Below are 57,465 nucleotides of genomic sequence, written 5' to 3'. Positions count from 1 at the left end.
AATATAGGTATTTGATATTGGAATCGTATCATTTTATGATTGTATTGAAAAGATTAGCGTTTTAGAGGGGAGTATAACAATGAATATGAAAGATTTTATAAATTTTTGTAAGGCCGGCAAGCCTATTTCAGGCGAGGATAAAGAATTACATGATCTACTAGTTCAATGTAGCTATGAAGCCCAGAAGATAACAATGAAATTAAATACATCTTATCATTCTAAAGAAGAGATTGTAGCGATATTTAGTGAATTAACAGATAACAACATTGATCCATCTTTTATGTGTTTTCCACCGTTTCATACAGACTTCGGTAAAAATATTACAATTGGAAAAAACGTATTTTTTTAACACTGGATGTTCCTTTCAAGATAGAGGCGGAATTCATATAGGAGACAATTGTATGATCGGTATGAATGTTACAATTGCCACACTTAATCACGGGCTAACTTTAGAAACAAGAAATACGACATACGCTTCCCCTGTTATAATTGGTGAAAATGTATGGATTGGTTCTAGCGCAACAATACTTCCTGGTGTTACAATTGGGAACAATTCAATTGTTGCTGCAGGTTCAGTTGTTACAAAAGATGTACCTGCAAACACCGTCGTTGCAGGGGTGCCTGCAAAAAGTGTGAAAGTCATTCATAGCAATTAAAAATATTCTAGATTTTTGAAATGCAAACAAGCTACTTTGATTGAAATTTGCTTTACTGCTTATATATTTATTTTATCGCTCTTGTTAAGAATTTTATTTCTCTTTGTGAGAAGAGAATGTACCTATATATTTTTCTATACCGCAATAAAAAGACTTATAGAATGATTCTATAAGTCTTTTACTATAAGGAATTAACCTATACCCATCGATTAACAAATTCAAAAACCAAAAGATTCGCCATAAATAAATTTCTAATAAATCACTATTCTCTCTAGTCATCAAAAAGTTCACAATAGTTGAGCAGTTCCTTTTACTGCCTCGTAGCCAAAATATATTCCAAACAGAATTAAAACAATGCCTGCTACTATAGAAATCCATTTCATTACTGTATGATTAATAAATCTTCTACCAAAATGAATAGATGTAGCCATAAATATATCCCAAAGCATAATCCCAGCAAAAATGGCTGCACTATACCATAAAGCTTGTTCTTTTCCAATAGTATTCATAGCACTAGTTAGAACTGATCCATATATCCCTATCCAAAAAATAATATTTAATGGATTAGAAATTGCGATAGCAAACCCCGATAGAAAAGATTTTAAAGGATGTTCTTTTTCACCTGATGAAATATATTGAACTTGTTTAGTAGCTTCTTTCATACTTTCATAACCCAAATAAATCATCGTTACAAAACCAAAAATCCAAATGCAAAGTTGAGCAACTGGAGTTGTTAAATAAGTCGAAATACCAAAGTAAATTAAAAACATCATTACAACATCTGCTGACATTGCCCCGACTCCTACTAACCATGCACTCAAAAAACCATTTTTTATTCCTTTATTTATTTGAGCAACATTAATCGGACCGACTGGTGCAGACAATGAAATCCCTAATAATATATAACTGAATATCATGCTAATCATTTTTCTTCAACCCCGTAATAGGACATCTCATTACACTTTCTTCATTTGTTTCTGGTAACATATATTGTTTCCATTCAAAGGTTTCTTTTATTCCGTAATCCCCTATATCTGGATGCATTGGAATATCATCATATGCTAACAAACGTTTTCTAATCACTTTCCGCACTTGTTTCCCTTGTTTTGTATCACCTGTAATATCATCCAGAGTACCTCGAGGTTGTAACGTAATTTCAAGGCCGGTTCCTGTATATCTACTTTTTCTTTCAGAATATATTGGAGCCCTACAAACGACAAATATAGGTTCACCACCAAAACAAAATTCCCATTTAGCATTATAAGGATCTATTGGAATTTCTGCATTCCATGGCTCCGGATCATTTCTCATTAAAAATTGTAATACATTCCAAAATTGTTTTTTGTATTCTTCAGCCAGTAATTGTTTATTAGCGGGTTTAAAAAATATTACTAAAGTAGTTCTCTTTGCAATTTGTTGATATGTTTTAATATATTCATAAATCCCATCTCTTAGTTTGAACAATTCATTTTCATCATAAGCCGATTCGGAAAATATATATCTAGACCAACCATGTTTCTCAGAATCCACTGCAAAATAACACGGAAATGGTTTAGATTGATCTAAAATGCTATCGTGAAAATTATTGAAAGATACAGTTTTCCACTCATCTAAAATCCCTTTATTTTGTTCTTCAATTATTCTCTTTTGATTGTATAAATACATTTTTGTAGTTGGCATTATTAAAATCCCCCTAATATATTTATGATTTTTTCTCATATAGTAAAATATCATTCTCAACAATATTTAAAATTTCATTTATACTTTTTGTAGGTATTTCAATTGTTATCTCAGGTATACCGGGAGATAACAAAAATTTATTATAGTTATAAATTTTTCGATCTATAATAAGTGTGATTTCATTTGAATAGCCAAATGGAGATACACATCCTGGAACACAAGAAGTTTTTTCTATTAACTCCTCGGCTGAACAAATAGAAATCCTTTTTCCAACCAACTCTTTCATAAGTTTTGAATCTAATTTTTCTCCTTCAACAGTTACAAATATGTAATAGTTATTTGATTTATCTTTTAAAAATAAACTTTTACTGGGTACACCTTCTAATTTAAACCTTTCTCTAATTTTTCTATCTGTTTCATAATCTAATATTGGTTCATGTGTATATTGTTTATACGATATAGCCGCTTCTTCTAACAGTTCTACTACTTGTTTATACATATTTATCCTCCCTTTGATTTCATTACACAATTTGAAAAGATAGCCTTTTCTATTGCTGTTCCCCCTCCCTATTCTTTTTCACAATATATTCAATTATAGTTTACGCAACAATTAACATTGAAATAAAATACATATTTGTAATATAAATGGAATTAAAATATAAAACCTATATTAATCATTAATTTCATAATAGTCAATCATTTAGACGCAAATCATAATTATCTATTTTTGTATACTTAATTCTATTTGTTATTAATTCATACATATTGTTTCTTTTGAAAAAGGACTTGTATATGTGTTCTATTTTTCATCTTCCAAAAATGTTTTGTTTTATCCTTCGGAAATGCGTCAACATTAATACGCTTTAAGATATTAATTCATACGATAAAAGTACATTATTATGTAAATTAAGGAAATACATTCGAATATTTTTCAACAAAAATCAGAATTTACTTATTATTAACTCTGAAATCTAGAACTACTTACCTTTGTATGTTCCAATATTTTAAAAATGTAAAAGTCACTATAAATAAGAAATATCAAATAAATATAATAGATTTATAGTAAAATAAAAAAATTTAAATACATCATTACTTTTCTTGTAACAGCACGTAAAAACCTCGAATCATGGGCAGTAAATCGCTCATGATTCGGGGTTTTTTTAAGACTATATTTTAATAACAATTAAATCGCATACAAGTCCTTATATACCTCTATAGTAGAACTCTTTTCATCTATTATTTCTTAAATTCAATTTGCATCATTTTATTAAACTGTGTAAGAATATCAACCGGACCTAAAGAGTTAACATTGACAGCAAATGTATGCTTGCCTCCAATTACTCCACCAACAAAAGTCATAAACCCAGGAATTGATCCTCCGTGCCCCCAAACTGAGACACCATTTGGAAGTTTCGTCTCATAGATCCCAAGGCCATATCCATCACCAAGACCTTTTCCTTCTATAGGAACTGTAGTAAGCATTTCTTTTAGCTCGCGTTCTTTCAATAAATTACCACCGAGCAAAGATGAAAAGAACTTATTTAAATCGTCCGCATCTGAAATCATATCTCCCGCTGAATTAGCTAAACTCGGATTATAATACGTCATGTCTTTCAATTCACTTGTTTCATCAATTTTCATATACCCTCGAGCATGATTCTTTCCTGGTATGACTGGTGAATTACCTGGTAAAAACGTATTTGACAAGTCCAAAGGTTCAATAATTCGCTTTTCAATTTCTTCCGCATAACTATTACCAGTTATTTTTTCAATAAGCATTCCTAGTATTACGTATCCTGTGTTTGAATACGACCAACCTTTACCTGGCGAAAAATCTGGAGGTAGAGCAAGTCCTATTTTCACTATTTCTTCTGCTGTATACGTTTTTTTCGAATTCATAATGTCAGCTTCTTTTGACTTTAAATATTCAGCTATACCACTTGTATGGTTCAATAAGTTGACGTATCGTAATCTTGATTACCATCATATCCATTTCCTTGAATGACGCCAGGCAGCCAGTTTTCAATAGTAATCGTCTAGCTTGCACGCGATTTTCTCCTACTAATTGAAGAACAGTCGTAGCAGTAAAAGTCTTCGTCACACTTCCAATCCGAAAACGATAATCTGATTTCATCGATTTCTTTGTACTTAAATCCGCGACGCCAGCATTATAACTACTAATTTTCCCGTTATTATACGTCTTAGCTAATACCCCCGGCGCTCCAATTTGGATTGTTTCCTGCATGACTCTTTTCCAGCCATTCCGATTCTTTTGATCATGTGCTTCTGACGGATTAGAAATATTTTGAGTAGACTCTGCTTTTACAGTAAAACCTGGAGTGAATAAAGTAGTACCCGCTAATAAAACTGCCAAACTTGCTAACTTAATGGAATAACTTTTTTTCATAAGGCTTTCTCTCCTCTATTCATATCGTATTGATTCAAGCTATACTTTCATCCTATATGATAAACCTCTCTTTTTTCTTATCCATTCCTTACGAAATACTTACGTTCAAAATTTGACGACCAGATGGGAAAAAGTAATGTATGAAAATAAAAAAGAACGTGTTTTCAATTTATGAAAACACGTTCTCTTACATACTTAAAACCCTATACCAACTTTTTATTTCATTCACTTTTACCATCCTGCACTAGCGTTCATGCCATTTCCGATAATAGTAAGTAGTAATGGCCACAGCACTGGTGCTAACGTAAGAAATAAATTTAGCAGTATAAGTATTCTATATCCCTCAGGAATATGGTGATTTTTACGATTAACAAATACTACAAAAACTAACAATATTATGGTCGTTACAAACAAAAGTAACACTAACAACCAATACCAAACCATTAAACTGAGACTCCATGGCTGTAATAGCTCGTGTACAATACCAAAGGTGATTCCCAATACTGCAAAACTAAAGGTAGTAACTGTTGCTTTGATAAACAATATACTTAATTTTTTATCGCATGCATACTTACAATATAAATCTATTAACGCGTATAAAGATAAAAATGCCATTAATACACCTACCCAAGACAATAACCAGTCTCCGCCTTCTCTAACTATCATAAACAGAAACCAACACATCCCTGCTGCAGAAAAAATAAAGGAAAGGAGTATGTTTTTCAATACCGGTTTCATTCTATTTTCACACCCTTACAAAAAATTTAAACATAAAGTGAAACTTTAATCAGTGTGGGGGTTTTTCATCCCCCACTGATTATTAGCCCTCACCAATCGGACTTTAATGGGCAGCCCGACCCCCACCTAAATTCTTTGCTTTCGCTGAATTTTGAGGTGGGGTCTTACTGCCCATTAAAGCGGGATAAATAATAATTTTTTATTTACATGCTACTCGTAATTGTTTTATCTCTTTTTCATTCTATATTGATGTAGTGAAGATAACCCCACAAAAAATTCAACGAGCAATATTCTACTAAGGCAACCTTTTTCCATTGGTATCAATATAAAAAAGCAAGTATACATTACCATATAATTAAATATAAGTAAACAAAATTAATTTACAGTTAATTTTGTTTACTTATATTAATGTCATCCTTTCCCGTCCCGCTCTATCCATCGTACAGCCTTCTCTACGTCTAACTCCGTATACGTCTTCTCTCCATAACGGACAGATTCATATATCGGAATAATATCTCGCGTTCTACAAATTCTGCTTAACCATTGTTGCATCGTTTCATAGGACCTTCGCTGTTCGTGAAATGGTAAAGTTCTTTCCCATTCAACTAACGTTTTCCTTATCGTGTCTTTAGGTAACGGCTGTTCAAACTGCTGCTTCACTTTCTTGTTCTTTTCGGTTCTATCCGTATTTTCTTTTGTTATCGATTGTATATCCTGTTCTATTTCTGATTTCTTTGCCTTTTTCCTCGTTAATTTATAAAAAGCATATAAAATGACCACTGCAATAACTACATAAAAAACGACACTAATCCATGAATTTGAAAGAACAGAGAATATGTCTCCCCATGAACTTTTCTTTTCGAAACCTTTAAATTTTTTACCCGTCTTTGTTCTTTCACCATTATATCCCACTTTTTCTTCTTCCAAAGGTGTTCCATAATCTTCAACCTTTTCGGTGTCTATCGTTTCCTTATAAATTTTTTCAGGTTTCTTTTCACTAAAAAAACGCTCTTTTACAATCACTTGTACATACACCACACCTTGTGATAAAGTTATTGCACTAATCGTAAAAAAAAGTATGATTAAAGCTCTTACACTCCATAATTTCACTTTCATATGTCGCCCTTTATTAGCCATGACATAAACCCCTTCTTATTCTTTTATTACAACCCATTTATTCGTTCTGCTGTATTTCCTTGGGGAAATACCAAGAATTAAAGGAACTGCATCCAATTCCTTTCGACGAAAACCTGCTGTGTAAAAATAAGTAGAAGATACAGGGGTATCTTGATCCGATATTGAGGCAAGTACTTTTAATACATTTTGCAAATGTTTCCGGTTATGACCGTTCTTAATATGCAATAATCCATTGTCTTTTACGCTATTGATCCATACTTCAAATGAACAGTTTTGTATGAGCAATTGTTTACATATGCCTGCCGTTAATTCAATGAGTTCCTCTGTATCTTTTCGCAAAGAAATACCGCTTTTATTTTGCAAGTTGAGATAAATCGCATATTTATCTGATTGTGTTCGCTCGTACTTTTTCGCGGTTATCGTCCCTGTTTTCGCTGTCGCACTCCAGTGGATAGAACGAAAATCTTCATTTTCATACGACTTCACTCCCATTATTTTCGTTTCATCATATAAGGGGGATGACATCGCTTTTCGAAATCCTCGTGACCATTCTTGTAATTCAGGAACTTGCATTTTCGGAACAGCTGGTAAAACTAAATAAGACGGCGTATTAACTTGTTTATATGTTATATGGTTCGTTATGAATCCAAAGGGATCAATAATGACAATTTCTACTTCTTCCCATTTCGCAATTCCTCTTTTTACAGCTACAGCTTGCAAATCAAATGAAACTGACTCTCTTCCTTTTAAATGTAAATCCATATAATAATTTGAACCTGTATTCGTATTTTTGTTTATTTCATCATGATTCCAAGTTAACTTATTTTCACATTTAAATCGAAATACGATATTGAAAATAGGGAATAACGACTTGTTTGAAATTTTCATTTTGCACATATTCGCTTCACCTATAAAAATGTTTGAATTCCCTTGACTGTATTCCCATTCAACACGAGACACTTTACGTATGTACACATGCATCGCACCTATTAAAATTACATATAAAAATACGAGAGATAATATAAGTAGATTACTTGAAAATACACATAAAATAACGGCTACAACTGACATAACTCCTATTACGAAAGGCTCCGCTAAAGGTGTATACACAAGTTGTTGATTCATCGTACATTCTCCACTGGCACATTAATCGTATGAAGAATTTCTTTCATGATTTGTTCTTTCGTCGTTTTCATCTCCCCTTCAATCGTTAACGTTAAACGATGAGCACAAACGGATGCAGCCAGTAGTTTTATATCATCTGGCGTACAATAATCTCTTTCATTTAATATTGCCCGTGCTTGAATCGCTCTCATAAATGCCAACGTCCCCCGCGGGCTTACACCAATTTCAATTAGCTCATGCTTTCGCGTTGCCTCAATGATTTCAAGAAGATAATCTTGCACATCATTTCCTACTAACACTTCTCTTGCACGTTTTTGCACTGTAATAATTTCTTCAGTTGAAATAATTGAATGTAACGTTTCTAACGGATCATTCGTTTGAAAACGATTCATCATCTCCTTTTCTGCTTCTCTCGTAGGATAGCCTTGACGTATAGTAAGTAAAAATCGATCTAACTGAGCATCAGGTAAAGGAAATGTTCCGGCCGATTCAAGAGGATTTTGCGTTGCAATAACTAAAAAAGGTTCTGGTAATGAATGTGTCTGTTTCGCAATCGTAACAGTACGTTCTTCCATCACTTCCAATAACGAAGATTGTGTTCTCGGTACAGCACGATTAATTTCATCCACTACTACTATATTTGCAAAAATAGGACCTAACCTCGTATTAAATTCTGATTTCTTCACATCAAAATATTCGAGACCAATAACATCTCCAGGTAAAGTATCCGCTGTGAATTGAATCCTTTGAAATTTAGCGTCTACACTTTTAGCCAAACTTTTCGCTAATGTTGTTTTTCCCGTCCCAGGTACATCCTCTAATAAAATATGCCCTCTTGCTATGAGAGCTATAGCTGCAAGTTCAATTGATTCATCTTTTCCTATAATAACCTTCGAAATATTGTTAATAATTTTCTTTAATGTACTCATATATTAACCTACCACCTTTAATTTTCTAAAAATTAAGAATATATACTTTCCAAATTATAACATATGATACAAAGTTGAAACAGAGCAACAAGCAAACTTATATTTTTTCTTTACTCCACGTAAAAAAAGCACCTATCGTCGTCTGTTGACAATGAAGTGCTTAACTCTCTTGATTTTCATATTGGGCATTTGACACCTTATATACATTCATTATTTTTCTATTTCACTCCAACTATCAACATCACATTCATTTAAAACCGCTTTCATTTCGTCCTTCTCAAATACTACTAAATAATTATACGGTAAAGCTAGCACTAGAATACTTGCAGGTTTCATTTTTAATAATTCGTAGGCGTATATAATTTCCAATCCTCCTGATACTTCTTCATTGATAGGACCTATATACCAACCCGAATCACCTTCATCACAATCTTATCGTTAAATTTTATTAATTGTCCCTCTATTTATATTCTCCTTCCATTTAACTAGTAACGCTTTATATAATCGTTCAGAACGTTTCTCGATCTTATCATTGGCATTTCCCATAAATTCAAAAATTCGGCTTTGAACAATTTGATTTTTTTCAATTTCCGATAGTTTGTGAGCCTCCTCTTTATTAAACGAATTTGGCAATGGGTATTCAAAACAATGCCCCTCCCATAACTCTAATTTATCATCAATAAAGTCTTGCATATAATAATCTGTTACGAAAGTATCGAAAGAACGGCCTAAAAAACTTTGTAGTGACATTAATGTTAAATCCCAATAATCTCTAGTTGCAATAGCACGCCCAACGTTAAATCCTTTAGGCAATAATGTCATATTTCCTATTGTATGTGTCACTGTAGCAAAACGCATAACATCGGGATGATTATTGATATTTTCATAATGGTTAAACACTTTTTCAGACAATAACCATTCATACCTTAACAGCTTTAAGGCATTATATTTAATTGCTTTAGGCTTCACACCACGATTATTACAGAATGCATTAAAATCATTTTCCCAAAATGACTTATCACTTGATAGCAATAAAAGCCGGTACGTTTGATAAAAGAATTCATAGTATCTAAATCTAAATTGTTCAAGTTTTTATTTTCGTATATTTTAGAATATATCTCTAAAACCAGATCACATCTATCACAGTCAAATTTTTCTTTTACAATGTTTAAAATTCTTTCTTGATAATCTTTTTTGTACAAAATAATTTTTTTACGGGATGTAATTCTTTTTGCACTTCAAATGATGGTGAAATATTTTTAAAATCAAAGTGATTTACTTCATTTTTATCTAATTTAATAAAATCTGCCAATCTCAATTCAACAGCCTTCTTTCCCTCTACTTTTTAGTAACTATACACCCTTTTTTCTCCAACGCCTGCATTGTTTTCAATTAACTAGTAAAATGTAATCTAACATTACATATGATGACACCCATTGCAATTTGTTCGTTATAAAACTTCCTCTACATCGACACTCTCTATCTTCACTTCATACATATTTGGGATGGTTGCTTCTTTTGGTACCCATGCATAATAATTTTGATCATTCTCTAACATAAATTGAACTAACTTTGTTTCTGATCCATTCCAGAAATTTTTAAGATTATCGATGTAGTCCTCTAAATCCTCTTTATAGTCCAATTGTAAAATATAATCTCTTACCGTCAAGGCAAACACGATTAAACTTCCTAATAGATTTTTTTGCTCATTTTCTTCTTCATACTCTTGTGGTAAGAGCCACACTTGACCTATTCCTATCGTTTTTTTGTATTTTTCATAAAAACTACTATCATCCATATTCTTATAATCATGTATTAATTCATTGACCAACGAATGCCATTTTGGAGGAATAATATTTTCCAATGCAGGATTATTTTCAATTCCTTCTACTATTTTCTCATTTTCTTCTGTCTCATCCTCAAAATGATATTCACTTAGATTTATATGCTTAAATTTCATTGTATTCTTATAATGCACCAAATCATATGGATAATGATTATTATCTTTTAAACTTATATCATCAAGTTCCAAAATTTTCGCAAGCGCTGCCGTTTCAAAGCTCCAATATCCTACATATCCAGGTTCTTTATGCGCATTTTTCCACTCATAATCATAATGACCTTTAAACCATTCTTTCTCCATATACGTTTGTAATCTTTTAGATGCTTCTTTTTTATCTATTTGTGCAAGTTCTATAATTTCTCTCGTTTTTGCATATGGATTTTCTTTATAATATCTGTTCGTCATGTTTGTGTATCCGATATCACTAGCGCATAAGAGGAAATCGATTACTGCGTCGTTCATATTTTTTTATCAACTATCTTTTTTAATCTTTCTAAATTCTTTTTATCCGTTTCTAATAATATTCCTAAGGAAATTATCCAAAGCATATATATATAACCAACTTTGCTAGTCTCTGTATGCTCTAAATCATCTATCGCATTATAAAAATATACTTCCATTTTACTAATGTCTTCTCCTAAAGAATACATTGCCCTAATGTCGTTCATCTCATGTATAAAATTCGATAAATAATTTTCTAATATAATACTTTTATTGTCATTAGGATATCTTTGAATACCATTTTTTTCATCTTCTTCTAAATTTCTAATCTCCTCTCTATTTTCTTTAATAAACTCTTTATGATATTCTATTCCTCTTTTACATTTTTCTTCTATACATAATTGATCTCTCATTCTATTTAATTCCTCCTAGTTTCTAAATTATGGCCATTCTCCAACGATGTTACCCTTTGCATCTATCTTAAATGTTTTAACCTTTCCACTACTATCGACTTTTGATAATACTCTTTCAACTTTACCTTTTTGCAAAGCTCTCGTAATCTGTTCTGCTAATACTTCATCTCCTTCAACAGCTTTCAATATTCTACTTTTTCCAGTTTCAGAACCATTCAACCAACCATCTGACATTTGTGGTCCATCTTTAGTTTTCCCCAATTGTGAACTACCAAACTTAGCTTCATCAATAACATATTTAATATTTGAATTTTGATTTGTATTTTCGTATAATCCATCAATTCCTTTTACTATTTTATCATTTATGCCTGATGGTGTACTTTTGCCGACTGGTTTCAAATCAAATCCAGCTTCTTTTAAACTTTGATTATTCAATAAATTGTCACTAGATTTTATTTCACCATAATTACCTTTTTGCTTATTTGTAGCTGTTTTTGCATCAAAATTATCTACAGTTGTGTTTTTGTTACTGCTATGTTTACCGTTAGCCGCACCTCCACCAGAAGACTGGATTTTTTGAATAGTATCCTTAGTATTTTGAATCGATTTATTCCAAACAAATCCACCATGTACAAAAAGACTTGCCCCAGTAGCTGTTGCTGCTATATCTAATGGAATAACAATTGGTGATGCCAATCCACCAGTTCCTACTTCTGCCACGATAGTTAAGAAATTAGATCCGCCTATGAGCGAAATAGCTTCAAACATTTCTACAAAAGACCCGGCTATTTAATAATATTGTCCTGCTTTTTCTAATGTTTCTTAACGTTAAAAAACATACTATGTAGCAGCAAATAAAGCCTATGTGTATGTGAAATACGAGGTACAAAAAAGAATTCGCTTAAATAATAATTTTCAATTTAAATCAACAAAAGAGACCTCAAATGTGAAGTCTCTCTTGTTGATTATTTTCCATAAGTAACTCGCCATTTATTTGTTTATTTTGAGACAGATAACATGGTTCATTCAAATATATATCCTAAAGAAAAAATTTTTCCTGCCGTCATAATCTAGTAGAATAGATTCAATTAATTCTTATTAATTACGATAAACTCACTAGGAATCTCATCTGCTAACCAAACTTTTTCATTTCCTAAATAAAATTTAACGCCTTCTTCTCTAGCTTTTTCAGTATTAACTTCTAAAATAATAGGATGCTTATCTTTTCTTTTCCCCACTAATTCAGCAGTTACAATATCTTCAGAAAGATGGACATATTGTCTAGACATAGGTGATAGCCCATTTAATTCAATAGAATTTAAAAAGCGAGGAGATGTACCATGATAAAGAAATTTAGGTGGAACGCCTTCTTCCTTTACTATTTTCATGGGAATAGAATGTCCATACAACGCATGAATTTTATTTTCTTTTAGCTCATGCCTTTTTTTCTCCGATTTCTCAATCATTATTTTTAAATCTTCTATCTTTACATCGCTCCATTCAATGGATTGATGAAGTGCGTGTAAAAGTTGCTCAACAGACACCCAGCCATTCTCATCTAACTCCAATTCGTATTCCCACGGAGCATGACGTAAAGCATAAGATACTTCTTTACTTAAATTTGTATAGAATTTTTGTTTATTCAATTTCTTCACTCCGATTGTAATCAATCATTTCTTTCATAGCAACTTCGACCCACTCCCAAAAATCATCAAACTCTTTTCTTTGTTCAAAACCTTCAGAAGCAAAATCATGAATAAGTTGAACTTTACTTCCTTTGCCAATTTCAAAACACGCAATATCATCGTTGTCATCTCTTCTAGCAAAAGGAATTAAATCTCTTTTTGGATATCTTTCCTTTAAATCATGATACCTTCTAGTAGCCTGTTCAGATTCAATTAAATACCATACATCAAAATCAACTAAATTCAATTCCACGATTTTTTGGTAAGATTCAGGATATACATATATATCTTTATCAACGTAATACTTTTCCATAGCTATAGCACTTCTTTCTATTTCATTTTTTCTAACTCAAATGAACCCATTGGATTATTATTTCTAAAACTAGTCTTTTGCTTTAGAATTCTTAAGTCTAGAGCTTCCCCCCAAGTTTTAGGTACTCCCTTTTTAGTTGTAAATCTATCAATCAGATTTGCTGGAAGTGGATCATTATAGTTTCTAATAGTTGCTTGAACTTCTATCCCAACCTCTCTAGCTGCAGCAATATTGTCTTCCTGCTCTTGTAAGTTCAATTGTTGTTCTTGCAAAGTAAATTGTTTCATCTTGGTTTGCCAGCTTGTACTTCTATAATCTCTTGAGTTCGTCTCATTGTTTCTTTAAAGAATCGACATTGATTTCTATTAGATATCCTAAGTACACTCATACTCTCATCTGCCTCTTATTCTTGCAACCAATTTCGTGCCACTGATGAACACCCTTTACAGGTGTTAAAAACATAGAAAAACCTTGAAAAGCATATATGCCAATCAAGGTCTCAGTTTATATACCACCTATTATTTACATATTCCACTTTCCCATACTCTTTTTCCGTCAGTTAAAAACACTGCACTTGGCGGATCATCATAGAGAGAAATTTCAACCAATGAACTTTTTTCTTGTATCAACCAATTATATACAATACCTTCGTTAGTAGAAGGTTGAGATAAAATATGATTTACTTGAAATGCTGTTGCATAATATTCTGCGTATGCGGGGTCATCATCATCTAATCCATTGTCTGTCTCATAAAATGTGTCTGTTTTGCCTATAATTCTCAACCCACTGTTCCACTCTAATATGATTTCTACACCTTCATGCTCTGTTAATGTTTTAAATAAAGAATCTGCTTCCATAGACATCCTCTTTCTTAATTTTATTCTGATGGTTTTGCTGGTACTATATGGGCACCATCTTTTCCATAATGTATCATTCCTCTATTAGTCTCTATATATTGTCCGGTCACAGTGTCATAGTATTTACCTATTGGTTTACCAAAGTCCACTCTTTCTTTATTTTTGGTAACAGTGGTTCCTTTTCCGGCAAACTTATCAAGCAATTCTTGCGCTATTTTATTATCACCATAGAAAATGCTCTTATTTTTTCCATTTGCTAATTCTTGTTTATAGTTCGGTGTATCAGGAATATGCTTCTCTTGAGCACCTGACTGTACTTTAACTGGAAATCCATGTACTTCTCTGTAAATCCCTATAGGTATGGACTTCTTTTCTCATAAGAAGGTAAGGGTAAGCCATTACCCGTACCTCGTAATCTTAAAATAAAAAGCACTTGTTTCCCATAGGCGACAAGTGCTTTAAGTTCATCTGTTTATTAAGTAGGATTATTTCGGGGAATTTTCAATTAACTTTACAATATCTTTAAAACTTACGAATTCATTAGTTTCATGTTTATTCCATTTATTTATATTCTTAGCCCACTAATAGCTATCTCGCCTAGTTATTGTTCTTATATTCAAAAGAATTACCTCTCTTCTTTGCACAAATATAAGTATTGGCCAAACTCAGGGAATGTATCCCAATTTCTAGATACATCATCTTTTGTCTCTCGCTCTTCTACTTCTCCAGTTTTAGAATCTTTTTGCTCCATAGCAATATGACCATTTTCTTGATACCCCAAAATCATACTTTTCAACTGTGTATCCCCGTCATATTCCCAATACATTATTGTCCTTAGGAATAGTCTATTATCTTCTTTAACAATAAAATCGTAGTGTAAATATTTACGAAGAAAATCATTCAAAAAACTTACCGATACCCATTTCTCAGTGACATTTACTAAATACTTTGGCTGCTCTCCATCACTAAGAACAGCAGTATAAGAATGACGATTTTCATGAAGTGTCTTGGCTGCATTCTCATCAATAATATTCCAAGGCTTCTTTTTTATATTAGACCACTTATCACAATAATAAATTTCCATTAATTATACACCTTCCCATTAATATCACGAATAATAATCCCTTTCTCATTCGCCTCTTCAATAATTTTTTGTGGAACTGGCTTTGTTTGTACAGGGATTTCCAAAATTAACTCTCCATCTAGTCGACCACCTTTTAAAGCATTAGGATTAAATTTACCTGAAGAAATTTCTGAACCGGAAGAATACTTTTTAGTAAACTCACTTAAATAACTTAATGCCGTCTTTTCTTTTACTTCAGCCAATTGGGTAAATTTCCTCGAGACAATTTCTTCACCCGGAATATAAGAATCCACAACATATTTCTTCCCATTGATTTCCTTTGCCTCTAACTCTACTTCATTATAAGGATATCGAGGACGATTTTCCTTATTAAATCTATTCCCTGCTTCCCATTGCTTTTTCACAAAGTCGGGTATTGATTTCTGTTTAGATAGTGTTTCACCCGTACCCTTACCACCATCTTTAGACTTCGCAAACTTATAATAAGCTTCTATCAATTCGCCTTGAGGTATTTTGGTTACGATAGTTCCACCAACACTAGAGAGTGCATAGGAAGCCTCTCTCTTAAATGATTGTAACATTTCAAGCGTAGGCTTCAATTCTTTTGCTAGTTTTACTGCATTAACAAATGTACTTACTCCACTTGATACTTTTGCTCCTTTTGCGATATGGCCTACTTTATTTAGTGCCTTATCGCCTAATATTGTGGTAGCTATTTGTGTTAATCCATAGGTAGTCAATTCTGTACGACTCTCTGCATCTCCCTCTATCATATCTCGTTTTATTTTATTTGAAAATGCATGCCACATATTTTTTGCAGTTTCATCCAAATGGAAAAGTGCATAGGCTACATTAATAAAAGTTCCTATGTCCATATTACTTAAAGCTATTGCGGACTCGATTTCATCACCAACAGCTTTCCCCGATCCTCTTTGAATAGCTTCCCACATCTTTTTCGCTGTTTCAAACGTGCTAACTATACCGTCTGCCGCATCGTCCCAAGCATTTCTAACCGGAGATTTCTCCTCAATTATGTTATTTGTTTCTATATCTTTAATTGACTGATCGTTTTTTCGAGCTGTTTCTTCTATAATCCCCTGAATCGAACTCACCCAATCCATATTCAATCCTTGTGTACTAAACGTCCCACTCACAGGACTAAATCCTTTCCCGCTTTGCACTTCAGCGAGTCCGGCTGTGATGCTAGCGGCTAATTGGAGAGCGGTGCTGTAGTTGTTGCTGGATGAATGATTGAATTCATATAAATGCTCTAGTTTTTCTTCCAGTTTTTTTCTCATTGCACCTAATACCGTTACAATCGCACTTACTCCGGGCATTGGTGTAAGTATTTCTATTGCTTCTATACTTGTAATCGATTGATTAATTCCCCTTATTTGTTCTCTTATTTCTTGTTCAATCACATCTGTCGAAGCAACTTTCGCTTGGAACTCGCTTGGAAATGCTTCGTTTTGGCGAATTAATTCTTCACATAAGCATATGATTCCTTGCGCTAATGGCCGAAATGTTTGGACAAGGTAGGCTTTTGCACTACTATATGTTTGTCCTTGTAATACTGTATCTACCGCAAAGGCATCAATAGATTGAATGGCTTGTTCCATACTTTGAATCGTAGCATTACATATAGCGTTCATACTTTGAGTTTGATTTTGTACTTCTCCCAAATACATGTTTAAACTCATGTATTGGCCTCCCCTTGTAGTTGCTGCTGTTCATAGGAAAGGTCGTTTTCTTTCTCGCTGAGATGCCGTTTTTCTTTAAGCAACGTCTCTTTTTCGTTTTCTAATTCGAATGTAAGTTTTCTTTCGTACTGCCCGATCTCTTGCCGCATATTCGTAAAAAGGTGTAACACTTCTTTGTCACCATACCAAGTTTCTAGTATTCGGTTAAATAAACGATTATTTCTATTTTTCCATTCATGAAAACTAGCCTCAGCTCGTTCTTGATTTTGCAGCGCGATTCGGTTTTCATTTTGTTCTTCAAATATAATTCGTAATTTTTGATTACATTGATTGATTCTCGTTTCAATTCCTTGACTCATCTTTTCTCCCTACTTTTCCCCCTTTACGTAGGTTGTTACATTATTAAAAAGTCTTTTGAAGTCCTGTATCCATTTTCTCAAATTCATTTGCTACGGAATGGATATTATCAATTGTTTGTTGAAAAGCAGTACAAAATTGTTTCGTGATCTGTAAATTTTGTTGATTTGCTTCTTGTGCTTTGAAGTTCACAGATAGTGTCGTACGCGTTGCCTTATTTATAGAGCGACTAGTAGCACTTTGCATCCTATCTGAAGCATTTCTCATTTTCGTTGCAAGTTGCGTTGCCGTATGCAAATTACTTTGAAATTCTCCCATTACTTACTCCCCTCTACCTTTTATTTACAAGAAAATTATACCACGGAAAAATATCCCAATAAACCGAATATTCGAATTTAACATACAATTCAGCACTGTTACTGAGGATGCGAGCAACGCTTATCTATCAACATAACTGAGTCCAAAATGGATTCTACTTATACAAAAAAGATGACTTCAGCCATATGCTAAAGTCATCTTTTTCTACCTTATTATTTTACTAATTCTCCATTATAAGCTTTTATATTAAGCGGAGCAGTTAAAAATTGTGCTGCTTTACTAACGAAAGATGTGAAGTGTTCACTCGTATTATGGCTCGCAACTGCTGCTTCATCTTTCCATACTTCTACCATCGTATAAACACTTTCTTTTTCTGTATCTTTATATAAGTCATAAGATACATTTCCACTTTCTTCTCTTGAACCATGAATGAGTGGCTGAATTTCTTCTAAAAATGATTGTTGTTTTGCTGGGTCTACTTGAAATATTGCGTGAATAATAATCATGGTGCTTCCCCTCTCATTTTTCACTAATTTTTTCAAACTACTTCCACTCTGCAACTTTTTCAATTGGAAGACGTACTGATTGGTAACCACTGTCAGCAGCTTTCCCGATTGAAATTAGCATTACTGGTACGTAGCGTTCTTTATCTAGTCCAAATGCTTCTGCGATTTGGTCTTTTTCAAATCCACCAATTGGACAAGTGTCATAACCGTGCGCACGAGCTGCTAGCATAAATTGCATCGCTACAAGACCACCGTCAATTAATACTGTATCTTTCATTACTTCTGGTGTAACCATAGAGAAGTAAGCTGAAAGTTTTTTCATTTGATCTTCTTTTACTTCTGCTGGCATTAAACCGCGCTCTACTGCTGTACCATAAATTTCTTCTGCGTTATCAAAGTTGTTTAAGTCACCAAATAAAGCGATCATTGCTGAAGATGTTTCTACTTGAGATTGATTGAATTTCGCAAGTGGCGCAAGTGTTGCTTTCGCTTCGTCACTTTCAATCACTACGAATCTCCATGGTTGCATGTTTACTGAAGATGGTGCAAGTGTTGCTTCTGTAAGAATTTCTGTCATTTCTTCTTTGCTAATTTTCATTGAAGGGTCGTACTTACGAATTGAACGACGTCCTGTTAAAATTTCGTTAAAATCATTTGTTTTTACTGAGTTAGTCATAGTTGTATTCTCCCTTTTTTATAATTCTTTTATATTTTCTTGAATGTGATTTAACATATTTAAAAGATTATCGCGTTCTTCCTCACTTAATCCTTTAAATGCAGATGCTGCAAAACGTTCTTTTTCCTCTTGAAATGCTTGAATTTTATTTCGTCCCTCTTCAGTAAGAGAAACTAACGTAATTCTGTTATCATCTGGATTTTTACGTCTTACAATCATTTCATTGGCCTCAAGCTGCTTTAAATGCCTTGTTATCGCAGCATTATCAATATTCACTTCTTGTTGAAGTGCTTTTTGACTAATTTCACCTACTTCATATAACTGAAGTATAAGCTCTAATCGAGACTGGCTCATACCCGTACACCCTTCAAATTTCGAACTTACTTCTTTATTTAGAAAGTGTAATTTATATAAAATAATCGCTTCTTTTGAGCATGAACTTGTCAAATTAATCCTCCTTTACAATCAAAATAAAAACATTTGATGTATCAATAGTTGATATGTCAATTAATATAATATATATCGATTTAGAATGCAAGCATTTTGTTTTTATTTTATTTTTTCCAAATTAAGGCGCTTTGTAGCGTTACAAATAATGTTAATTGCACTATAATAATACTAATTTAAAGAACTGGAGAGTGATTGATAATGCGGCAATACACAAATAGAAATGAGGAAATGAAAATGGAAAATGAAATGAGGATATTGATATATGACAACAATAAATATAGGGATTGTTGCGCACGTAGACGCTGGCAAGACGAGTTTGACTGAGCGTATTCTTTATGAAACGAATGTGATTAAAGAAATTGGCCGAGTTGATAGTGGTAATACACAAACTGACTCAATGGAATTAGAAAGACAACGCGGAATTACGATTAAAGCATCTGTCGTTTCTTTCTTCATTGATGATGTAAAAGTAAATGTCATTGATACACCTGGACACGCTGATTTTATCGCTGAAGTGGAGCGATCATTCCGCGTTCTAGACGGTGCGATTTTAGTTATCTCTGCCGTTGAAGGTGTGCAAGCACAAACAAAAATTTTAATGCGAACATTACAGAAACTAAACATACCGACAATTTTATTCGTTAATAAAATTGATCGTAGTGGAGCAAACAGTGAAAAAGTTATGAAACAAATAAAAGAGGTTCTTTCAAATGAAGCATTCCCCTTCTATTCTGTTCTAAACGAAGGAACGAAAGCAGCCCGGATCATTGAATACAAATCATATGACGATTGTATGGAACTGTTAGCACCATTTAATGAATCATTACTTGAATCATATGTAAATAACGAAATAATACCGGACGCACTATTAAGAGAAAAACTAGAACAGCACATACAGCAAGCAAATGTGTATCCAATCTTTTTCGGTTCAGCAATGACAGGTATAGGAGTAACTGAAATACTTGAAAAACTTCCGGCCCTAATGCCAGCTCATACATCGGCACAAGAGGAACTACTATCCGGTGTTGTTTTTAAAATTGAACGTGAACCTTCTGGAGAAAAGGTTGCTTATGTAAGAGTTTTTTCAAGTAACTTACACGTTAGAAAATATGTTAATATACAGCGCAGTAAGTCTCTATCCCATAAAGAAAAGATAAAAAAAATGTGCCTATTTCATAATGGAGATTCCATTCAAACTACTACCGTTCCTAGCGGTGAATTTTGTAAAGTGTGGGGACTGAATGATATTAAAATTGGTGATATTATTGGTGAACATACGGATTATATAAAAGATATTCACTTTGCCGAACCACAAATGGAAGCTGCTATTGAAGCATTACCAAAAGAACGAATTCATGATCTATACGCTGCACTTATGGAACTATGTGAAGAAGATCCATTTATTAAAGTGTGGAAAGATGATGTTCATAATGAACTATACATTCGCCTTTTCGGTGAGGTACAAAAAGAAGTAATTGAAACAACACTTTATGAGAAATATAATTTGCAAGTTACTTTTTCAAATACGCGAGTTGTATGTATCGAGAAACCAATTGGCGTAGGCAATTCTGTTGAAGTAATGGGTGAAAAAGAGAATCCATTTTACGCAACAGTCGGATTCAAAGTTGAACGTGGTGAACTTAATTGCGGCATAACATATAAATTAGGTGTTGAGCTCGGCTCACTACCTTTAGCATTCCATAAAGCGATTGAGGATACTGTATTTCAAACGTTAAAACAAGGTTTATATGGATGGGAAGTTACAGATATTATCGTCACGTTAACACATACTGGTTATGCTAGTCCTATTACAACAGCGAGTGACTTTAGAAATTTGACACCGATCGTATTAATGGATGCTTTAAAGCAAGCTGAAACATATGTATATGAGCCAGTAAATGAGTTTGAATTAACTGTACCGGAGCAGGCAATTAGTACCGCAATGTATAAGCTAGCTGCCGTTCCAGCAACTTTTGCAGAGCCTATATTATATAATAATTCTTACCAATTAACAGGATCATTACCTGTTGCGAAAACAGAGAATTTTAAACGCATGCTTCATTCATTTACAGAAGGAGAAGGCATATTTACAACGAAGCCAGCTGGTTTCACAAAGCTTATGGCTCCCTTCCCTACTCGAAAACGTGTTGATTATAATCCGCTGAATCGTAAGGATTATTTACTTCATGTTTTGAAGGCTTATTAAAGTAAAAGAGGTGCAATTCGCACCTCTTTTGCATGTATTAATAGGTTAGTTTGTCCTAACAACTTCTTTAAGTTTTCCTATTATTTTCGCTATAGCCTCAATTGAATTTTCCGTTTCATATCCCCCAACATTTACAGAATGATTTGCATTTTTGACAACTTCAATCTGTAAATTCGTTTTATATAACTGATCAATTTGATCTGCATTGTATTGGTGATCTTTATCCCCAATAACTAAAAACCCTTCGTGTCGACTATGTAAGATAGAATCAAAAATTGTATCAAACGTCAGTAAAGGTGTAAGTAGTATCATTTTTGACTGCGCGAATTCTTCTCTCTTCATTAAATCATTTGTAATCGGAATTGTTCCGAGTGACTTCCCTAAAAACATAGTCTCGTTGTATTGCTCATCTTTTAATACTTCATTTATTACAGGATTAATATCATCCATCATTACTTTCGTTACTTCTTCCATTGGTTTATTCATTAATTGTCCATCATAAGAATAATGAATATGTACAACATCTATTTTATGTTCAAGCATTAACATCGTTGCGTAATAAAATAACGGCTTATCATAATTGTATCCTGAACCTGAAAACATAAAGCAAACGGTACTAGCACCTTTTTCGATATGTGTGTAATAAATTACTTTGTCATTTATATGTACCTCTTTTTTAGTTCCCTTCACCATTTTCCCCTCCGAATACATTTACTTTTGTAATACGATATGTTCTGTGTGAACTGATACATCCTTTACTTTCTCTTTTATAAATGCAGGCTGTAAGTTATATGTATGCAGTTCTTCTACTGGCACCCATCTAAACAAATACGTTCTACCCTCTTCTTCCAAAATATATTGATCCGCTCCACTCGCAGGTAACTCATGTAGCTCTACTTCATAATAAAAACTAATTTCATGAAACTTTCGCTCAGAAAGTGTAAAGAAATTTTCTACTGACCATATTAACCTTTTCCTTTTAATAGGAACACCTATCTCTTCCGCAAGCTCTCGTTTTAATGCATCTTCACTATTCTCTAGCATTTTTACTCTACCGCCGGGTACATACCAAAAATCTTCACCGTCACCTTGCAGAATGAGTATTTTATTATCATGTTTACAAATTGCTCCAACGCGGTAATTAAAACATGTTTCCTCAACTTTAAACGTAAGATCCATCCGTAACGCCCCCTTATATAAATATCGAATTATTACAAAACAATTATGTAATTACTGTACAAATAAGGTTACTAAATTTATCCACTCCATTCAATGGTTTTTGAATTTTCTAAACTATTATTTTTCATCATTACAAGTGTATATACATATGTTACAATCACATTGCACACTAGAAAACATTATGGGGGTACGGATGGAAACATTATTAATCCAGCAAACTGAGAAATCAAATAAGTTTTGGAAAATCGTTGTGAAAGAAAAGGACTATGTTGTGTTTTACGGAAAAATTGGCACAGCTGGCAGTGTGAAAGCAAAAGAGTTTAAAACAGAAGAAGAATGTATGAAAGAAGCTAATAAACTAGTTGCTTCCAAACGTAAAAAAGGATATATAGACCCTATTCAAGGGGAAGATTACATAAAAGAAAAGACGATAACCGAAGAAGAATTTTGGGAACTACTTAATCATGCAAAAACGAAAGGTGAGGACCAAGAAGAACAAATAGAATGGCTTACTTCTCACCTTGCTAAACGTACAGTACATGAAATTGTAGCTTTTGATACGCATATGCATCATATATTAAAAGCTTCTTATACATCTCGCTTATGGGCAGCAGCCTATATTATTTTAGGTGGCTGTTCAGATGATACTTTTGATTACTTCCGTGGATGGTTATTATATCAAGGAAAAGAGACATACGAAGCTTGTATTGAAGATCCAGAACGATTAATTCCTGTATTAGAAAATTTGAGTGAGTATGATGTCCCAGAAATAGAAGAACTTTCTTTATATTTCGGTTTCACTGTATATGCAGAAAAAACTGGTGACGAAGATGATACTTACTTTACACTTTACCATGTCTTATCTAATGAAGAATTCGACGATGTAGATTTTGAATTTGACTGGGATGAAGACGATGAAGAAAGTTTGAAGAAGATGTTTCCTAAGCTGTGGGAGATGTACGGAGAAGAACCAATTAAGTGGTAGATTAATTATTCGTGAAAAAGTGCCTTGTTACTAAAGAAACAAGGCACTTTTTTGATACTATATTTAAATTATTATCTTTCCACTCTCCCACCACTCCATAAAAGTCTTTAAAGAAGGAGCAACCCACGTTCTACTATCATTTTCATGGTTCCATACATATATATCATCTCTTTGTACTTTTCCATTCAAAATGGAATAGCCAAACAAATCACCATTTCCCCCATCAGCAAAAAATAATAAACAGTCAAAAGGCATGTATAAATCCTTAAAATCAACTATATTTCTCATATTCATATTTTCAGTTTTAATTTTTGAAGCAGACCATATAAAGTCACCGTATTCACCTTCTATACCGTTTGTTTCCTGTAATAATTGATATAAATCATTCGGTAACTCCACATGTATACATTGTTGTATATCAGTAAATTCATCCTTCGTAGCTGGGTTTTTCAAGCTTAAATTTGATGAGATACTGTGAATGGTGTCTTTCCACATCACCTTTTTCCTCCTTATGTGCAATCAAGCATATTCAAAGAACTCCGCTAAATTTATTGATACCATCTTTCTAACAATTCCTTCTCCCTCTCGCCTGAAATACCTGCTTTTAATTCCCATTCTTCCGTACTCTCCATCCACTCATACACATCTGTAACTGTCTCTTCTATTCTTCTAAAAGTAAGCCCTTCATTAACCGCACTTTCGATACAAATAGAAAACCCGCCTCTCCACGGCTTCGTCTCACCATCTAATGGGAAAGTTTCTGGAATCCACAAAGGCATTTCTGTCCAAGGCTGCACATTATGTTCACTCATAAACGATTCGTCTACCCAAACAAATTCAGCATCGCTATTCGTAACCTTTTTACACGTATTTAATAGCTCTTCCATCGTCAATTCATAATTTGGACCTGTTATATTGAATGTACCTGCTTTATTATTTTCTGCCATGTTGAGTCCAAAGCTCGCGACATCTTTTATATCAACGAATTGCACTGGACGATTTTTTCTGCCTGGTACTAACACTTTACCTCCTTTTGCTACACGCTGAATCCAGTATGTTAGTCGATCTGTATAATCAAACATTCCTGAAAGAAGTCCTGCTCTTACGTGTAAAACACGCCCTGGCCAATATTTATCTGCTTCTTTTTCGCATAATACTTTCAGTGCACCATAATGCTCATAAGGAGATATTTCACCATTCTCTACAGCCTTTATTTGCTCTTCCATTGGTTCAGGTTGTAATATATAGTCTTCTTTTATGTCATGCGGAATCCAATCTTTATATACGGAAAGGCTAGAGATGAATATATAGTGTTCAATATTATCTTTCAGTACTTCTCCAACATTTCTAATGTGATGCGGAGAAAACCCACACGTATCCACGACAACATCCCATTTTCGATTTTCTAAACTTGATACATCATCACTTCTGTCACCGATAAGCTGCTCCACTTCAGGAAAAACTTCTTTGTTTGTTCCGCGGTTAAATAATGTAACTTCATGCCCTCTGTTCAAAGCCTCTTTTACAACAGCTCTTCCCAAAAATCGTGTACCACCTAGTATTAAAATCTTCATGGTTCTCCCCCATTCGTGATTAAAAATCCTTTCTTTTGTTAAACGATTTTTTGTGCTGGAAAGTTACGGGGAATTTGTTATTTTACTTTAATTCTACAAATAAACAAGAATCCATTTTGAAAAATTAATCAATACGGATTCTTAAATTAGATATAATTATTTTACTGTATATTTGTTGAATTACTAACTCTGCACAATTTCCCCATCAACTAACTCAATAATTCTATTACACTTATTCGCTACTTCCATATCATGCGTTACAATAATAATTGTTCGTCCTTCTTCATTCAGTTGTAATAGCAAGCTCATAATTTCTTCTCCTGTTTTTCTATCTAAATTTCCAGTCGGTTCATCAGCCAATATTAATTCTGGTTCGCCTACTAACGCTCTAGCAATTGCGACGCGCTGCTGTTGTCCACCTGATAACTCGTCCGGTGTTTTATGCATATGTTCTTTTAAACCTACTTTTTCTAAATAGAACTTCGCCTTATTTTCTCTTTCTCGTTTCCTTAGCTTTCTATACGTGAGTGGTAGTGCTACATTATCCAGTACAGTATGTTCTTTTAACAATGCAAAATATTGAAAAATAAATCCAATCATTTCATTTCTTGTTTTATGAACTTTATTCGCTCTAATTTCATTTAATGGTTTTCCATTTAACGTATATTCACCCTCATTTGGCATATCAATTAACCCTATAACATTTAATAGTGTACTTTTCCCTGAGCCTGATCGCCCCATTATTGCTATAATTTCGCCCTTATTTATTGTTAAGTTTATACCGTTTAAGGCGAACGTATTGTGATTCTTGTTACTATACACCTTTTTAATATCTATTAGTTCAATTAAACCCATTATTCCATCCCACCTATTAATGTTTTCGGTTCGAGTTTTCTAATAAACAAGAAGACAATGAGATTTGAAACTATGATAATTAGTAGTAAGAATAGGCATACAAGTAATAAAATAGGCATATTTAAATTTATCTCTTGTACAGACACCGTATCAAAGTCCTTCGAACTTTGTAGATGAGCCGCATATCTCCATGAAAAATAGACTAGGGATAAAAACATACCAACTATCGCAATACATATATTTTCTAAAACAATTTGAATGAACATCCCAAACTTACTTTCTCCAAGGACCATCTTAATACCAAATTCCCTCTTTCTCATCATGATGGAAACAACTGTCGTTACGACAATTCCCGCTATTATAAATAAAATAAATAGACTTCCTACTGTAAGATCGATATTTTCCGTATCCATACTACTAGTAACAGCTTCATTTATTTCTTCTCCTAAATTTTTCAAGTATAACGTAACGTCGCTTCCCTTCAGCTGAATCATTTCTTGTAGTTTGATTACATCGGCATCTTTTTTTAAAGTCATAATTGTACTATAGTGTAATCTTGAAAACATTATTTCATAATGTTCATATCTATCAATTGGCATGGGTGATAACATAGCCTTGTCTAATTTCTGGTATATATTCGCTCCGTTACCATTTATAATGAATTTATTTTCCGGCAAAAATCCAATAATCGTATATTGATTATTGATTGTATCCCCTATTTGAAAATATTTCTTAAAGTAAGGACCTACCAAAACATTCGTTTTCTCTTCACTATTTTTTTGGAAGTCTTGATACGAAAAGCCTGTTCCAGCTTTTATAGGTATGTTCAGTAACTTATAATAATCTTCATCTATTGTAATTGTACGAATAGTAGGGTTTTTATCGCGAAAAGTTTTATTTTTCAATTCTTCTAACATACTTTCTTGGAGCGGTCGATTGCTTGATTCTAGTTCGATTATGCCCTCTTCGTATGTACCATACGAAATCACATCTTTATTTTGCTGTATTTTTTTATAAATTTCTTCAACTTGTCCTTTATTAAATTGCTCTGCCTTCAACCTATCAGTAGTCATCCCATCATAAGTGATAAAATATGTACTTTCTAAATCTAGCAACGAGTTGGAACTGTTTTCAAGATAGTGAAAATTATAAAACATATTAATGGAAAGAGTTATTGCCGCTAATCCAAAAGTGAATTGTATTAAGAGAAATATGGAAATGAGCAGTCTATTTTTCAGGGCCATAAGAGCACTTTTTAGTCTCATCTTATTTATTCCTTTAACGCTTTAGCAGGTTCAATTTTAAGTATTTTGAAAAATGGTATTACAGCGGTGATGAACGAAATAGACAAGGCAATTACTACACTCATCATAACTTTGAAAATATCTATACGAATGGCAAAACCCATTAAATTTACTATGCTTTGGTTCATTGTACTTAAAATCCATTGCATACATATAGCACAAACGGCTGCAGCAATTGCGCATAGGAATAATTGGCTAAATATAAATACAAATAAATTCAAATTGCTTGCTCCCAACGTTTTCCTTAAGGAAATACTCTTCTTCTTCGTGTAAATCCAAAAATAACTCGCAATTATACAGTTCATTACAGCAATAAAAAGTAGTCTATACGGAAGAGTAAGTTGTGCTCTCATAGCTTTACTCGATCTTTTTTCATTCTCATAATTCTCTTTTTCATTTATCACTTTCGCATTTGTATCAGTTCTATTTTGCTTAACATACCAAATAAATGTATCCATTTCTTGTTTAGGATTTTCGTTAGACCTTACTATCATTTCAAATGTATTTTCATTTTGTATACGTCGTTTCATCTCATCAGGCATATCCTTTAAGCCGATGTAGACATTGTTATTATACACATGTTTATCATTCGCTCCATTCACGCCTTTAACTCTATATTCTTTACTAAACAGTTTTATTGTTTCAGATTCTTTATAAATATTCTTTCCGACAATTACACTATTTTCTTCCCCATCTTCCATGCGAGAGCCTTTTACTAATGGAGGAGACCAATTCTTATTTATAAGACCAACCATCTTTACTTCACCTATACCAGGGATTCCAATTATCATATTATTTGTAATAACACTTGAGTTCTTAAAAGTAGTTTCTGTTAACTCTTGAATTGCTTTGAAATCCAATTCCCCAAAACTAGTAAGCTGAACAGTATAGTAATATTTAAAATAACCATGTTTTCGCTCATAAAAATCTTCATCGTAATCATCTCGAATCGACATCGCTATAAGTATGGGCAGAATTGTTAAAGTAAATCCAATAACTAACATAACGAATATTTTTCTGTTCACTGCTATTTCTTTTAATATTAGATTCATATACCCTCCAAACGTCAAAAAGATAAATATCCTTTTTGACGAATTCCATATAAACGCTGTACTTATCAAAAAAACTTAAAATATTATTCTGTTTCCTTAAGCCATCAAGAAACGCACATTAGCTTTTAATTCGTTTTTCATACACACTTCATCCCCTTTCTTTAAAATATTTTTAGTATGCGGCTTCATTATACATAGAAAAATAAAGGTTAAAATCCAGGCATCGAAATCTTAACAATTTTTTACGCTATATTTATTTTTCAGTTAACTTAATGACATTAAGTTATTTTCCCATCTCCCTTTATATATGACATTTAATTGTTTTGTATGTAAGGAAGAATGTATTTCACAATCACTTCCCATCTATCCCGTGCATTCGGCATAACTTCAGAAGCAATTACTACAACCAAATCCTGCTTCGGAATACAACAAATCATACTCCCACCATCACCCATTGCACAATATGAAAAGATTCCATTTTCTTCTCGTAACCACCATAAGTAACCATATTGATTTGAATTCATCGCTATTGATTCTTGTACCCAAGATTTCGAAAGAATTTGCTTTCCGTTATAAATACCATCACTCAAATATAATTGTCCAAACTTCGCCATATCTCTAGCTGTTAACGTAAGTCCCCAGCCGCCCGTTGAAATACCGTTTGGATCATGAACCCATCCCTTTACATCTTTTCCAAATAAGTCATCAAATCCAAATACTTTCATATTGTAGTTTGGAATTTCTCTCATACCGAGTGGCTGAAATAAGTATTCATTCGCAAATTCACGCGCATTTTTTCCTGTTGCGCTCGTAATAATTGCTGATAGTACATGCGCTCCTGCAGATGAATATTTAAAAGATCCGATTTCTCCACCGTTCCCCATTCTATTAAGTGCATACTGTACCCAATCCTCTTGTGTACATAGTTCTTCTAACGGTTCCTGCCAGTCTACAAAAGGATATGGTGCTGTCATTGAAAGGAGGTGTCGCACTGTTACTTCAGATGCCTTACGTTTATATTCAGGGAAAAACTCTATTACTTTTTGATTAACACTTTTTATATAGCCTTTATCTACACATATCCCAATTAACGCAGAAATAATCGTTTTTGTGACAGATGCTACATGAAATGCATCATCTGGACCTTGGCCATTATAATATTTTTCAAAAATAATATTACCTTTCTGCATTACTAACATACCGTTTATATTTTTATAGTCTTCTTTTATAATGGAATCTAACTTTTCAGCGATTTTCATCCTTCTTCCCCCTCAATCTATCATTAAAAAGGTTCGATAGGTACATATATATCAACTATATGTTTATTTTCTGGGTGCTGCCTTGGGTCATTTTTATACATTTCAAAAGGATACGCATCTCTCGGTTTATATCCGCTATTTGGTAGCCATTCACCGTATAAAAAATCCCATGCCCCCTTGTATTCATCTTGAACTATTTCAAAGTGACCTACCGCATATTTCCCTGAAGGTATTACCATTATTCCAATGTCGCTCGTTTCTACTGCTGACTCATCTGGAATTGTTATACATAAACTTGTTCTTAAATGATAGTCCTCAGTAAATTCATGATGATCGTGGTAAATGGTTAATACTTTCGTATCATCAAATACATGATAGTTTTGCTTAGCTGCGTAATGAAATAGTTTTTCTATCATTTTTGGAAAAACAATCGTTAACTCTTCATATGTACCGATATGTCTTATGTATGCGACGTTTATATCGTCCGCTGTTACAATTTCAACATTTCCTCGAACCTTCTTACATTCATTGTATTGAGGAATTCCCCTTACGTCTTTGCAATTCTTGCTATTGTCGTTTCGATAATGAGATGGACTTATTCCGTAATGACTTTTAAATGTTCGAGAGAAAACTGCTGAATCTGTAAAGCCAAAATGGTAAGCGATATCCGTAATCGTCATATCTGTGCGATATGTAAGTAGATTTGTTGCCCTTTCTAACTTCAATCGGTTTACATACCGTGATAATGGCTCGTCTACTATCCCCTTGAAAATCCGATGAAAATGAAACTTTGAAAATCCTGCTATATCCGCTAGCTCTTCAATTGAAAGTGAATCATTTATGTTTGATTCAATATAATCTTGCACTTTGTAAATGCGTCGTAAGTATTCATTTCTACTTTGTCTACTCTCCATACTTTTATCTCCTCACAACAAAAAGGCTAACGTTAAGCTAGCCTACTTTTACACATTTTTCAAAAACAAAACTCTACTACCGCCGTTCCCATCATAATTTGTATGTACCGATACACCCTCTATCTCATCATCCCCAGCCTCAATCCGAAAACCGATTTCTTGATGAAACTGTATCGACTTTTTGTTAATCGGTGACGTAATTGCTTTTACAACTTTACGGTTATTTGCACGAGCGACATCAAAGAAATAAGAATACAATGTCGATGCGATTCCTCTTCTTCTATACTTCGGATTTACTCCGATAAAATGAACGTACGCTTCCTCTTTATGCGTTTGCGAATAGAATCCGCATAAGAAACCTAACGTTTCTCCTTCTTCTTCAATGATAAAACTCGTTTCTTGAAAGTGAACGAAAAACAATTTTGGCAACATGGCAGCCATGTCTCTCCCGCCCCACCAATCATTTGAAACAGAATGAATTTTTACATAATCTTCCCCTTGTATGTTCCTTACTCGCATGTATTTCTTCCTCTCACTCACTTCATTTTTTCATAAATTTTAATGACTGTTTCTACTAATAGGATGAATACCCATATCCCGCAAAATACAAGAACAGACTGGAATATAGAACCTAGCATAACAATACTTATTAAACCTAATTCTGATCCTGAAATTGACATTTCATCAAATCCTATATTATGTATAAATGGACCGGTTGAAAAGGCCATAAAAATAGATGCTATTAAATAAATAACACTCATTATTTTTAATATTTTTATAGAAAGATACGAAGTTTGTTCTTTCTCCACTTGTGATAATTCGATTTCCCCGCTCGCAATTCCTTTTTGCAGACAATCTTCACACAAAAATTCTTCCTTAATTTTTTTACCCCCATGTATTGTACCCGTTATCTCTTTACACCTTGAACATTTTCGATTTATCATGTTGTTACCACTCCAATCTATTAAGATTATACTTATATCATTCTGCATTTACCTTAATATCCCTTTTATGTATTTTATAGAGAAAGGTCGTGTTTTATGATTTCAAAACTTACGTTTGGCTCGAAAAAGCGTACCGTTCATTATGTATTAAGACCTAGTTGTTATGCAATTATTTTCCATTCATCTTCTTCAATGATTGCTATTATCCAAAAAGGAGACCGTTATTTTTTACCTGGTGGCGGTATGGAAGGTACCGAAACAAAAGATGCATGCTTACATCGTGAACTACTAGAGGAATTAGGATGGGCAATTGAAATTAATCAATATATCGGTAATGCAATGCGATATTTTTATGCGGAAAAAGAAGATACTTATTATTTAAACGATGGGTTCTTTTATATTGCGAACATGGTGCAGACACAAACTGAAAACTGTGAGGAAGATCATGTTTTGCGGTGGATGTCTCCTTTACTTGCTGTAGAGCTTCTCATTCATGATCATCAAAAATGGGCTGTTGAACAAGCGCTTTTATTACAAAAACCAAAAGGATCTCCTTCTATATGAAAGAGATCCTTTTTATTGTTAACTTACTTTTTTCAAATTGAGAGCTGGCTTTTGAATTCCACCCTTTTTTACAACATATAAGCCGATAAAGATTATAAGTCCGCCAACGAGTTGCATCATGTTGATTTGCTCTCCGATAGTTACTGCCGCGAAGATAACTGCGAACAATGGTACAAGATACATATAAACCATTACTTTCGTTGAGCCTATTTTACTAATACCGACATACCACATTGCAAGTCCGAAGATTGTCGCGAAGACGATTGAATATGCTAGAGACCCCCAGCTTGGCATGTCTACTGGCCACGTTAATGTATTTACGTTGAATAAACAATATACAACGAGAGGTACAATTCCAATTAAAGTTGACCAAGATGTGACTCTCATTGCGGAATATTTTGTTATAAGAGGTTGCGCTAATATTGGATACCATCCCCACGCAATCGCTGCGACTAATCCAATTATGTTTCCGAGCCACGCATATTCGTAAGTAGCTCCTCCTGTATGTCCTGTTAATAAAACGAATGCTGCACCAATAAACGCTACGATTGAACCAATTTGTACTTTCATCGAAAAACGTTCTTGTTTGTGCAATACTGCTAATATCCCTGTAAAAATAGGTGACATCGCAATTAATAATGAGGCGTTCGTTGCTGAAGTATATTTCACAGATAGCATAAACATCGTTTGATACATTGCCGTACCAACGATACCGACTGCTACTAGTCGTAACCAATCTTTTCTTTCAATACGTAATGAGCGTTCCATTAAAAATGTAATAAGTAATAATACCGGAGATGCTACTAAAAATCGTAAACTATTAAATTGAATGGATGACATATATGCCACGCCATACTTTCCAAGTGTATAATTCGCTCCCCATACTAATGCTACTGATACTAGGAGCCACTCCATTTGCCATCGTTTCATCCGAATCTCCCCTTCCATATTTAGCATAGTAAAATTGGCTGGATATAGCACCGTCCAATTGGCTGTTTTTTTCCCCAGCCAATTTGTTATACTTAATGTATATAAGAGATGCGGAGGCGTTTGTATGGAATGGAAGCTAGATAACGACAGTAAAATCCCAATTTATCAGCAAGTAGTTGACTTTATTGAGAAACGTATTACATACGGAGAACTTCCTCCTGGAAGCTTCCTCCCTTCCGAACGGAAATTAGCTACGCAGTTAAATGTAAACCGAAGTACGGTAACGACTGCTTATAATGAACTACGTGCTATGGGGATTGTGGAAAGTACGACTGGTAAAGGGACACGTGTAAGTACACATATGTGGGGCGTTTCTCCAACATTAACTCCGAACTGGAGAAATTTCGTAGAAGGTGGTACTTTTTTACCAAACTTACCGTTACTTCGCCATATTCGGGCAGAAGTACAACAAAATGAAAATATCATTGATTTCGCAAACGGCGAGCTCGGTTGTAACCTTTATCCTCACGATCAACTACAGACAATTTTACGAGAACAACCGTTAACGCATTCATTAAGTTATGATCATCCGCAAGGCTATCTCCCGCTAAGACAAGCGGTCGTAAAATATATGAAAGAATATTTAAAAGTTGAAGCGACTGAACAATCCATAATGATTACATCTGGCGCACAGCAAGCACTTCACCTTATCGTTCAATGTTTATTAAATCCCGGTGATGCAGTTGCTTTCGAAAGCCCTTCACACTGTTATTCCTTACCGTTATTCCAATCAGCAGGTATTCGTATTTTCCCATTACCTGTCGATGAACACGGTATTAATCCAGATGATGTGCAAGAGTTATATAGAAAACACCGTATTAAAATGATTTTTTTAAATCCAAACTTCCAAAACCCTACTGGAACGATGCTTCATCCAAACCGTAGAAAAAAACTGTTATCACTTTGCGCAGATTTACGAATTGCGATTGTGGAAGATGATCCGTCCAGTTTACTTACACTAGAAAAGAAACAACCTTGCCCTACTTTGAAATCGATTGATGAAAACGGAACTGTCATTTATGTACATTCCTTATCTAAAATGATTGCACCAGGTTTACGAGTCGGCTGGCTTGTCGCCCCGCAGTCTGTAGTAGAAAGGTTATCCGACGCAAGGCACCAAATGGAATTAGGTATGAGCATTTTCCCGCAGTGGCTGATGCAACAATTTTTCGAAACAGTACCATTTCAGTCTCATATCGTACCGTTACGAAAACAACTAGCAGAAAAAAGAGACGTTATCGTTCGTGCCTTAAATGAGCAACTTCACGATAAAATCTCTTTTTCAAACCCGACCGGCGGTATATACATATGGGGAAAATTAAAAGAACCGATAAACGAAAAACAACTTATTATGCAAAGTTTAAAACAAGAAATTGCATTTATGCCTGGTAGTATTTTCGGCGCGAAAGATGGTTATATTCGTTTATCTTATGGAAAAGTGGATATTGATCAAATTGAGGAAGGTATTTCTCGTTTGCGTGAGGCTATTTTGGTTTGTGAAAAATAACATGAAATAAAGCTATCTCGTTTGACAAAACCTAAATCTACCATTATTATCAACTCGAACCTAGTCATAGGAGTGATAAAATGAAAATTTACGTTGATGCAGATGCTTGTCCTGTAAAAGATGTAATTATTTTTGAAGCTACGAATGCAGAAATCCCTGTAACCCTCGTTACTAGCTTTTCTCATTATTCTAATGCTCAGCAGCCTAAAGGTGTGGAAACAATTTATGTTGATTCCGGAGCAGATGCTGCGGATTACCGAATTATGCAGTTAGCAAAAAAAGAAGATTTAATCGTAACGCAAGATTACGGTCTTGCTTCACTCGCTTTAGCAAAAGGCTGTATCGTACTACATCATAAAGGCTATAAGTATACGAATGATAACATTGAACAATTGTTACAAACACGATATTTAAGTGCAATGGTTCGAAAAAGTGGTAAACGTACAAAGGGACCAAAACCATTTACAGCAGAAGATAAAGAAAAATTTAGAGCGCTCTTTAAAAGTATGATCGCACTTTAAAAATGAACCTTCTATTTGTAGGGAAAGCTTTATAAAAAAAAGAAGAGAATATCAAAATAAACATTCTCTTCTTGAGGTTTACCCTTTTAAAATGAAGGTAAATTATCTAAGTTATTTTCCTTTATCCCATCAGGTTCACTACGTATAATATCTCTACCATACTTATGAAATACGTCTACATGAGCTAACTTCCCTGATTTCGCTTCACTAAGAGCAGTCATATAATCTAACTCTCTCCCGCTACTTGTTTTAAACGCTATTAAATCACCATCATCATTTTTACGAACGGCAACAATTTGTTCTGCTCCTGAATTGACTTCATTGTCTACTTCAAATTGAGCTTGCTCTTCTCCTTGATGTAAGTAATCATTATAAACTTTTTCAAAGTCTTTTTTATTCATAACATTCACCTCCAACACATTTTATTAGTATGGTTGGGAGGTAGTGGTTTTATGTACTTTTCTCTTAGAAAAACGTATTTTTAATACCTACGCAAATCCTTCAAAGTTTCCAATATATCATCTATAAAGGCTGTACTACCCTCTGTCTCTAAAACTCTAAAATATAAACTTCTTAAGAAAGCTCTAATATTTTGTACTAAAATATCATATTGAGGATGCGGGATGTCTTCAACAATTGCTATACTATGTAACCAATTGCTCCACTCTTCTTCAGTTAAAAGATTTTGGTTACGTAACGACATAATTGGTGCTACTAATCTCTCATCCTCAAAGTGAATGTATACGTAGTCATGTAAGCGGACCTTCTGACGAACGGCAGCTAGTATTGCATATGAAAACTCACGATTTTGGATTGTACGTGCTAAAGCATCGAGTGCATCTGCTGCATGTGCAGTAGAGTGCGCCCAGCCTTTCCCTTCTACATAGCCCCTTACATCTTCTTCTAAATATACATATTCCAACACTTGTTCTGCCACACTGTACAATTGTTCTTCCGATAACAACGGTTCTCTTTCATGAACAGATAAAATAAGTGGTGGAATTAATACGGAGAATGCACGTTTAAATACAGAGTCTGTTCCCTTTTCACCAATTTTATAAAATAAATAATCAGGACTAATTGCTTGTAACATTAATCCTCTTAACTCTTTTTGTCTAAATACATCATTTGTAATCCATGTGTGAAGCGTACTATAAATTAAATCATCACGTAATTCAGCATCAGGTGATCCGATATAATCTAGCATCCATTGCGCATATGGATATGCATCTACGTCTTCTGGTACAGCATAATTGTTATTTTTAATTTGTAGTAGTTCTTCTTTTAGTTCTAGTACTTCATTCATTATATTTCTTATCCCCTTTTTTGCGTTTTTTATTGTCTTATCCCCTTTTATTTGCTTCATAAAATTAATTTAATTATAACAATAAACAAAAGGCTATACATATATTTCTGATTATGTAATACGCTCATTCATGAAATATAACTTCTGGATTTCCTAAATCACTATTCTGAAATACAACATCCGCACACTCTTTCGGATTACGCTCGTCTATATACATTTTACAAGCTGCATGATACCTGTTCAAAAACATCTTCTCTGCTTTTTCATAACTTCCAAAAGCTTCAGTTTCCCTCTTCGCACCACGTTTTCTGGCAATCTCAAAATAGGTATCTATAAAAATTTTGTAATCGAATAAATGCTCTACGTCTTTTTTCAATAGAAATGTTCCATCTACTATTAGAACCATATTTAGCGGAGCCACTAGCGGTTCATTATGTACAGAGATATCCGTTTTTAAATTATGAGAAATCGTTTCATATTGTAAATTTCCGTTTGGTCCTAAAGGCTTTAATAACCTTTCTTTGAAAGCTGTATAATCGTGTGCATCTTCGTAATACCCTCTTGCTGATTCTTTGCCCCGTGCATAGCGAATCGCTCTCGGATGATGAAAATCGTCAATGGTGGCGCGTGTTACTGGAACTCCGAGCTTTTTCATTTCCTCTGCTAATTCGTTTGCAAATGTTGTTTTTCCCGAAGCTGTAATACCACTTACTCCAACTCTTGTTGGATGTGTTAAGTTTAGCTTTAATATGTGATCTGCAATTTCTTTGATTCGTTGTTTTCGGTTCATGGAATTTCCTCCTACAATTAGTTTACATAACATTATTATGAGCAAGAGTTTATGTCACTATTTGTCGGTAAGTCGATATCCTTTGTTGAATCGTCGATATATTTTAAGTTATGATAGATATATTTGAAAAATCGTTGATATAATTATTAGCTTACTTTCCCTTAAACCCTCGATATAAAGCAGTCCGTAATTCTTGTTTGTATTCTTCAATTTCTGGCATTTCGAGTTCTTCTGCTAGTCTGATTGCTAATTCAATATCATACGGTACACGTACGAGTTGAATGGAAAAGCTTGCGGCTTCTTTTTCATTGTAAGTTCCTTCGAATATTAAATAGGAAGCTTGTGTAATTTCAAGTGGGTTTCCAACGCTACCAGCATTACATAACGTTTTTCCTCTGAAATTTTGAACGAATGCTTGGTGAACATCACCGTAGCAAACGACATCTGGTTTTCTTTCTCCTTCTATATTCTCGGTGAGCTCACTGTTTTCGAACATACTAATACGCTCTTCTCTTGAGGCGTGTGGTTGAATTCTTTCATATAAACTTCTCGGTGAAGCGTGAAACATACGAATGAGTTTTCCGCTCATATAAAACTCGATTGAAAATGGTAAGCTTCTTAAATAGTCATTTTGTTCTTCCGATAGTTGTTTTTGATGCCATTTTAATGCCTCAAATTCAGTCGGTTTTGTAATGAAATCATCCCAGTTCCCCATTACAACTCCTTCGCATTCTTTACGAATGATTTCAATCACTTCACTAGAATGAGGACCTTTTCCGACTAAATCTCCAAGGCAAATGATGCGCTCGATTCCTCTTAATTTAATATCTTGCAGTACAGATTCTAACGCTGGAATATTACCATGTATATCTGAAATTACCGCTATTTTATCCAAATGAATCCCTCCATTACTTATAGTTTATTATATCCTCACGTTGTGATTGATACCATTTTGGAATATAGGATGAAAAATGATTATGATCTTCTAAAATTCCGTTCAATCTTTCCTTCATATCATTTACTAAATGTGGCGTGCTTCGGTTTGTCCATACGATATCAGCTGGGAATGTCATCGCTGCATATAATGAATACAGTTGCCAAAAATGAAGCGATGGTTCACCTCCGCAATAACCATGAACTTGTCCAACCGCAAATGGCTTACTTATTCTTGTAGTAAAAATCGCTACGTTATAAAAATCGTGTATTGGATCACCAAAATCATATCCACCAAAATCGATAACGATAAATTCCTTATTATGAATCATACTATTTGCTGGATGGAAGTCATCGTGTAAAAATGTGATTGGGCGATTTTTCAATAATTGTTTATGCTCCCCTACAAAACTTAATACTGGCTTTAAATCAAGGAAGTCTATTTCATAGTTTGCTAACGCTTCTACGTATCTTTCGTATTTATTCCATCGAACCGTTTCCCATTTATTACTTGCACTTTCTCTTTCAATTGAGTGGATTCTCTTTAATACTTCTCCTGCTTTTCTTCCTGCATAATACTGTTCTTCCACCGATAGCTTCCCTAAACCTTCTTCACCATTTACACCTTGGGCCCATTCAAATACTTGAATACATTTATTTAAATCCTCCAGCTTTATAAAATGAATTAACTTAGGCGTAGGAATATGTAATAACTCTAACTGTTTCATATACGTATATTCTTCTTGTTTACGTTCAAAATGAACAGCATCACATACTTTTACAAAATATGTAACTCTATTTTCTAATTCTATTTTATATTTCTCTTCATGTGAAAAACCTTTTGAAATAGCTGTACACTTTGTAATACGAGGCCATTCTAGTTTTCTCTCTATCTCTCTAAGTATTTCTTCCATTATGTTCACCTCTATCAATATATGTAAAAACTACCTAACACTTCATGCTCTCGTTTATTTTCCCCATTCCATTCCACTGCAAATGGATATTCACCATGATTCTTCAAACGTTCTAGTACTAACCCTTCTCCTATTGGTTCACAAAACTGCACATGAATATCTCCAAATACTACACTTTGACACTCAGCATTCCATTTTTCATTCTTAACGACCTGGCTTGCAGTTAGCCCCATTACTTCTTTCCATTTCCGTACCGTTTCTCGAACGTTTTTTACCGCATAATGAATCGTTTCAATTTGTTGTACTTTGCTTTTATGTTCAGTGATCGTCCCAATGTTACGTAAATCATTTCTTCTTTCTTCGTCCGTTTCATTCCACTGTATAAAGAAAGGTAATTTCGGTCCGTTCTCTTCTTGCTTTACAAATAACATTTTCCACTCTAATAGGCGGCCATCTTTTCTCATTCGTTTCCCCTCAAATGGTCCTATCGTATGTAATCCGTGTTTATTAAACTTAACTGCTAGTTCTTCAATTCCATCTGTTCGAATGGCGATTTGTAACATTCCTTCTCCATCTTGTAATTTCACTACCGTTTCTTGTACTAATGGATTTTCTGCTTTCTTCGCTTTTTCTTCATGCTGCACTGCTAAAAATTCTATATATGATAAATCAAAATAACTTAAACTATTCCAAGTACCCCAATTCGTATGCTCTCCGCCTAATACAGTATGAAATCCAAGTTCCTGCATTTGTTTTGCCGCTTCCTCCGGTGTACCATGAACTGCGTGAACGAGATGATCAAATCGTAACATGTCTTTCTCCCCTTTCTCTCCATCCTTTTATTGTATATTTTATTTTTCTTTCATTCAATTCAAAAACTTTAAAACCCAGTTGATTTATACGATTAATATGTATTATAATGAAACAAATTTAATTATTGCTGATTGGAAAAACCAAAGGCACTTTTCTCATACGGGAAAAGTGTCTTTTTCATTTATTATTACAGGGGGATTATTTATGCAGAAATTAATTGTCTTTGCTATTATTGGATTTTTCGCTCAATTGATCGATGGAGCACTCGGAATGGCGTATGGGGTAACGTCTACTTCACTATTATTAATGTTTGGTATTGCACCGGCTGTAGCTTCCGCATCAGTTCATTTAGCTGAAGTCGTTACAACTGCAGCTTCTGGCGCATCTCACATCAAATTTGGAAATGTTGATAAATATACAGTTTCCAGGCTTACATTACCTGGGGCAATCGGCGCATTTGTTGGGGCATGTTTTTTAAGTAATTTGCCTGGAGATGTGATCAAACCGTACATTTCCATATTTTTATTTACTTTAGGGGTTTATATTTTATTACGATTCATCATTCAAAAACAAATTGTCACTTCAAATAAGCGTATGTCTGCAAAACAACTTGTGCCGCTTGGTTTATTCGCTGGATTCGTTGATTCAACTGGTGGCGGTGGTTGGGGGCCGATTACAACACCCGTTCTTCTAGCAAGAGGAAATGAAGCTAGAAAAGTTATTGGATCTGTAGATACGAGTGAATTTCCTGTTTCACTTGCTGCAACAATCGGATTTTTCATTTCACTTGGCTGGGAACAAGTAAGCTGGGTTTGGGTATTTTCTCTCATGCTTGGTGGTATCGTTGCAGCACCAATCGCTGCATGGTTAGTACGCATCGTTCCTTCTCATTTACTTGGCGTATTAGTTGGTGGCCTTATTATCTTTACAAACATTCGTACATTGCTTACTACATTTAAAGTGGATCCAACTATTATTTCACTTTCTTACGTGGCAGTTGGTCTTGTCGTTATTATTTCTATTTTCATTGCTGTTCGCAATCATTCCAAGCGTTCTAACGCATCGACAGCCGGATATCCGAATGATCAAAAACAAATGCTACCATAACGATAAAAATACCGCCCGATATACTTCGAGCGGTATTTTTTATTTTTCTATTTTCCAATTAATCATCGTTTCTGTAGCATTTACTCTCTTCATATGTAACTTTTCTAAAACACGAATCGAACTATAGTTATCTAGGAGTGTCTCTGCAATTATTGTTTCTACCTCTCCTATTTTGAAAGCCCAATCGATTAGTTCTCTTACAGCTTCTGTTGCATAGCCCTGATTCCAATATTTCTCAATAAATCCATAGCCAATTTCTACTGTTTGCTTCTCGTTTGGTTTCCCTTAAAACCCAATATCACCTAAAACGCTATCATCTTCTTTCCGAAGAACATACCACGCACCCCATGGTAATAAATCTGCATCTTGTTTTACATTCTTTACATGCCCTACAATATGCGGACCGCTATTATATCCTTGCTCGTTAGCGACTTGCATACTCTCTTCTGTACACGGCACTATATAGAGCCTTTCTGTTTCTAATTTCATATTGATTTCCCCTTTTTACTTAAACGTTACTCTAATTATAACAAATAATATGACTTTATCATGAATGTCGAATTATATTTTTCTGAATTTTCTTTTAATTTAGAGGGTTTTTCAATATTTTTTGCGAAACATTTGTATAACAATTTTTTCTTTGCTTATTGCTACATAATAGTAGGTTCGGGTGGAGTTTTGCAAGCGTTTCCTATACAATAACCGATATTTTTTGACTTTTCCTAACAAAATATCTTGCAATATATTCAGAAAGTCATTACAATTGCCATATATTAAAAATCTTAGCAATATATCAAATCCTCATCAATCCGATGAGGTAGAGGTTGCGACTTTTATGAGTAAAACGGACGAGACACAGAGAATGTCACCAACTCCGTTTGAAAGGAAAGGTTGCCGAAGTTTATATTTCTTCTCTGGAAATATGAGCTGGGGCTGTCTCCGAAAGGAACAGAACTGTCACGTTTACAAATTACCGTGTAAACGTGGGGTGCTATCTTAACGGAAGGGTATGATGGGGTGGTTATTTGTGAAACGTTCCGCCAAATTCCTTTGGCGGTTTTTTGTATTTTTCTCCCCCGCTCCTTCCTAACCTACAAGAAAAGGAGTGTTGAACATGAATAGCGCAACAAATCAATCTACCTCTAAAACGCAAACTACACAAGGACAAGGTGAATTAAAACGCGGATTAAAATCTCGTCACCTTACGATGATTTCTCTCGGTGGTACAATTGGTACCGGACTATTTCTTGCCAGCGGTGGTGTCATCCATACAGCTGGACCTGGTGGCGCATTAATTGCATACGCCGCAATTGGAATTATGGTTTATTTTTTAATGACAAGCTTAGCTGAACTTGCAGCTTACATGCCTGTTACTGGATCTTTTAGTACGTATGCAACAAAATTTGTTGATCCATCACTTGGCTTTGCACTTGGATGGAACTATTGGTATAACTGGGCAATTACGATTGCTGCTGAACTTGCAGCTGTAACATTAATTATGAAATTTTGGTTCCCAGATACTCCTTCTCTTATTTGGAGTGGATTATGTTTAGCTATTATTTTCCTTTTAAACTATTTATCTGTTAAAGGGTTTGGTGAATCTGAATATTGGTTCGCACTTATTAAAGTAGTTACTATTATTATCTTTTTAATTGTTGGCTTTATGATGATTTTCGGAATTATGGGCGGCGAAACTGTTGGATTTAAAAACTTCACAGTTGCAGATGCACCATTTAACGGCGGTATCATGGCAATTATCGGTGTATTTATGGCAGCTGGTTTCTCCTTCCAAGGAACTGAATTATTAGGAGTAGCTGCTGGTGAAACATCTGATCCAGAACGTAATATCCCAAAAGCAATTCGTTCAATCTTTTGGCGTATTCTTTTATTCTATATCCTTGCGATTCTCGTTATCGGTTTACTAATTCCTTATACAACTGAAAGCCTTGCTGCAAGTGATGTAACAGTAAGTCCGTTTACACTTATTTTTGAAAAAGCGGGCGTTGCCTTTGCTGCTTCTGTTATGAACGCTGTTATTTTAACTGCTGTACTATCTGCTGGTAACTCTGGTATGTATGCATCAACTCGTATGCTTTGGGATTTAGCTCGCCAAGGAAAAGCACCAAAGTTTCTTGGTAAATTAGATAGCCGCGGTGTACCTGTTAACGCATTAATCGTAACGTCAATTGTTGGTAGTATTGCTTTCATTGCTTCTTTATTCGGTGACGGTGTTGTATACATTTGGTTATTAAACGCATCTGGAATGTCTGGCTTTATCGCATGGGTCGGAATTGCAATTAGTCATTACCGTTTCCGTAAAGCATATATCGCACAAGGAAAAGATTTAAAAGACTTACCGTATAGAGCAAAATGGTTCCCATTCGGTCCAATCTTCGCATTTACACTTTGTATCATCGTAATTTTAGGACAAAACTACGGCGCATTTATGGGTGAAGCAATTGATTGGAACGGTGTACTCGTTTCTTACATTGGTTTACCACTCTTCTTAGTACTATGGTTAGGTTATAAATTTACGAAAAAAACAAAAGTGATTCCACTTGATAAATGTGAATTAAAATAAAGTGAAACGAGCAAACAAATTTGTTTGCTCGTTTTTTGTTACAAACCTCTTTGCTTCCCTATTGCTCCTGTTTTTGCCATAATAGAAGAAATATAAATAAAGGTTGGGATACAATGAACATTCGTATTACTGATGAAGCAAAAGCAGCTATACATAGATTAGAACGCGAAGATAAAAAGATCGTTCGCATTAGAGGAACAATGACGAACTCTTGTAGTATTTTCGTTGATGTCGATTTAATTTTGGATACATATAACGCAGATGATGTTGTATATGAAGATGCAGAGCTTATCGTACAAATGGATTCATTCACGAAAGATTACACTGGTGATACAGTGAAACTTGATTATAAGACGACAGGTTTTAGTATTACAACTCCTAGTGAGACGTTAGTTTATGGATTGTCGATTAAAAAATAAAAATTGTTTTTATTTGACCACCGAGGTGAAAAATGGGTAATTATGTTCCGTTAAAATTTTTATTTAGCGAAGAATTAGCAGAGAAAATAGCTGATTCTATTTGTAAACACGATCCTAATTTTTCTAAAAGAATCTTTGTAGATTCTGTAACATGTAAAGTTGAAAATTTAGAGTTAAAACAGCGTATTGAAGTAATTGCAGATGAATTACACAATGCTTTACAAAAAGATTTTAATGCCGCAATACATATATTACTGAAAACATTAGGACCAGAAAATACAACAGAAGTAGGCACGTTTCCAAACGGATATATGTACATGCCTATCACAAAATACGTTGAAAAATATGGTCTGAACGATTTTGAAATCTCATTCAAACAAGAGAGCAAGAAAACAAGTTGAATAAGAACGAGCTTCTTTCGACAATTTGGCTACTCATCATCGCTGGACATGAAACGACAGTTAATTACATAGAGAAGTCAACGTCTTTTTTATTTTAGGGGAACTTGTTTTGTTAATTTGATATTTACAGTTAAGTGAAGTGACATTTGATTCTCATAATCCGTATTATCTGAAGTTAATAAAGTCTATTACACTCTCTTCTTTAGGAACGTTTCCATAATATCTTTCTTAAATTTTTCATAATCAAACTGAAAAGCTACATTATGCGTTTTATAGCCTGGATTAGTAACAAAACGAAAATCTGCAATGCTTTGACCAAATCCTTCTCCTTGATCAGGGATTACTTTAATAGGTACTCTTGAAAGACTAACAGCGTCTTGATTTAGCAAATACCAAACTGTTACAAAATCATGCATAGGACTTCCACTTATACCAGGATTAGACTTGGAATAGAAATTATAATAATAATCTAGCATAGGTTTGATGATGAGCCCTGCAGAATCCTGTGTATTCCGATGAAATGCATCTATTTTCCGGACCATTTCAGGTGTAACAATTGCATGTTGAGTCACATTTAAAGGAATAATTGTCAAGTTCTTTGCATGCTGCAGAATTAAGTTTGCTGCATAAGGGTCTGCATAAAAGTTAGCTTCAGCCACGGCAGTTACGTTACCTGGATAGAAAAAAGCTCCCCCCATGCAAATGCATTCTCTTACGTTTCGCATTGTTTCTAAATTCAATACAAAAGTTGTAGCTAGCGAAGAAAGTCTCCCTAAATTGATAATGGTAAGATCTTCTAAATTTGATTGTATAATTTGATAAATATCATTTAGAGAATAAACTGGATATGAAATTTCAGGAGGAATGATAGGTCCTAATCCGACTTTTCCATGTACTTCAGGGAAATACTGAATTAATATACCTGTCAACGGTACAGAAGCACCAAGGAATACAGGTATCTCTTCTCTTCCTGCAATGTACTTCAAATAGTTAATATTTCTTATTACATTTTCTCTCGATACATTTCCATAATCGGCTACAATTCCTAAAAGTTGAATGTCTTTACGAAAAAAGGTGTACAGTATAGCAAACGCATCATCAATCCCTAAATCTGTAAACAGGAGAACCTTTTTCGGCATATCTCTTCCTCCAAAATTTATAGAATCCTACTTTCACTAATGATGTAGTGAGTAGACTACACTTGTATGTATATATTTTATGTATTCTTAAAGAGTGGATTCTATTCACTTGAAATAGTTTTGCTTATCTAAATCTGATATTATATTCAAGCACAAAATACATAAGGGTATTAGAGATATGGAAAAATCTGTTGTTATTGAGGAATTTACATCGGATTGGGCACTACAATTAGGGCTCACCATATCAAAAAAGAAAATTGTACGTTTAGACACAAAATTAACATATTTTGATTAGCTCCCTGTACGTTAAGGAATTAGTTTCTATATTTGAGGAGATGTATGTGACAGGTGTATATTTAGGGGAATCTAATATTCACCATTCAAATATGATAGAATAGAAGTATATCCAAAACGGAGGAATAACAAATGAACTCAAACACAAAACAGTTTATTTATGATATCCAGCAAAGAAAGAACAATTATATAGAAAATGCTCTAATAGCAATACAACACCCTAAAAAAGAGCAATCTGAACAGGTCATTCAAAATATAGTAGAGAAGATGGATATGATGATTAGTCTAGTTACTACGTACATGAGGATTGAATCTGGATCTACGGAAGAATTAAAAGAACTTCAGAAAGAAATTATCCATGCTCAAGCATATATCCAAAAACGAAAATTTGAAGAAACACAGAGATAAAACCCTGTGTTTTTATTTGATGCTCTATAATGCTAATCTATTATAAATCAAATTACATGTGATTATTGTTTTAGCATAATCCATACAATTTGTTGAATGCGTACAATATATGGCACCGTATCTTCAATGAGCAAATGATCTAGTTTCACATCCTTTAATTTACCTCTTATATTGCCTCTTACAGTTTCAATAACCACATGTTTACCAATTACTGATTGTAATGTCTGATATACATAGGGATTAGGCACACTTACCATATTTTGTTTACTAAAGTCATTTCCCTCCAAATAACTCATTCTATAAGACTCCTTTCTAACTTGCATTCTTTCTACTAATATATGATATAAATCTTATAAATATGCTAGAAGGATAATTCATTATATGGACGGAAATAACGTTTTAATAGGGTACGGTTTCTATTTCTACATTGCTAAAAAAATGATTTATATAAAGTTACTTTTACTAGTTAATAGGAGATGATAAAGGGATATTTTGAATATACATCTAGGTTGTTCCTTTCTGGTTATGTATCATTTTAAATACGCCCTTTATTAGAATAGTGCTCATACTTTTTTTGAGATTCTTTCGTAATACGTGCGTTAAGTAAAATTGCTAACAATAAAAATACTCCATATTTTCCGCCTGTAGCTCCTATGATAATCACACTACTACAAACAAGTACAATTAATAGGATAAACGAAACTAAATAAATACGATCATAATTCTTTGACATCTTCTCGTATTTTATGCGTTCTTTCCTTGCATCCATTTTAATTCCTCCTTTAGATGATCCATTTCACTCTCAGATAAATCTCGCCCTTAAAAAGGAAACAATCTATCGTTTTAAATAATTAGTTTGTTTTTTTATCAACTAATTTATATAACGTAAAAAGAAATCCTACCAATATTAAGCTTTCCACCATGATAATCTCCATCCTCTCCTTCCTTTTAACCCCAACACATCAGATAAAAGTTATGTATATCCCATATTAGCTGCAGCAAGCAAAAAGGATCCCCTTTTCTTAAAGGCTGATCCTTTTCTCCTTGCATGCAACTATTTTTACCTATTCTTGATTAATTAGAATAATAGCTGGTCCATCTACACGAATTCCACCAACTTCGATTTTTTCATAAGGCTCAACTGTAATAGAAATAATCCCTTCTCGCTTCTTTAATTCATTACTTAATTCTTTTGTTAACATTTTTTTCATGTGCGGACTCCTTCTTACTGCTTAATTTACTATTGTTATGTAAATAAAATAAAAAATGGTTTCTTGGTCTGGAAACCATTTTTTGTAGTTTACCATATGGTGTTACCAGTTCGTTTATCAATTTTACGTAAAGAAGATAAACAATTACTATTCACTGTCTCAGTAGATGTAAGGAACTCTTAAAGCTGGCGGTGAGATTGATTGTTTTTTCTTCTAGAAATAATGACTTAGATAGTATATTACCTAAAACAATGAAAGCCCTACCTCTCTTTCATCCTTACGGCTCCTTGTCCGTGCCAGTGTGAATCAGGATTGCAAAAATCAAGTGACTATTTAATCGAATTATTTAATGAAACTTCGAATGTTCGTAAAATAAATTTAAAAATAAAAATGGATTAGATTGAAGTAATAACAAAAGAGGTTCCTACTCTAAAAGTGAGTTGAAGAAATTGAATGTCTTTGAAATGATTTACTTTTAATACTCATCATATTCTCGAAAAATTCAGGATATTTTCGGGAGATATAATACATTATCTATAATAAACCTTAACAGAAACTTTTTATTTGATTTTCAGTGATTCCTTTAATTAATTCTAGTTCACTGACCAAAAACTTATATGCATCATCCAACAATTTTTTTTCACTTGTATTCAGTGTTTTTTCTTTCTTCATACGCATTAAATCGCGTACAACTTCAGCACCTTCTTGTATTTCACCCGTTTTTATTTTGTCCGTGTTCACTTTATGCCTTTGTTTCCACGGCAGTAATTTACATGATTCTTCATGCTGAAAAATGTGTATAATGTGTTTTAATGCAAGTATATCCGTAACTGGGCGTATATTCGAATTCAATATTTTACCCGTAGGAATCATGACTTGCATATTACTGATTGACATTTTGATGACATAATACTGTTGTTTTTCCCCTGAGAATTCTTTTTCTTCTATGGCTTCAATTATACCTGCTCCGTGCATTGGATAAACAATGTTATCGCCAATTTGAAACATATAATCCACCTCCATATGTGGTAACCTTTTCAAGCTTAACACATATGTTGTTTTTTATCAAATATTTAATAATATCATAATTTTATTTTAAGTGTCAATTACTTTTTTCTTAAAAAGTTAAATCAAGTAAAACAGCCGCAAAACACCAAAGAGCGTTCCAGATTTCCAATAAAAGAAAAGGGAATTCATACGCGTATCTACTAAATTCCCTAGCTCTTGATCAAAGGACTTTCACTTACTTATCCCGAATATATAAATAATCATTCTCGAAGGAGCGAATTTATATGAATCTATCCGAACACGAAACATAAAACCGTTCCACTTTCATAAGAGGCCCTCCCTTTTTCTTTTCTCATCATTTCATTCATTAAAAAATAGGAGGACAAAATTATGAAACGTGATCCATTATTTTTAACTTTATTAGAAAGTGCAAATACACATTTTAGCGGCTGGGATTTTTCTTTCATTTCAGAGACGGGTCGAATGAAGAACGAGCCTTTATCTTGGTCATACGACAGCACTGCTTTCCAGCTTATGCAGCGTGCAGAATCAATGTTAGATATGGGCACTGGCGGCGGAGAGTTTTTATCTATGTTACAACCATTCCCGTCAAATATTTATGCGACGGAGGGTTATGCTCCAAATGTGCCAATTGCTCGGAAGAAATTAGAACCTTTAGGGGTTACAGTGATAGAGGTAACGGATGATACTGCTTTACCATTTCAAGATGGTCAGTTTGATTTAATCATAAATCAACATGAATTATATGCCGCCTCTGAAGTAAACAGAATCCTTTCTCCAAATGGAATTTTCCTTACACAACAAGTTGGTGGTCTCGATTGTGCGGAACTAAATGAGCAGTTTAGCGCACCGCTAAATAACGAATTTGCAAATTGGTCTCTCGAAGCAGCATGTAGTGAGTTAGGGGAAAATGGATTTACTATTTTAGAAGCAAAAGAAGAATTCCCTTTCCAATACTTTTATGATATTGGCGCTATCGTCTATTATTTAAAAGCAATTCCGTGGCAAATTCCTGATTTTACTGTTGAAAGGTACTTTGAGGAGTTATATCGTATACATGAGATTATCTTGCAAAAAGGATATTTTGATGTGAAGCAACATCGTTTTATGATTAAAGCGATTCGCAGCTAATAATATAGAATACTAAATAAAAAAAGAGTGCTTTTCTTAAAAGCACTCTTCTTATAGAATTTACCACTCTTTACGTTCATCACAGTCACGATCATGATTACGTTTGCGTCGACATTTATCACAATCGCAATCACGGTCACGTTTACAACGACATTCATCACAGTCTCTATGTCTGCATCTACAAAACATTAAATCATCCCAAAACCTATTACAATTTCGAAAACGTCTGAAATTACTATTACATCCCATAACTATAATTCCCTCCTCTTTTTAATAAGACTCCCCCTATTCTATGTTTAAAATTCAAAAACAGCTTGTTTACTAGTCTATTTTTTCTACCTATTCTTATCTTAACAACAAATCAGACGCTAACCACGTAAAGGTTGCGCCTACAATCATTAATATTATTTTAATCAAAATATAAATGGTACTTTAAACATGTCTTTTTCTCAGTTAAATATCTAAAGCAATCAACATAAAAATGCCGCTTACTCTTTTTAAAATAGTATCTGCTTGAGTATAAAAATAGTTTTTTCACTTATCTTCTATTGAGAAACAAGTTGTTTTTCATATCTTTTGTTCGCATCATCCTCTGCCAAACATACAGTTGTGTAATGAATAATATTCCGGTTATCATACGTAAATATATGCTCTAACTTTTTTCTTCTGTTAATACTATCGGTAAGTATTTTGGTAAATTGCTAACTACACCTCTATTATCACCATCTAATATCCAATCAATTTCTTTCCATTCTAATAATCCTTCAGCCGTACGAAATGGTGTATTCATCTGCATTTCATCTGGCAAATCAGCAATGAATACATACATTCCTTCACTAGCCTGGGGCTCATCTTTCCCTTTAAAAACAACAGTCCCTTTATACGTTACACTTGAAAGTTCTATGCCCGTTTCCTCAAACGTTTCTCTAATTATTCCATCGTATGGCGTTTCATTCTCTTCTATTTTCCCTCCGACACCATTCCACATCCCCATATTCGGCTTTTTATTTCTATTTAATAGCAGTATTTTATCGCTTTTTCTAATAAAGCAAATTGTGTACTTGTACATATGATCATTTCCTTTCATTTACACATGAGTTATTTATCTTATTTTCAAGTAAAAACCCTCTCCTTACAATTCCTTACCACATAATATATAGTACAACTTTCATGCGTAAACACTTTACGTCAAACGAGAGAATCTTTTTTAGAAAGGAGAATTTAAAATCGATACTATAAGCAATGCATTTTTAAACCAATATTACAACAGCCTTGTGTGGTTAAACGATACACACTGGTTCGGGGTTCCAATCTGTAAACTTCCCTCTGATCTCTTTTTGTATCAAGAAATTATTTATGAATTAAAGCCCGATTTAATTATTGAATGCGGGACTTTTCATGGTGGTAGTGCATTATATTTAGCTTCTATGTTAGATTTAATTGGAAAAGGTCACGTACTTACTATCGATATAACTCCACAGCCAAATCGGCCATCACATAATCGGATTACGTATTTAACAGCATCTTCTGTTTCTGTGCAGGCCATCCAAACAATAGTAAGTATGCGCAAACCTGATGATGTGATTTTAGTTATTTTAGATTCTGATCATAGTAAAGAACATGTATCCAAAGAACTCTTACTATATAAATCTATCGTCACTACTGGCAGTTATATGATTGTAGAAGATACCTCCATTAATGGAAATCCGCTTCTTCCCAATTGGGGTCCTGGCCCGATGGAAGCTGTGGATGAGTTTTTAACTAAAAACAATAATTTCATAATCGACGAGTCTAAACATAAATTTTTCATATCATTTAATCCAAAAGGTTTTTTAAAGAAAATAAAGTGAAGCTTTAATAAGTGGGGTTTTGCTCCTCCCCCACTTATTCTATCATTTTCATTTTTGAAAAAGGATAATATACAAATTCCACCTTGCCAATTATGTTATCTTCTTCAATATATCCTAAGCCATTGCGACTATCTCTACTTACTTCGCGGTTATCTCCCATTACAAATAACTTATTTGGCGGAATTTTTGTCTTTTGAAAGTTATAAAACACTTGTGTGTTGTTAAATAAATCTTTGTTCGTATATGGTTCTTCTTGTTTTTTATCGTTCACATATACCTTTCCGTTCGTTATGTTAATTACATCGCCAGGAAGTCCTATTACACGTTTCACATAATATTTCGATTCATCCTCTTCCTTTATAATGACAATTTCTCCGTGTTGTAAATTAGAAAGACGTACTGCTGCTTTATTTACAAATACGTAGTCTTCTTCATATAAAGTCGGCTGCATCGATTCCCCTTCCACTTTACATAAAGTAAAAGAATGGTAGCCTATTACCATCACAAATATAAATAGTATGTACTTTCCCCAGCCTCTCTTAATCTCCTTTTTCATATCCATTCCCACCTTATAAAGCGCTTTTTAACTCAAAAAATATATCACTGCACAATATGTTTCCATGCAGTGATACTATTTTTACTGTGCCTTGTTCGGTTGTTCTACTGGAATTGAATTTGCATTTGATCTATTTGTTTTTAATTCAAAATACGCATCCAAAATCTCTTTACCAATCGCAGAATTAATTCCTGATTTATCATCATTCACCCATGGTACAACAACTGAAAAAGCTACTTCCGGATCAGCATCATATGGTGCATAACCGGCAAGAGTTAAATTATAACATTTTTTTCGGTTGTAGTTCTCATCTCTTCCAATATCACTTTCTCCACCATATACTGTCTCAGCTGTTCCTGTTTTTCCGGCTGGTTTATATGGTAACCCTTTAAACGTTCCGGTACCTGTTCCGTCAGCTTCTTGAAAAACTCTTCTAAATCCTTCTTTTACATGATTAATGTACGAAGTGTCCATATCCACTCGATTTAATACAACTGGTTCAATCGACCGAACGACTTTTCCTACATCCTCTGGTCTATTCGGTTGTTCTCTAACTTCTTGTACAATTTGTGGTTTCATTCGGTAACCGCCATTTGCAATTGTGGAAATATATTGCGCAAGCTGAAGCGGCGTGTATGTATCATACTGTCCAATCGCGTAATCAAGTAAAAATCCGGGTATGTTATCAGTTCTACCTACTTGACCGATTGCTTCATTTGGCAGATCAATACCAGTCGACACACCTAGGCCAAATTGTCTAAAATAGTAGCGCATTTTATTAAATGTTTCTTGTTTAATATCTAATGGATTATTTGGGACATAATTAATGCCTGCCATTTTTAAAGCTGTATTAAACATATAAACGTTCGATGAAACTTGTAAAGCTCTTAAATCATCAATATCCCCAAATTCTTTCCACGATTTCTTCGGCTTAGAACTTCCTTTAAAATACATTGGTGTATCAAAGAAATGTGTATATGGCTTAATCGCTTCTGTTTGATATCCAGCTAATAAAGTAGCACCTTTTACAGTTGATCCTAACTCATAAGAACTTGTCATCGTTCCTAATGCATAATCTTCTATTTGCATACCGCCATCTTTATTTACAATTTTCTTTCCTGCCATTGATAAAATTTGACCGTTTTTCGGATTCATCATTACTACGAACGCACGATCCATCATCGGCTCTGCAGCATGAAAAGCTCGTAAATTCTTTTCAAGGCTTCCCTCTACTTTTTTCTGTAAATCCATATCGACTGTTAACATTAAGTTATTTCCACTTTTTCCTTCGGTCACTTTTTCTGTTCGAACAATTTTCCCTGCTTTATCCATAATATTTTTAGACTGTTCTTTCGTTCCATGTAGTGCATCTTCGTATTGTTTTTCAATGTAACTTTTACCAATACGATCGTTTCGATGATACTCACGAACTAAATAATAATCTAATTGTTCTCTTGGCAACCCTTCATTTTCATTAGAAACGCTACCTAGTATAGAGCGAAGTATTTTATCATTTGGGTATTCACGTTCCCAATCTACTGTCGTATCTACCCCCGGTAAACTTGCCAATCTTTCACTAACGACAGCATATTCATTTTGACTTACATCTTTTTTAACGATTTGCGGTGTCATTTTATATCCCGCATTCATTTTGCTTTTAATTACTAATACTTCTATATCTTCCTTTGAAAGCTCATTTAATTCTTCTTGTGTAATTCTTTCCCGGCGCAGTTCTTCTACTTTTTTATCTAATTCTTTTCCTTCTATTTCTTGCCTTCTAAATTTACTCTCATCTTCTTTCGTTACTTTCGCTGCTGCCCGCTTTTCATTTAACTGCATCCAAAAATCTTTCTTATCTGTCTCTGTTAACTTATCCATGTCCTCTTGCGACATTTCAATCAGCTTGGCTAAATCTCTTGCTACTTGTAAAACTTCTTTCGAGTCTACTCCTCTCATTTTCGTATATGTAACGGTTCGCAATGGTTTATTATTTACAATAACGTGACCTTGCCGATCAAACATTTTCCCTCTAGGAACGGGAGTGCTTACCGTTACATCTTCCTTTTTGTTTACTTCATTTCTATACGTTTCTCCATCAATGATTTGTACTTTACCTAATTGAATTATAATAGCTGAAAATAAAAGAAAGACAATAAAAAATAGTACATTTAACCGAAATGGAATATGAGTCTTTTTCTTTTTCGATTGTTTTTTCTGCTCCTTTTTCTGCCTCATTTCGCTCCCTCGCTTCATTCTATTAACATTTCTACGCAAAATCATTATGTATCAAATTTATTTATATGATATATATAGAATTTTATATTAATTACAGAAGAAATAAAAGATTTAATTTTCAGTTTTTTAATTCATTATCCTATTTATTACCATTCCCTTAATGCACAATAACATGAATATTATTCTAAAAGAAAAATGAGGCAAATTGATTTTTATACCATTCGTTTACATTTATTTGTATACTAAAGAAATAAATTCATAAAAGACATTACTTAAGGAGAGAACGAAAATGACAGATTCGTTTATCATACATACTAATACGCCACATTGTTTAAACTTTATGATCTACATTCAAAATATTTATCTCAATCAAAAAGGAAAAAAAGAAAATTTTCGTTTTCCTTACATAACAAAAACATTACATTTCTCCACTGACTTTAAAACAAATTTCAAAGAATTATGGCTGACTCTTCGTAAGTAAACTGCTAACGACAGATATGATTTACAAATTTTTCACGAGGAGAATCATATATTTTATGAGAAGCTTTTTGACGTTAATTTATGTGACGAGGAATCATTTAAAGAATTAATATGTAGTTTTAAAGTATGGTGGACTAGCATAGCAGGTCAGCTTTCAATTGAATATTCCGTAAGTAATTATAGTAAACAACTTTATAATGACTTAGTTTTATACCTAAAACAACACCAAATAAAACCTTCACAACAGCTACATATTAACTTACTTTATGACGACTGTGTATTCGTTAAAGAAAATATTACTTCTTATTCTGCCATTTTACCTACCAAACTCTTTTTTATAAATTATAGAGATGGTGTTACTACATTATCGAAATGTTTTCATATGGCTTAAAACAGCGATTACTCAAATAAAAAAGTGAGGTAGATACCTCACTTTTTTCGATAACTTATTTCATTGAAGATACTCCTTCAACAAATTCGCCAATTTTATTTTGAAAAACAAAATCAAAGTTATATTCTTGCCCAGTTAACTCTTCATTTACTAAGATCGTTGTTGCTCCTATTTCCCTCTTTGCGATTTCCGGGAATGAAGCGACGGGTTGTACTTTTAATGAGGTTCCCATAACGATAAGTACATCTGTTTCATATAAACGTGTTATCGCATTTTGATATTGCGGCAATGTATCTCCGTATAAAACAACATCTGGATTTAAGATGAAATTACACTTCTCGCAGCGAGGCACTTCATGGTCAATCATATACTGCAAGTCATATCCCGCTTTACACTTCGGACAATGTGCAGTTTGAAGTGTTCCATGTAAATCAATGACATGCTTACTGCCACCTAATTGATGTAAACCGTCAATATTTTGCGTTAAAATCGTAATATCTTTCCCTTGTTCTTCTAGCTCAGCTAAAAAGCGATGTCCACGATTTGGTTTATATTGATGGAACGTATTAATTTGAAAGATTTCTTTATAATGCTTCCAAAATTCTTTCGGACTTCTGTTATAGTACCCTCTCGATAAGTACATCTCCACATTCGCATCAGCATACAATCCATTTGCTGAACGAAAATCTGGGATACCACTTTCCGTACTTGCACCAGCGCCTGTTAATACTGTAATTTTCTTCGCTTTTTCTAAAATTGAACGTACTTCTTCAAACTTCACAAAAATCACCTCTATGTATATTGCTATACTTATTATACCAGTTGTTTACAGGAGGTGTTGTACAATTCATTTTACTTAATGCGTTGCGCCCCCAACCTCTACAATATCTACTTCAACTGTCATCGTTACTTCGATTGCCAATTCGATCCCCTTACTAATAGTAGAAAGTGACATACTCGGTTGCCCTGGATAGTTACTTGCTTGTTCTGGTAAAAACGGAATGTGAATGAATCCGCCTTTTATTTTCTTATCATGTTTCTCTAGTTCATGCATAAGTCCATAGAATAAGTGATTACAAACGAATGTGCCTGCCGTTTGTGAAACGGAAGCTGGTATACCTTCTTCTTGAAGTCTTTTTACGATTGCTTTCATCGGAAGCGTAGACCAATAGGCAATCGCTCCTTCTTCTACGACCGGTACATCTACCGGCTGATTCCCTTCATTATCAGCAATTCTTGCATCATCGATATTAATTGCGATACGCTCTATCGTAATATCTGGTCTGCCCCCGGCTTGTCCAATACATATAATCATTTCAGGGTTTAGTTCTTCTATATACTCTTTTAATACGCTGATTGATTTTTGGAATACTGTTGGTACTTGTTTACTAATAATCTTGTACTCTCCGATTGTTTTTTCATGCAAACTTTTTGCGACTTCCCAAGCTGGATTGATGCTTTCTCCGCCAAACGGATCAAACCCTGTTAATAATACTGTTTTCATAGTTTTTCCCTCCTAATTAGAAACGATATACTAGGCCGTACATAATAAACATATTGATAATAAAGATTGAAAGAGCTATTGGTACTTGTGCTTTAATAACTGCATTTTTATCTTTTAGCTCTAAAAGCATTGCCGGAACGATATTAAAGTTTGCTGCCATTGGAGTAAGCAGCGTTCCGCAATACCCAGCGAACATACCGAGTGCTGCCATAATTGCGGGGTTTCCTCCGTGCATTTGAACAATTAAAGGTAAGCCAATTCCGCCAGTAATAACGGCAAACGCTGCGAATGCATTTCCCATTACGACTGTGAACAGCATCATACCTAAACAATATGCCATAACAGCAACGAACGGATACTCTGTCGGTAATACTTGTCCGACTAAATCAGAAACGACTTGTCCAACGCCAGATTTCGCGAAAATACCGCCAAGTGCTGCTAACATTTGCGGTAAAATGACAGCCCAGCCGACAGCTTGTAATAGTCTGCTTCCTTCTTGAACAGGCGTTGTTATTTTCGATTTTGTAATACGCATCGCGGCAATGAATGCAAGTAATGCCCCAAGTGCTAATGCAACTAATGTGACTTTATCCGGATCAACAAGAGAAACATTTCCCCATTTAATTTTCCCTAACGTTAACGTACCGATAATTGTAAAAATAGGAATTAATAGTGCGGGCATGAAAACTTTATTTTTTAATTTCTCCGCATGTTTCACACGTTCTTGTACTGGTACTTCTTTCTCTTCTGATTTTGTTACTTTATTTAATGAAGCTAACACGACCATAGCGAGCACGATACAGC

At 34.0% G+C, this 57,465-nt stretch carries 63 protein-coding genes, 9 pseudogenes and 1 riboswitch (1 of these 73 cut by a window edge); of the genes and pseudogenes, 16 read left to right on the top strand and 56 right to left on the bottom strand.

Annotated elements, in window-relative coordinates:
- Positions 1-79 precede the first annotated feature (79 nt).
- A complete protein-coding gene (locus JFU02_RS31875) occupies positions 80-349 on the top strand; it encodes an LbetaH domain-containing protein (protein WP_242488005.1) in 270 nt (89 codons plus the stop codon).
- Positions 267-656 (top strand): DapH/DapD/GlmU-related protein, encoded by a 390-nt coding sequence (locus JFU02_RS31870; RefSeq protein ID WP_346656149.1) that lies wholly within the window; start codon positions 267-269, stop codon positions 654-656. The genes JFU02_RS31875 and JFU02_RS31870 overlap by 83 nt, the downstream gene beginning before the upstream one ends.
- A gap of 287 nt (positions 657-943) precedes the next feature.
- Here JFU02_RS31870 and JFU02_RS00630 read toward each other — a convergent pair whose 3' ends face one another.
- From JFU02_RS00630 to JFU02_RS00515, 25 genes and pseudogenes are all read right to left on the bottom strand, one after another.
- A complete protein-coding gene (locus tag JFU02_RS00630; RefSeq protein WP_000624898.1) occupies positions 944-1,582 on the bottom strand; it encodes a LysE family translocator in 639 nt (212 codons plus the stop codon).
- On the bottom strand, positions 1,575-2,336 hold the full coding sequence (locus tag JFU02_RS00625; protein ID WP_061666965.1) for a YqcI/YcgG family protein: 762 nt from the start codon (positions 2,334-2,336) through the stop codon (positions 1,575-1,577). The genes JFU02_RS00630 and JFU02_RS00625 overlap by 8 nt, the downstream gene beginning before the upstream one ends.
- 22 nt (positions 2,337-2,358) lie before the next feature.
- Positions 2,359-2,835, bottom strand: a complete 477-nt coding sequence (locus tag JFU02_RS00620; RefSeq protein WP_000278060.1) for a YbaK/EbsC family protein — start codon at positions 2,833-2,835, stop codon at positions 2,359-2,361.
- 737 nt (positions 2,836-3,572) lie between these two features.
- Positions 3,573-4,743 (bottom strand): annotated as a pseudogene (locus JFU02_RS00615) (serine hydrolase domain-containing protein).
- A gap of 231 nt (positions 4,744-4,974) precedes the next feature.
- A complete protein-coding gene (locus JFU02_RS00610; protein ID WP_061666964.1) occupies positions 4,975-5,481 on the bottom strand; it encodes a DUF3902 family protein in 507 nt (168 codons plus the stop codon).
- Positions 5,482-5,892: 411 nt separating this feature from the next.
- Positions 5,893-6,618 (bottom strand): hypothetical protein, encoded by a 726-nt coding sequence (locus JFU02_RS00605; protein ID WP_061666963.1) that lies wholly within the window; start codon positions 6,616-6,618, stop codon positions 5,893-5,895.
- Positions 6,619-6,633: 15 nt separating this feature from the next.
- On the bottom strand, positions 6,634-7,743 hold the full coding sequence (locus tag JFU02_RS00600) for a DUF58 domain-containing protein (protein WP_061666962.1): 1,110 nt from the start codon (positions 7,741-7,743) through the stop codon (positions 6,634-6,636).
- Positions 7,740-8,672: an AAA family ATPase gene (locus tag JFU02_RS00595; protein WP_086407390.1), complete on the bottom strand. Its 933-nt coding sequence runs from the start codon at positions 8,670-8,672 to the stop codon at positions 7,740-7,742. The genes JFU02_RS00600 and JFU02_RS00595 overlap by 4 nt, the downstream gene beginning before the upstream one ends.
- 210 nt (positions 8,673-8,882) lie before the next feature.
- A pseudogene (locus JFU02_RS00590) lies at positions 8,883-9,101 on the bottom strand (immunity protein Imm33 domain-containing protein); the annotation flags it as partial.
- 9 nt (positions 9,102-9,110) lie between these two features.
- A complete protein-coding gene (locus JFU02_RS00585) occupies positions 9,111-9,704 on the bottom strand; it encodes a hypothetical protein (RefSeq protein ID WP_242488007.1) in 594 nt (197 codons plus the stop codon).
- A gap of 136 nt (positions 9,705-9,840) precedes the next feature.
- Entirely contained in the window at positions 9,841-9,990 is a 150-nt protein-coding gene (locus JFU02_RS31865) for a hypothetical protein (RefSeq protein ID WP_223285840.1), read from the bottom strand.
- 132 nt (positions 9,991-10,122) lie between these two features.
- Positions 10,123-11,369: pseudogene (locus JFU02_RS00580) on the bottom strand (PoNi-like cognate immunity protein).
- Between the two features lie 27 nt (positions 11,370-11,396).
- Positions 11,397-12,158: pseudogene (locus JFU02_RS00575) on the bottom strand (hypothetical protein); the annotation flags it as partial.
- 299 nt (positions 12,159-12,457) lie between these two features.
- Positions 12,458-13,015 carry an RNA 2'-phosphotransferase gene (locus JFU02_RS00570; protein WP_061666959.1) on the bottom strand — a complete coding sequence of 186 codons (558 nt, stop codon included), beginning with the start codon at positions 13,013-13,015 and terminating at the stop codon, positions 12,458-12,460.
- Positions 13,008-13,367, bottom strand: a complete 360-nt coding sequence (locus JFU02_RS00565) for a hypothetical protein (protein WP_061666958.1) — start codon at positions 13,365-13,367, stop codon at positions 13,008-13,010. Before JFU02_RS00565 ends, JFU02_RS00570 begins: the two co-directional genes overlap by 8 nt.
- 17 nt (positions 13,368-13,384) lie before the next feature.
- Positions 13,385-13,654, bottom strand: a complete 270-nt coding sequence (locus JFU02_RS00560) for a hypothetical protein (protein WP_046959811.1) — start codon at positions 13,652-13,654, stop codon at positions 13,385-13,387.
- A gap of 231 nt (positions 13,655-13,885) precedes the next feature.
- Positions 13,886-14,224, bottom strand: a complete 339-nt coding sequence (locus JFU02_RS00555; protein ID WP_000387012.1) for a hypothetical protein — start codon at positions 14,222-14,224, stop codon at positions 13,886-13,888.
- Positions 14,225-14,244: 20 nt separating this feature from the next.
- Positions 14,245-14,514: a polymorphic toxin type 50 domain-containing protein gene (locus JFU02_RS00550; RefSeq protein ID WP_276565418.1), complete on the bottom strand. Its 270-nt coding sequence runs from the start codon at positions 14,512-14,514 to the stop codon at positions 14,245-14,247.
- Between the two features lie 335 nt (positions 14,515-14,849).
- On the bottom strand, positions 14,850-15,308 hold the full coding sequence (locus JFU02_RS00545; RefSeq protein WP_061666955.1) for a hypothetical protein: 459 nt from the start codon (positions 15,306-15,308) through the stop codon (positions 14,850-14,852).
- Entirely contained in the window at positions 15,308-17,008 is a 1,701-nt protein-coding gene (locus JFU02_RS00540) for a T7SS effector LXG polymorphic toxin (RefSeq protein ID WP_201069423.1), read from the bottom strand. The genes JFU02_RS00545 and JFU02_RS00540 overlap by 1 nt, the downstream gene beginning before the upstream one ends.
- Complete coding sequence (locus JFU02_RS00535) at positions 17,005-17,367, bottom strand: DUF3958 family protein (protein ID WP_098285837.1); 363 nt, start codon at positions 17,365-17,367, stop codon at positions 17,005-17,007. The genes JFU02_RS00540 and JFU02_RS00535 overlap by 4 nt, the downstream gene beginning before the upstream one ends.
- A gap of 43 nt (positions 17,368-17,410) precedes the next feature.
- On the bottom strand, positions 17,411-17,683 hold the full coding sequence (locus JFU02_RS00530; protein WP_061666953.1) for a TIGR04197 family type VII secretion effector: 273 nt from the start codon (positions 17,681-17,683) through the stop codon (positions 17,411-17,413).
- Positions 17,684-17,895: 212 nt separating this feature from the next.
- Positions 17,896-18,189, bottom strand: coding sequence for a putative quinol monooxygenase (locus JFU02_RS00525; protein ID WP_000583816.1), 294 nt, complete (start codon positions 18,187-18,189; stop codon positions 17,896-17,898).
- A 37-nt stretch (positions 18,190-18,226) separates the two neighbouring features.
- A complete protein-coding gene (locus JFU02_RS00520) occupies positions 18,227-18,865 on the bottom strand; it encodes a nitroreductase family protein (protein WP_061666952.1) in 639 nt (212 codons plus the stop codon).
- An 18-nt stretch (positions 18,866-18,883) separates the two neighbouring features.
- Positions 18,884-19,312, bottom strand: coding sequence for a MarR family winged helix-turn-helix transcriptional regulator (locus tag JFU02_RS00515; RefSeq protein ID WP_000204172.1), 429 nt, complete (start codon positions 19,310-19,312; stop codon positions 18,884-18,886).
- Positions 19,313-19,577: 265 nt separating this feature from the next.
- Here JFU02_RS00515 and JFU02_RS00510 point away from each other — a divergent pair, with 265 nt between their 5' ends.
- Positions 19,578-21,521: an elongation factor G gene (locus JFU02_RS00510; RefSeq protein WP_061666951.1), complete on the top strand. Its 1,944-nt coding sequence runs from the start codon at positions 19,578-19,580 to the stop codon at positions 21,519-21,521.
- 45 nt (positions 21,522-21,566) lie between these two features.
- On the opposite strand, the gene JFU02_RS00505 is transcribed toward JFU02_RS00510, so the two are convergent.
- Entirely contained in the window at positions 21,567-22,232 is a 666-nt protein-coding gene (locus JFU02_RS00505) for a hypothetical protein (protein WP_003307308.1), read from the bottom strand.
- Positions 22,233-22,700 (bottom strand): NUDIX hydrolase, encoded by a 468-nt coding sequence (locus JFU02_RS00500; protein ID WP_000366230.1) that lies wholly within the window; start codon positions 22,698-22,700, stop codon positions 22,233-22,235. It abuts the gene before it with no gap.
- A 193-nt stretch (positions 22,701-22,893) separates the two neighbouring features.
- Between JFU02_RS00500 and JFU02_RS00495 the strand changes: the two genes are divergently transcribed.
- Positions 22,894-23,685 (top strand): DUF4240 domain-containing protein, encoded by a 792-nt coding sequence (locus JFU02_RS00495; RefSeq protein WP_201069422.1) that lies wholly within the window; start codon positions 22,894-22,896, stop codon positions 23,683-23,685.
- Between the two features lie 63 nt (positions 23,686-23,748).
- Here JFU02_RS00495 and JFU02_RS00490 read toward each other — a convergent pair whose 3' ends face one another.
- From JFU02_RS00490 to JFU02_RS00450, 9 genes are all read right to left on the bottom strand, one after another.
- Positions 23,749-24,180 (bottom strand): SMI1/KNR4 family protein, encoded by a 432-nt coding sequence (locus JFU02_RS00490; RefSeq protein WP_000265337.1) that lies wholly within the window; start codon positions 24,178-24,180, stop codon positions 23,749-23,751.
- Between the two features lie 53 nt (positions 24,181-24,233).
- Complete coding sequence (locus JFU02_RS00485) at positions 24,234-25,259, bottom strand: SDR family oxidoreductase (RefSeq protein WP_000697755.1); 1,026 nt, start codon at positions 25,257-25,259, stop codon at positions 24,234-24,236.
- Between the two features lie 183 nt (positions 25,260-25,442).
- Positions 25,443-26,114 (bottom strand): ABC transporter ATP-binding protein, encoded by a 672-nt coding sequence (locus JFU02_RS00480; protein WP_000522857.1) that lies wholly within the window; start codon positions 26,112-26,114, stop codon positions 25,443-25,445.
- Positions 26,114-27,379 carry an ABC transporter permease gene (locus tag JFU02_RS00475; RefSeq protein WP_061666949.1) on the bottom strand — a complete coding sequence of 422 codons (1,266 nt, stop codon included), beginning with the start codon at positions 27,377-27,379 and terminating at the stop codon, positions 26,114-26,116. The genes JFU02_RS00480 and JFU02_RS00475 overlap by 1 nt, the downstream gene beginning before the upstream one ends.
- A 5-nt stretch (positions 27,380-27,384) precedes the next feature.
- The gene (locus JFU02_RS00470) at positions 27,385-28,470 is read right to left on the bottom strand and encodes an FtsX-like permease family protein (RefSeq protein ID WP_001048981.1); all 1,086 of its coding nucleotides are present in this window, start codon (positions 28,468-28,470) and stop codon (positions 27,385-27,387) included.
- Positions 28,471-28,784: 314 nt separating this feature from the next.
- Positions 28,785-29,729: a serine hydrolase domain-containing protein gene (locus JFU02_RS00465; protein ID WP_097960035.1), complete on the bottom strand. Its 945-nt coding sequence runs from the start codon at positions 29,727-29,729 to the stop codon at positions 28,785-28,787.
- A gap of 23 nt (positions 29,730-29,752) precedes the next feature.
- A complete protein-coding gene (locus tag JFU02_RS00460) occupies positions 29,753-30,643 on the bottom strand; it encodes an AraC family transcriptional regulator (protein ID WP_098867146.1) in 891 nt (296 codons plus the stop codon).
- 48 nt (positions 30,644-30,691) lie between these two features.
- A complete protein-coding gene (locus tag JFU02_RS00455; RefSeq protein ID WP_098867145.1) occupies positions 30,692-31,162 on the bottom strand; it encodes a GNAT family N-acetyltransferase in 471 nt (156 codons plus the stop codon).
- 17 nt (positions 31,163-31,179) lie between these two features.
- Positions 31,180-31,587 (bottom strand): DUF3980 domain-containing protein, encoded by a 408-nt coding sequence (locus tag JFU02_RS00450; protein WP_042973349.1) that lies wholly within the window; start codon positions 31,585-31,587, stop codon positions 31,180-31,182.
- Between the two features lie 96 nt (positions 31,588-31,683).
- Between JFU02_RS00450 and JFU02_RS00445 the strand changes: the two genes are divergently transcribed.
- Positions 31,684-32,151, top strand: coding sequence for an NUDIX hydrolase (locus tag JFU02_RS00445; RefSeq protein WP_098867144.1), 468 nt, complete (start codon positions 31,684-31,686; stop codon positions 32,149-32,151).
- A gap of 18 nt (positions 32,152-32,169) precedes the next feature.
- Here JFU02_RS00445 and JFU02_RS00440 read toward each other — a convergent pair whose 3' ends face one another.
- The gene (locus tag JFU02_RS00440; protein ID WP_201069421.1) at positions 32,170-33,081 is read right to left on the bottom strand and encodes a DMT family transporter; all 912 of its coding nucleotides are present in this window, start codon (positions 33,079-33,081) and stop codon (positions 32,170-32,172) included.
- 124 nt (positions 33,082-33,205) lie between these two features.
- Between JFU02_RS00440 and pdxR the strand changes: the two genes are divergently transcribed.
- Positions 33,206-34,648, top strand: coding sequence for a MocR-like pyridoxine biosynthesis transcription factor PdxR (pdxR, locus tag JFU02_RS00435; RefSeq protein WP_000454896.1), 1,443 nt, complete (start codon positions 33,206-33,208; stop codon positions 34,646-34,648).
- A gap of 80 nt (positions 34,649-34,728) precedes the next feature.
- Positions 34,729-35,169 carry a YaiI/YqxD family protein gene (locus tag JFU02_RS00430; protein ID WP_000708768.1) on the top strand — a complete coding sequence of 147 codons (441 nt, stop codon included), beginning with the start codon at positions 34,729-34,731 and terminating at the stop codon, positions 35,167-35,169.
- Positions 35,170-35,255: 86 nt separating this feature from the next.
- Here the strand turns inward: JFU02_RS00430 and JFU02_RS00425 are convergent, their stop codons facing one another.
- The 6 genes from JFU02_RS00425 to JFU02_RS00400 all read right to left on the bottom strand — a co-directional run bounded on the left by JFU02_RS00425 (position 35,256) and on the right by JFU02_RS00400 (position 39,924).
- Entirely contained in the window at positions 35,256-35,570 is a 315-nt protein-coding gene (locus JFU02_RS00425) for a DUF3892 domain-containing protein (RefSeq protein WP_001034297.1), read from the bottom strand.
- A gap of 80 nt (positions 35,571-35,650) precedes the next feature.
- Positions 35,651-36,475, bottom strand: coding sequence for a DUF2785 domain-containing protein (locus JFU02_RS00420; protein WP_001006673.1), 825 nt, complete (start codon positions 36,473-36,475; stop codon positions 35,651-35,653).
- A 124-nt stretch (positions 36,476-36,599) separates the two neighbouring features.
- The gene (locus JFU02_RS00415) at positions 36,600-37,265 is read right to left on the bottom strand and encodes a nucleoside/nucleotide kinase family protein (RefSeq protein WP_001080546.1); all 666 of its coding nucleotides are present in this window, start codon (positions 37,263-37,265) and stop codon (positions 36,600-36,602) included.
- 151 nt (positions 37,266-37,416) lie between these two features.
- Entirely contained in the window at positions 37,417-38,160 is a 744-nt protein-coding gene (locus JFU02_RS00410; protein ID WP_098867142.1) for a metallophosphoesterase family protein, read from the bottom strand.
- Positions 38,161-38,173: 13 nt separating this feature from the next.
- Positions 38,174-39,112: an aminoglycoside phosphotransferase family protein gene (locus tag JFU02_RS00405; RefSeq protein WP_201069420.1), complete on the bottom strand. Its 939-nt coding sequence runs from the start codon at positions 39,110-39,112 to the stop codon at positions 38,174-38,176.
- Positions 39,113-39,126: 14 nt separating this feature from the next.
- Positions 39,127-39,924, bottom strand: coding sequence for a VOC family protein (locus tag JFU02_RS00400; protein ID WP_061666941.1), 798 nt, complete (start codon positions 39,922-39,924; stop codon positions 39,127-39,129).
- Positions 39,925-40,021: 97 nt separating this feature from the next.
- On the opposite strand from JFU02_RS00400, the gene JFU02_RS00395 reads away from it, so the two are divergent.
- Positions 40,022-41,032, top strand: a complete 1,011-nt coding sequence (locus JFU02_RS00395; protein WP_003307297.1) for a sulfite exporter TauE/SafE family protein — start codon at positions 40,022-40,024, stop codon at positions 41,030-41,032.
- A gap of 39 nt (positions 41,033-41,071) precedes the next feature.
- On the opposite strand, the pseudogene JFU02_RS00390 reads toward JFU02_RS00395, so the two are convergent.
- Positions 41,072-41,521: pseudogene (locus tag JFU02_RS00390) on the bottom strand (GNAT family N-acetyltransferase).
- A 321-nt stretch (positions 41,522-41,842) separates the two neighbouring features.
- Positions 41,843-42,034, top strand: a riboswitch (Lysine riboswitch).
- Positions 42,035-42,146: 112 nt separating this feature from the next.
- Between JFU02_RS00390 and JFU02_RS00385 the strand changes: the two are divergent.
- The 4 genes and pseudogenes from JFU02_RS00385 to JFU02_RS31860 all read left to right on the top strand — a co-directional run.
- Positions 42,147-43,613, top strand: coding sequence for an amino acid permease (locus JFU02_RS00385; protein ID WP_001083394.1), 1,467 nt, complete (start codon positions 42,147-42,149; stop codon positions 43,611-43,613).
- Between the two features lie 113 nt (positions 43,614-43,726).
- A complete protein-coding gene (locus tag JFU02_RS00380; protein ID WP_001026191.1) occupies positions 43,727-44,032 on the top strand; it encodes an iron-sulfur cluster biosynthesis family protein in 306 nt (101 codons plus the stop codon).
- Positions 44,033-44,064: 32 nt separating this feature from the next.
- Positions 44,065-44,406, top strand: a pseudogene (locus tag JFU02_RS00375) (hypothetical protein); the annotation flags it as partial.
- A pseudogene (locus tag JFU02_RS31860) lies at positions 44,400-44,504 on the top strand (cytochrome); the annotation flags it as partial. The pseudogenes JFU02_RS00375 and JFU02_RS31860, both read left to right, overlap by 7 nt.
- A 117-nt stretch (positions 44,505-44,621) precedes the next feature.
- On the opposite strand, the gene JFU02_RS00370 reads toward JFU02_RS31860, so the two are convergent.
- On the bottom strand, positions 44,622-45,572 hold the full coding sequence (locus JFU02_RS00370) for a nucleoside hydrolase (RefSeq protein WP_001125075.1): 951 nt from the start codon (positions 45,570-45,572) through the stop codon (positions 44,622-44,624).
- A gap of 426 nt (positions 45,573-45,998) precedes the next feature.
- Between JFU02_RS00370 and JFU02_RS00365 the strand changes: the two genes are divergently transcribed.
- Entirely contained in the window at positions 45,999-46,274 is a 276-nt protein-coding gene (locus tag JFU02_RS00365; RefSeq protein ID WP_001087712.1) for a hypothetical protein, read from the top strand.
- Between the two features lie 62 nt (positions 46,275-46,336).
- Here JFU02_RS00365 and JFU02_RS00360 read toward each other — a convergent pair whose 3' ends face one another.
- From JFU02_RS00360 to JFU02_RS00345, 4 genes are all read right to left on the bottom strand, one after another.
- Positions 46,337-46,570: a YuzF family protein gene (locus JFU02_RS00360; RefSeq protein WP_000120815.1), complete on the bottom strand. Its 234-nt coding sequence runs from the start codon at positions 46,568-46,570 to the stop codon at positions 46,337-46,339.
- A 239-nt stretch (positions 46,571-46,809) separates the two neighbouring features.
- The gene (locus JFU02_RS00355; RefSeq protein WP_000340032.1) at positions 46,810-47,043 is read right to left on the bottom strand and encodes a hypothetical protein; all 234 of its coding nucleotides are present in this window, start codon (positions 47,041-47,043) and stop codon (positions 46,810-46,812) included.
- Between the two features lie 295 nt (positions 47,044-47,338).
- Entirely contained in the window at positions 47,339-47,485 is a 147-nt protein-coding gene (locus tag JFU02_RS00350; protein ID WP_000738546.1) for a BC1881 family protein, read from the bottom strand.
- A gap of 546 nt (positions 47,486-48,031) precedes the next feature.
- The gene (locus tag JFU02_RS00345) at positions 48,032-48,493 is read right to left on the bottom strand and encodes a CarD family transcriptional regulator (protein WP_000486293.1); all 462 of its coding nucleotides are present in this window, start codon (positions 48,491-48,493) and stop codon (positions 48,032-48,034) included.
- Between the two features lie 390 nt (positions 48,494-48,883).
- Between JFU02_RS00345 and JFU02_RS00340 the strand changes: the two genes are divergently transcribed.
- Complete coding sequence (locus tag JFU02_RS00340; protein WP_098867140.1) at positions 48,884-49,645, top strand: class I SAM-dependent methyltransferase; 762 nt, start codon at positions 48,884-48,886, stop codon at positions 49,643-49,645.
- Between the two features lie 60 nt (positions 49,646-49,705).
- Here JFU02_RS00340 and JFU02_RS31855 read toward each other — a convergent pair whose 3' ends face one another.
- Together JFU02_RS31855 and JFU02_RS00335 are read right to left on the bottom strand one after the other, a co-directional pair.
- Positions 49,706-49,894, bottom strand: a complete 189-nt coding sequence (locus tag JFU02_RS31855; protein WP_098223300.1) for a hypothetical protein — start codon at positions 49,892-49,894, stop codon at positions 49,706-49,708.
- Positions 49,895-50,190: 296 nt separating this feature from the next.
- Positions 50,191-50,714, bottom strand: a pseudogene (locus JFU02_RS00335) (NUDIX hydrolase).
- A gap of 157 nt (positions 50,715-50,871) precedes the next feature.
- Here JFU02_RS00335 and JFU02_RS00330 point away from each other — a divergent pair.
- Positions 50,872-51,495, top strand: a complete 624-nt coding sequence (locus JFU02_RS00330) for a cephalosporin hydroxylase family protein (RefSeq protein WP_276308202.1) — start codon at positions 50,872-50,874, stop codon at positions 51,493-51,495.
- 34 nt (positions 51,496-51,529) lie between these two features.
- On the opposite strand, the gene lepB is transcribed toward JFU02_RS00330, so the two are convergent.
- Both lepB and JFU02_RS00320 read right to left on the bottom strand, forming a co-directional pair.
- Complete coding sequence (gene lepB / locus JFU02_RS00325; RefSeq protein WP_000711483.1) at positions 51,530-52,051, bottom strand: signal peptidase I; 522 nt, start codon at positions 52,049-52,051, stop codon at positions 51,530-51,532.
- Between the two features lie 81 nt (positions 52,052-52,132).
- Positions 52,133-54,286: a peptidoglycan D,D-transpeptidase FtsI family protein gene (locus JFU02_RS00320; protein WP_201069419.1), complete on the bottom strand. Its 2,154-nt coding sequence runs from the start codon at positions 54,284-54,286 to the stop codon at positions 52,133-52,135.
- A 289-nt stretch (positions 54,287-54,575) separates the two neighbouring features.
- On the opposite strand from JFU02_RS00320, the pseudogene JFU02_RS31850 reads away from it, so the two are divergent.
- Positions 54,576-55,157 (top strand): annotated as a pseudogene (locus JFU02_RS31850) (hypothetical protein).
- 55 nt (positions 55,158-55,212) lie between these two features.
- Here JFU02_RS31850 and JFU02_RS00315 read toward each other — a convergent pair.
- The 3 genes from JFU02_RS00315 to JFU02_RS00305 form a co-directional block, all read right to left on the bottom strand.
- Positions 55,213-55,947, bottom strand: coding sequence for an NAD-dependent protein deacylase (locus JFU02_RS00315; RefSeq protein ID WP_003307288.1), 735 nt, complete (start codon positions 55,945-55,947; stop codon positions 55,213-55,215).
- Between the two features lie 66 nt (positions 55,948-56,013).
- Positions 56,014-56,661, bottom strand: a complete 648-nt coding sequence (gene pcp / locus JFU02_RS00310; protein WP_000859743.1) for a pyroglutamyl-peptidase I — start codon at positions 56,659-56,661, stop codon at positions 56,014-56,016.
- A 16-nt stretch (positions 56,662-56,677) separates the two neighbouring features.
- Positions 56,678-57,465: the 3' portion of a DUF979 domain-containing protein gene (locus JFU02_RS00305; RefSeq protein WP_001021664.1), read on the bottom strand. Its footprint extends 175 nt past the window's final position; 788 of the gene's 963 nt are visible here — the last part of the coding sequence; its start codon lies beyond the right edge, outside the window; its stop codon occupies positions 56,678-56,680.

This window comes from Bacillus sp. TH13, assembly GCF_016651175.1.
GTDB classification, from domain to species: Bacteria; Bacillota; Bacilli; order Bacillales; family Bacillaceae_G; genus Bacillus_A; species Bacillus_A thuringiensis_S.
This window is presented reverse-complemented; position numbering and strand designations above follow the sequence as displayed.

Bases quoted from the DNA above. Each gene is read 5' to 3' on its own strand.
- JFU02_RS00555 (WP_000387012.1), bottom strand. From the start codon at position 14,224: ATGGAAGCAGATTCTTTATTTAAAACATTAACAGAGCATGAAGGTGTA.
- JFU02_RS00595 (WP_086407390.1), bottom strand. From the start codon at position 8,672: ATGAGTACATTAAAGAAAATTATTAACAATATTTCGAAGGTTATTATA.
- JFU02_RS00475 (WP_061666949.1), bottom strand. From the start codon at position 27,379: ATGAGACTAAAAAGTGCTCTTATGGCCCTGAAAAATAGACTGCTCATT.
- pcp (WP_000859743.1), bottom strand. From the start codon at position 56,661: ATGAAAACAGTATTATTAACAGGGTTTGATCCGTTTGGCGGAGAAAGC.
- lepB (WP_000711483.1), bottom strand. From the start codon at position 52,051: ATGAAAAAGGAGATTAAGAGAGGCTGGGGAAAGTACATACTATTTATA.
- JFU02_RS00505 (WP_003307308.1), bottom strand. From the start codon at position 22,232: ATGTATTCGGAGGGGAAAATGGTGAAGGGAACTAAAAAAGAGGTACAT.
- JFU02_RS00355 (WP_000340032.1), bottom strand. From the start codon at position 47,043: ATGGATGCAAGGAAAGAACGCATAAAATACGAGAAGATGTCAAAGAAT.
- JFU02_RS00460 (WP_098867146.1), bottom strand. From the start codon at position 30,643: ATGGAGAGTAGACAAAGTAGAAATGAATACTTACGACGCATTTACAAA.
- JFU02_RS00405 (WP_201069420.1), bottom strand. From the start codon at position 39,112: ATGGAAGAAATACTTAGAGAGATAGAGAGAAAACTAGAATGGCCTCGT.
- JFU02_RS00545 (WP_061666955.1), bottom strand. From the start codon at position 15,308: ATGGAAATTTATTATTGTGATAAGTGGTCTAATATAAAAAAGAAGCCT.
- JFU02_RS00400 (WP_061666941.1), bottom strand. From the start codon at position 39,924: ATGTTACGATTTGATCATCTCGTTCACGCAGTTCATGGTACACCGGAG.
- JFU02_RS00620 (WP_000278060.1), bottom strand. From the start codon at position 2,835: ATGTATAAACAAGTAGTAGAACTGTTAGAAGAAGCGGCTATATCGTAT.
- JFU02_RS00385 (WP_001083394.1), top strand. From the start codon at position 42,147: ATGAATAGCGCAACAAATCAATCTACCTCTAAAACGCAAACTACACAA.
- JFU02_RS31855 (WP_098223300.1), bottom strand. From the start codon at position 49,894: ATGGGATGTAATAGTAATTTCAGACGTTTTCGAAATTGTAATAGGTTT.
- JFU02_RS00630 (WP_000624898.1), bottom strand. From the start codon at position 1,582: ATGATTAGCATGATATTCAGTTATATATTATTAGGGATTTCATTGTCT.
- JFU02_RS00425 (WP_001034297.1), bottom strand. From the start codon at position 35,570: ATGAATAAAAAAGACTTTGAAAAAGTTTATAATGATTACTTACATCAA.
- JFU02_RS00340 (WP_098867140.1), top strand. From the start codon at position 48,884: ATGAAACGTGATCCATTATTTTTAACTTTATTAGAAAGTGCAAATACA.
- JFU02_RS00370 (WP_001125075.1), bottom strand. From the start codon at position 45,572: ATGCCGAAAAAGGTTCTCCTGTTTACAGATTTAGGGATTGATGATGCG.
- JFU02_RS00490 (WP_000265337.1), bottom strand. From the start codon at position 24,180: ATGTGGAAAGACACCATTCACAGTATCTCATCAAATTTAAGCTTGAAA.
- JFU02_RS00535 (WP_098285837.1), bottom strand. From the start codon at position 17,367: ATGAGTCAAGGAATTGAAACGAGAATCAATCAATGTAATCAAAAATTA.
- JFU02_RS00360 (WP_000120815.1), bottom strand. From the start codon at position 46,570: ATGAGTTATTTGGAGGGAAATGACTTTAGTAAACAAAATATGGTAAGT.
- JFU02_RS00450 (WP_042973349.1), bottom strand. From the start codon at position 31,587: ATGATAAATCGAAAATGTTCAAGGTGTAAAGAGATAACGGGTACAATA.
- JFU02_RS00525 (WP_000583816.1), bottom strand. From the start codon at position 18,189: ATGATTATTATTCACGCAATATTTCAAGTAGACCCAGCAAAACAACAA.
- JFU02_RS00510 (WP_061666951.1), top strand. From the start codon at position 19,578: ATGACAACAATAAATATAGGGATTGTTGCGCACGTAGACGCTGGCAAG.
- JFU02_RS00445 (WP_098867144.1), top strand. From the start codon at position 31,684: ATGATTTCAAAACTTACGTTTGGCTCGAAAAAGCGTACCGTTCATTAT.
- JFU02_RS00420 (WP_001006673.1), bottom strand. From the start codon at position 36,475: ATGAATGAAGTACTAGAACTAAAAGAAGAACTACTACAAATTAAAAAT.
- JFU02_RS00465 (WP_097960035.1), bottom strand. From the start codon at position 29,729: ATGAAAATCGCTGAAAAGTTAGATTCCATTATAAAAGAAGACTATAAA.
- JFU02_RS00565 (WP_061666958.1), bottom strand. From the start codon at position 13,367: ATGGAAAAGTATTACGTTGATAAAGATATATATGTATATCCTGAATCT.
- JFU02_RS31875 (WP_242488005.1), top strand. From the start codon at position 80: ATGAATATGAAAGATTTTATAAATTTTTGTAAGGCCGGCAAGCCTATT.
- JFU02_RS00440 (WP_201069421.1), bottom strand. From the start codon at position 33,081: ATGAAACGATGGCAAATGGAGTGGCTCCTAGTATCAGTAGCATTAGTA.
- JFU02_RS00600 (WP_061666962.1), bottom strand. From the start codon at position 7,743: ATGAATCAACAACTTGTGTATACACCTTTAGCGGAGCCTTTCGTAATA.
- JFU02_RS00540 (WP_201069423.1), bottom strand. From the start codon at position 17,008: ATGAGTTTAAACATGTATTTGGGAGAAGTACAAAATCAAACTCAAAGT.
- JFU02_RS00350 (WP_000738546.1), bottom strand. From the start codon at position 47,485: ATGAAAAAAATGTTAACAAAAGAATTAAGTAATGAATTAAAGAAGCGA.
- pdxR (WP_000454896.1), top strand. From the start codon at position 33,206: ATGGAATGGAAGCTAGATAACGACAGTAAAATCCCAATTTATCAGCAA.
- JFU02_RS00605 (WP_061666963.1), bottom strand. From the start codon at position 6,618: ATGGCTAATAAAGGGCGACATATGAAAGTGAAATTATGGAGTGTAAGA.
- JFU02_RS00395 (WP_003307297.1), top strand. From the start codon at position 40,022: ATGTATTATAATGAAACAAATTTAATTATTGCTGATTGGAAAAACCAA.
- JFU02_RS00530 (WP_061666953.1), bottom strand. From the start codon at position 17,683: ATGGGAGAATTTCAAAGTAATTTGCATACGGCAACGCAACTTGCAACG.
- JFU02_RS00430 (WP_000708768.1), top strand. From the start codon at position 34,729: ATGAAAATTTACGTTGATGCAGATGCTTGTCCTGTAAAAGATGTAATT.
- JFU02_RS00380 (WP_001026191.1), top strand. From the start codon at position 43,727: ATGAACATTCGTATTACTGATGAAGCAAAAGCAGCTATACATAGATTA.
- JFU02_RS00495 (WP_201069422.1), top strand. From the start codon at position 22,894: ATGGAAACATTATTAATCCAGCAAACTGAGAAATCAAATAAGTTTTGG.
- JFU02_RS00520 (WP_061666952.1), bottom strand. From the start codon at position 18,865: ATGACTAACTCAGTAAAAACAAATGATTTTAACGAAATTTTAACAGGA.
- JFU02_RS00345 (WP_000486293.1), bottom strand. From the start codon at position 48,493: ATGTTTCAAATTGGCGATAACATTGTTTATCCAATGCACGGAGCAGGT.
- JFU02_RS00560 (WP_046959811.1), bottom strand. From the start codon at position 13,654: ATGAAACAATTTACTTTGCAAGAACAACAATTGAACTTACAAGAGCAG.
- JFU02_RS00320 (WP_201069419.1), bottom strand. From the start codon at position 54,286: ATGAGGCAGAAAAAGGAGCAGAAAAAACAATCGAAAAAGAAAAAGACT.
- JFU02_RS00485 (WP_000697755.1), bottom strand. From the start codon at position 25,259: ATGAAGATTTTAATACTAGGTGGTACACGATTTTTGGGAAGAGCTGTT.
- JFU02_RS00455 (WP_098867145.1), bottom strand. From the start codon at position 31,162: ATGCGAGTAAGGAACATACAAGGGGAAGATTATGTAAAAATTCATTCT.
- JFU02_RS00415 (WP_001080546.1), bottom strand. From the start codon at position 37,265: ATGAACCGAAAACAACGAATCAAAGAAATTGCAGATCACATATTAAAG.
- JFU02_RS00500 (WP_000366230.1), bottom strand. From the start codon at position 22,700: ATGGATCTTACGTTTAAAGTTGAGGAAACATGTTTTAATTACCGCGTT.
- JFU02_RS00365 (WP_001087712.1), top strand. From the start codon at position 45,999: ATGAACTCAAACACAAAACAGTTTATTTATGATATCCAGCAAAGAAAG.
- JFU02_RS00625 (WP_061666965.1), bottom strand. From the start codon at position 2,336: ATGCCAACTACAAAAATGTATTTATACAATCAAAAGAGAATAATTGAA.
- JFU02_RS00480 (WP_000522857.1), bottom strand. From the start codon at position 26,114: ATGGGTTTAATTGAACTAATAGATATTAAAAAGGTGTATAGTAACAAG.
- JFU02_RS00610 (WP_061666964.1), bottom strand. From the start codon at position 5,481: ATGAAACCGGTATTGAAAAACATACTCCTTTCCTTTATTTTTTCTGCA.
- JFU02_RS00470 (WP_001048981.1), bottom strand. From the start codon at position 28,470: ATGAATCTAATATTAAAAGAAATAGCAGTGAACAGAAAAATATTCGTT.